Raw genomic sequence first — 54,964 nt, forward strand, 5'->3', positions numbered from 1 at the left:
TGCTGTGACTCCTGGCGCGGAGACGGTCTGCTTGGACACCTCGGCGCCGTACATCTCGGCGAGACGGGCTGATATCTCCCCATGGGTGAGCCCTTCGCGGACAAGGAGAGCACCATCTCGCCGACTCCGGTCAGGCGCTGCTGCCGCTGATTGACGATCTGCGGCTCGAACGTGCCCGAGGTGTCACGCGGGACCTTGACCTCGACCGGTCCGACGTCGGCCAGCACGGGCTTGGCCCGGCCCCGGTTGCGGGAGTTGCCGCTGCCCCGGCCGGCCGCATCGTGCTTCTCATAGCCGAGGTGATCGGTGATCTCACCTTCCAGGGCCGATTCCGGGACCCGCCTGGTCAGTTGCTGCAGCAGTCCGCCCTGCCCGGTCAGCTGCAGCCCTTCCGGCCGGGCCCGCTCCACCGGCATCGCGACCAGTTGCTCGTCGGACGCCCTCGCGGCGCAGGCGCTGGTGATCCGGCTGGGGTCCGGCCGGCGGTTCACCGCCTACGGCGACGTCGAGTTGATCGACGCGCTCACGAGGGACCGGGCCGGCGCACGTCGGTTCGTCATCAACACCCTCGGGCCGTTGGCTGAAGCCGACACAGCGCAGGGGAGAGGTGGGCAGGACCGCGTCGGCGCCCGGACGTCGCCTGGCAGTCGGACTGCCGTCGCCGGCGACATTGCTCCCGGATCGTCTGCGATTCTGGAGCCGGCCTCGCGAGGCTCCTGATCTGCGGTTTTGCGCATGCGCACTAGGTGTGTTGCGGGCGTTACGAACGATGTCCTGACGCTGAAATGACGCTCGTGACACCCCGTTCGACGCTCGTTCGGATGGGGTGTCAGGTGAACCGTGGGGCAGGTCGGGCCCTGTCGGGTGGCGTCGACCGTGTAACTGCGGGGGGCTGCTTGTCCGTCCCGAGGTCTGCTTCCACGTCGTAGCCCGGGGCGGAGTGCCCCAACGTCGGACGGCCTATGTCGGCGCCGAGGTCGAAGGCCGCGTCCTCGGCGGCCTCGGCAAGGGCCCGCTCCTCTCTGCGCCGTACCGCCTTGTCATGGTGTTCCGCGAGCCGTTCGGCGATGTCGTGGACGATGTGGTGTGCGTCGTGCTGGTCGTTCTCGCTCATGAATCCACCGTTCTGGGGCGTTGTTCAAGCAGGGTCGAACTCCGGCAAGGGCCGCCCGGGGGACGGGGTCCGCAGCGTCAGCAGTCAACGCGCTCCACGTGCCGGCCTCGCTCCTCTCCGCGCATGGTCTCTGTTCCGTCGGTGAACAGAACCCGCGATGGGGTGCGGGGCCTGGACGAGCGCGCCCGGCCCGGGACTGGGCGCGGACAGTCAAGACCTGCTGCGTGCGCGGTCATCGACGCGAAGCGGTGGGTGCCTAAGGTTCCGGCATCCATACCGACGCCCGAAATGACGAGGTCCCCATGCAGTTCGGAATCTTCTCGGTGGGGGATGTGACCCCCGATCCGACCAACGGCCGTACTCCGTCGGAGCACGAACGCATCAAGGCGATGGTCGCCATCGCGATGAAGACGGAGGAGGCGGGTCTGGACGTCTTCGCGACCGGTGAACACCACAATCCGCCGTTCGTGCCGTCGTCGCCCACCACCATGCTCGGCTACGTCGCCGCCCGCACCGAGAAGCTGGTCCTGTCGACCGCCACGACGCTCATCACCACCAACGACCCGGTGAAGATCGCCGAGGACTACGCGATGCTCCAGCACCTTGCCGACGGTCGCGTGGACCTGATGATGGGGCGCGGCAACACCGGCCCCGTGTATCCCTGGTTCGGTCAGGACATCCGCGAGGGCATCAACCTCGCCAAGGAGAACTACGCGCTGCTGCGGCGCCTCTGGCGTGAGGACGTGGTCGACTGGGAGGGCAAGTTCCGTACGCCACTGCAGGGTTTCACCGCCACGCCCCGGCCACTGGACGGGGTACCGCCGTTCGTCTGGCACGGCTCGATCCGCTCCCCGGAGATCGCCGAGCAGGCGGCCTTCTACGGCGACGGCTTCTTCCACAACAACATCTTCTGGCCTGCCGATCACACCAGGCGCATGGTCCAGCTGTACCGGCGGCGGTGGGCCCATCACGGGCACGGCCGTCCTGAACAGGCCATCGTGGGGCTCGGCGGGCAGGTGTTCATGCGGAAGAAGTCCCAGGACGCCGTACGGGAATTTCGCCCCTATTTCGACAACGCCCCGGTCTACGGGCACGGTCCGTCGCTGGAGGAGTTCACCGAGCAGACTCCGCTGACGGTGGGCTCTCCCCAGCAGGTGATCGAGCGGACGCTGGCGTCTCGTGAGACCGTCGGCGACTACCAGCGGCAGCTGTTCCTCATGGACCACGCCGGGCTGCCGCTGAAGACCGTGCTGGAGCAGATCGACATCCTCGGTGAGGAGGTCGTGCCGGTGCTGCGCAGGGAGTTCACGATCGGCCGCCCGGCCGACGTGCCGGACGCGCCCACCCACGCGTCCCTGCGCGACGCCCGGGAGGTGTCCGCCGCATGAGGCTCGTCGCCGTGTCCGCGGGCCTGAGTACCCCGTCGTCCACCCGCCTTCTGGCCGACCGGCTCGCCGAGGCGGCCGGCGGTGACCTCGCTGTCGCGGGCCATGACGTGCAGACAGATGTCATCGAGCTGCGAGAACTGGCCGTCGCCGTTGCCAACAACTTCGTGACCGGCTTTCCGGCGCCGCAACTCGGCGCCGCGATCGATGTGGTGACGGGTGCCGACGGTGTCATCGCCGTGACACCGGTGTTCACGGCCTCCTACAGCGGGCTGTTCAAGTCGTTCTTCGACCTGATCGACCCGGAGGCCCTCACCGGCAAGCCGGTCCTCGTGGCGGCCACGGGAGGGACGGCCCGTCACTCCCTGGTCCTGGACCACGCCCTGCGCCCGCTCTTCGCCTATCTGCGCGCGGTCGTCGTCCCCACGGCGGTGTACGCGGCGTCCGAGGACTGGGGATCCGGCGGCGACGAGTACACCGAGGGTCTGCCCGGACGGATCCGGCGCGCGGGCGGCGAACTGGCCGCCCTGATGGCGGCCCGCCCGGTGCGGGAGACGGAGGAAGACGACGTCAGCGCGCTCGAACGCCAGCTGTCCGACCTGCGCTTCGACTGAGGCTGAGGCCGGGCCGACGGACCACGCCGCCGGGCGGTGGACGCGACCGGGCAGCCGCGTGCTTCAGCTGGCCGCCCGGACGGCGTTGAGGATCAGCGGCGCCCCGGAGTCAGCCATTGCAGGATCTCCGGGGTCACCGGGTCGGTGATGTCGCCGAACTCGTTATGCCGATGCAGGTACTTGGCCACGTAGGGGCAGACCGGCACGATGCGCTTGCCCGACCTACGGGTGTCGGTGAGCGCCTCCTGGACCAGCTGGGCGGCCAGCCCCTGGCCGGCGAAGGCGTCGTCGACCTCCGTGTGGTAGAAGACCCGCTGTTGCTCCCGGTCTCGGTAGGCGGTCAGGCCGGCGCGTGTGCCGTCGACCAGGATTTCGTAACGGTGCCTGGCATCCGACCGCTCGACGGTCGCTGCGGGTGAGGGCTGGTTCATCGGGATCCTCCTTGGTTCAGGGCCGTGGCCGGGTCCACCCGGCGTCGGCGGTCGAGAGGCGGTAGGTGGTCGCGGAGGTCGCCGCCAGCAGCACCAGCATCAGACCGAGGGCGAGGACGAGGTGGTCGTGCAGCAGGAGCGCGGCTCCCGCGAGGGCGCCGAGGAACATGGCGAGCACGGAGAGGATCCGGCGGCCGGGGCGCGGCGCCTCGCCGCCGGCCGAGTGCGAGTCCGCGGCCAGGCCCGTCAGGGTCAGAGTGAGGACGGTGGTGGTGAGGTCCGGGACGCCGAGGCGCCGGGCGACCGCGTTCTGCAGGCCCATGGCGATCCCCAGGAGCACGATGAGGGTGTACTGGACACCGGTGGTGACCCGGCCGCCCGACAGAGCGGCGACCACGACGGTCACGGCGACGAGGACCGTCTGTGCTGCCGTCGCCGACGTCAGGAGATGTCCGCGGTGCGCGGCGAACCGGGATCCGAGCCTGCCCCCTGCCAGCGCGCCGAGGAGGAACGCGGCCATCGACGCGACGGACGCGAGCGCGGACAGGCTCTCCTCGCCCGCCAGGGCGAATCCGAGGAACACCACGTTGCCGGTCATGTTGGCGACGAAGACATGCCCCAGTGACACGTAGCTCACGGCGTCGACCAGGCCGGTGACCACCGTCAGGGTCAGCATCAGGGGAGGCAGCGGGCCGTGCGGGTCTCCCTGGCGGGGTATGAGCGTGCGGACCGCGTCACTCAGCAGCAGCCTGCGCATACCGCGTCCCTTCCGCCTCGGTGGCCGGCCGGTGCAGCACCACGCGGGTGAGCAGTCCGCTCGCCGGGCCCAGCAGGATCGCCGCGACGGCGACCCACACCGGCCATGGGGTGAGGTCCAGCGCGTGGTCCACGGACCACCGTCCCGGCCCGGTCAGGGCGAGGGCCGCGGAGACCACGACGAGGACGAGGGGGTACTCGTAGCCGTCGTTCTGCACCCACAGCCCCTTGGCCCACTTCACGGTGCCCGCGACCGTCATCACGCCCATCGCGGCCATCGCCGCCAGAGGCGTCAGCAGTCCGGCGGCCAGGAACAGGCCGGAACCGATCTGACTTGTTCCCGCGACGACGGCGGTGAGCCGGCCGCCGCGGAAGCCGTCGCGGCGGAACTCCTCGGTGCCGCCGGCCAATCCGTTGCCTCCGAGCCGGAAGCTCACTTTCTGCACCCCGTGACCGGCGATGAGCAGCCCCACCACCAGCCGGAGGGCCAACAGTCCAGCATCCATCGTGTTCCTGCCTGTTCCTGGCGTTCTGTGCCGGTGCGGGGGTCAGCCGGCGGCGTGGGCGCCGATGACGGCCTGCGCGTAGACGATCCCGAGGCCGTAGGCCCCGCCGTTCTCCTTCACCACGTCGGTCACGGCGGCGTAGGTCTCGGTGCGGGCCCAGTCGCGCTGGAGTTCCAGGAGCACCTGCACCCAGGTGACCGGGACGGCCCCGGCCTGGACCATGCGCTGGATGGCGTGCTCGTGGGCCTGCGGGCTGACGCCGCCGGAGGCGTCGGTGACGACGTACACCTCGTAGCCCTGGGCGATCGCGGAGAGCGCGGGCAGGACGACGCAGACCTCGGTCCACAGGCCGGCGAGGACGAGCTTCTTGCGGCCGGTGGCCTTGACGGCCTCGACGAAGTTCACGTCCTCCCAGGCGTTCATCGTGGTGCGGTCGATGATCTTGTGGTCGGGGAAGACGGCCGGGAGCTGCGGCATGATCGGGCCGGAGAAGGACTCGGCGGCCACGGTGCTCAGCACGACCGGCACGTCGAAGGTCCTGGCGGCCTTGGCCAGGCCGACCGTGGCGTTGATGATCGCGGTGCGGTCGCCGCTGCCGGTGCCGAAGAACATCTGCGGCTGGTGGTCCACGAACAGCACCGCGCAGTTGTCGGGCGTGAGCAGGTCGGGGCTGGGGGCGGCGGTGACCTCGGCGATGTCGACCATGGGAATGAGCCTTTCTTCGTGAGTAGTGGCGCGGACCGCTGTCCACGCCGGGACAAGAACCGTCCTGTGGACGGAGCTGCGGGGGTGGTGACCCGGAAGGAGCCCCTTCCGGGAGTTCAAAGGTCGAAGCAGGGATCGAAGGGCCTGCTCGTGGCGTCCGGGGTGAGGCCGCGCGCGATGCGCCACTGGCGGTGTTGCTCCGACTCGGCCACGGCCTGGCCGAGCGACTCCGCCTGGCCGGCGCCGGAAAGGGGAGTCCGGCGGGATGCCTGATATCCGCCGAAGTGGGCCACGGGGCTCCAGGCCGGGCTCACGACGGGAAGTTCCTCGTCGAGTCCCTCGTACTCGGCGGCGGCGTAGACGATCCGTCCGCCGGTCACCGTGAGCAGCGACTCGATGTGCGCGATCTCCGGCTCGGGCACGGTGAAGTAGTCCTGCGACAGGATCGCCAGATCCGCGTAACAGCCCGACCGCAGTACGCCCTTGACGTCGTCCTCACCGGTCAGTGCGGCGCCTGCGCGGGTGAACATCGCCAGCGCGGTCTGCCGGTCCACGCGGTTCGCCGGCGGGCGCAGGGCGAGATCGCCGACGGTGCGGCCGCTGACCAGCCAGTGCAGGGCGACCCAGGGGTTGTAGGTGGAGACCCGGGTGGCGTCGGTGCCGGCGCCCACGGTCAGGCCGCGGTCCAGCATGGCGCGGATCGGCGGGGCGTCGGCGGCCGCACCGGGGCCGTAGCGGCGTAGAAACGCCTCACCCTGGAAGGAGAGACGGTTCTGCACGGACATCGCTCCGCCCAGCGCGGCGATGCGGTCCAGGCTGTCGGCGGAGACGGTCTCGGCATGGTCGAACAGCCACCGGTTCCCGACCGGGAAGAGCCCTTCGGCGGCGAGCTTCTCGAACACCGCGAGGTCGCGGCGAATGGTCTCGTCATACGTGGCGTGGAGCCGGAATCCCCACCCGTTCTCCATCAGGAGACGAACCGCCTTCTCGAACTCCGCCTCGTAGCCGGGCGCGAGGTCCGGGCGGGGCTGGGTGAAGTTCTCGAAGTCGGCGGCTGCCCAGGTGAGGTTCTCCCCCGCGCCGTTGAGGCGCAGCCATTCGTCCCCGTCCTCCGGGCGGGCCATCTCGATCCAGCGGGCGAGATCGTCGACCTCCTGGCCCACTGTCTGCGGGAACAGGTGGTAGGCGATACGCAGGGACAGTTGTCCGGCCTTGGCCAGTTCGATGACGGTGGCGTAGTTGTCGGGGAAGTTCTGGAAACCGCCCGCGGCATCGATCGCCGAGGTCAGCCCGAACCGGTTCAGCTCGCGCAGGAAATGACGGGTGGAGGTCTTCTTGTCGTCCCCCTCCAGTACCGGCGCCTTGGCCAGGGTCGAGTACAGGATGAGGGCGCTGGGCGCGGCCAGCAGCATGCCGGTCGGCTCCCCGTCCCGGCCGCGCACGATCTGGCCGCCCTTGGGGTCGGGCGTGTCCTTGGTGAAGCCGGCCGCCTTGAGCGCGGCCCGGTTCAGCACGGCCGACTGGTACAGGTGCAGCACGAACACCGGGGTGTCCGGGGCGGCGGCGTTCAGTTCTGCCACCGTCGGCAGCCGGCGTTCGGCGAACTGGTCGGCGGACCAGCCCCCGACCACCCGCACCCACTGCCCCTTCGGGGTCCGGGCGGCCTGCTCGCGCAGCATCGCCAGGCCCTGCCGCAGGCTGCGCACGCCGTCCCAGCGCAGTTCCAGTACGTAGTTGAGGCCGCCCCGGATCACGTGCAGGTGGGCGTCGTTGAGGCCGGGGACGACCCGCCGCCCGAGGGCGTCGACGACCTTCGTGCCTGAACTGACGTACGGTGCCACGTCCTTGTCGTCGCCCACGACCGTGAGTACGCCGTCGCGGACGGCCAGTGCCGACGCCTGCGGGCGGCCCGGGTCCCCGGTGTGGATCTTCGCGTTGCGGACGACGAGGTCCGCGGCATCGTAGGTGGCCTGCGGAACCAGCCCACCTACGGGCATTGTTGACATCTGTCGGTACCCCTTTGGGAAAGCGACGTCGATTCGGGTCGCGGGCCGGCAGTGGCGGATGCCGGCGATCCGGTCGTGTGCGAACGGCCGTCTGCTCGAATCCGGACCCGGCGAATTCCCCCGGCACTCGTCGTGCTCCGAGGCCGAGGGCGGGCCCTGTACGTCAGGGGCCGTGGCTGCTTCGCCGTCACATTAGGCACGGTGGAAGCGCTCCTGTGTCCTGCCCGTGCACTGGACGCGGCCTCGCAGCGCACGGACGCCGGCCACGCCCCGTGCCGGTCGGACGGACCCGACGCCGGCCGTGCACTGTGAGGTCAGCGGCGCTGCGTCCGTGGGCAATGGCCGCGCTCCGGGCGGTCCTAACGTGACGATCAGCGGCTCCCACGCCCTCGCCGGGCTCCGGGCCCGTACCGCCGGCAGGACCGGCAACCCACCGACATTCGAGGAGATTCACATGTCCGATGCCGTCGAGCCGGTCCAGCCGGTGCTCGAACCCGCCGCCGCCGCGTTCGCGAAGGCGACCGCCAATCCGCCGTTCTTGTTCGACCTGCCCCCGGCGGAGGGGCGCAAGGCCGTCGACGAGGTGCAGTCCGGGGACATCGACAAGCCCGCGATCCACGAGGAGTGGATCACCGTTTCGGGCGGGCCGACGGGCAGCGTCCGTGCGCGGATCGTCAAGCCCGCAGGTGCCGAGGGCACCCTTCCGGTGATCATCTACATCCATGGTGCGGGCTGGGTCTTCGGCAACGCCCACACCCATGACCGTCTGGTGCGCGAACTCGCCGTCGGCGCGGGCGCCGCTGTGGTGTTCCCCGAGTACGACCTGTCGCCCGAGGTCCGCTACCCGGTCGCCATCGAGCAGAACTTCGCGGTCGCCCAGTGGGTCGTGCGGCAGGGAGCGACGAAGGGCCTGGACGCCACCCGCATCGCGGTCGCCGGTGACTCGGTCGGCGGCAACATGACCGCCGCGCTGACGCTGATGGCCAAGGAGCGAGGCGGCATCCCGCTGGTGCAGCAGGTGCTGTTCTACCCGGTGACCGACGCGAACTTCGACACGCCCTCGTACCACCAGTTCGCCGAGAACTACTTCCTGCGCCGGGACGGCATGCAGTGGTTCTGGGACCAGTACACGACCGACGAGGCCGAGCGCGCCGAGATCACCGCATCCCCGCTGCGCGCCACCATCGAGCAGCTGGAGGGCCTGCCCCCGGCCCTGGTGATCACGGGCGAGGCGGACGTGCTGCGCGACGAGGGCGAGGCGTACGCGAACAAGCTCCGGGAGGCCGGCGTCGCGGTGACAGCGGTCCGCTTCCAGGGCATCATCCACGACTTCGTGATGCTCAACGCCCTGCGCGGGACCGAGGCGGCCGAGGCCGCGATCATGCTGGCCGCCGGCACCCTGCGTGCCGCCCTGCACACCGCCTGACAACGAGGAGAGACGCTGATATGAGCACTTCCACCCCTACCGTCGTCCTCGTGCACGGAGCATTCGCCGACGCGGCGAGCTGGTCCGGGGTCATCGCCGAACTGCAGAAGCACGACATCCCGGTGATCGCTCCGCCCAACCCGCTGCGTGGACTGGCCGCCGACGCCGCGTACGTCGCCTCCGTGGCGTCGCAGATCGACGGTCCCGTGGTGCTCGTCGGGCACTCCTACGGCGGCGCGCTGATCACCGTGGCCGGCGCCGTGGGGAACGTGGTGGGCCTCGTCTTCGTGTCCGCCTACGTCCTCGAAGAGGGCGAGAGCCTCGGTGAGCTGCAGGGCCGCTTCCCGGCCTCCCCGCTGGTGAGCAACCTCAAGCAGTGGACGTACCCGGTCGAGGGGGGTGACCCCGCGGTCGAGGTCACCATCGCCGCCGACGCGTTCCCGGCGGTCTTCGCCGCCGACCTGCCCGCCGACGTCACCGAGGTCCTGGCCGTGGCCCAGCGGCCGCTGGCCGCCTGGGCCTTCGAGGAGAAGGCGCCCGTGGCCGCGTGGAAGACCAAGCCTTCCTGGGCCCTGGTGGCCGGAGCGGACCAGGCGATCAACCCCGAGGTCCTGCGGTTCGGCGCCGAGCGCGCCGCGGCCACCGTCGTGGAGATAGAGGGGGCGTCGCACGCGGTCGCCGTCTCCCGGCCGAAGGAGGTCGCCGACCTGATCCGCGAAGCGGTACGGGCGACCAGCTGATCAGTTGTCCGCCGGCCGCGCGGACGAGCCCGTCTCGTCCGCGCGGCCGTGCGCTCACGTCGACTTCTCGCTCAACGCGGCGCAGGCCCGGTCCGGTCGGCCACCGTGACCGCACCGGCCAGGGCGGCCGCCAGCAGACCGGCGGCCAGCGCCGGCGCCGGTGAGAAGGCAGCCGCGAGGACGGCGACGGAGACAGCGGGAAAGACGATCCGTTCGACACCGCCGCGCCGATGCGGACGGACGTGTATCGCCCACACGGTGAACAGGAAGATCGCCGCCGGCACCGTGACCGCGGCGCCCGCCGCCGGCGACGGCGCCTCGGAGTCCCGTGCGAGCACCTCCGCGTAGGTGGCCAGGCCGGCTCCCACGGCCGCCGCCGAGGCGAAGACCAGGTAGTGGCCGTACGCCCAGGTGAACCGGTTGCGGTGGTCCACGTGCGTCGTGGCGAGCAGCGTGTGCGCCGGTCTGGCGAAGTACAGCCACCACATGGCGAAGACCAGGAGCAGGCCGCCTGCCGCCAGCAGGTACAGCGCACCGGCGTCGTGGTGCCGGCCGAAGGCGCCGCGGACCGCCGACGCGGCGGCCGCGACGGACTCGCCGAGCACGATGAGGACGAACAGCCCGTACCGCTCGGCGATGTGGTGCGGATGCCACGGGGTCCTCCCCGCGGACTCCGCCCACACCGGGACGGCCAGCTCGGCAATGATCAACACGAGGACGAGCGGCAACTGCGCCGCCCCCGGAACGAACAGGACCCCCACCCAGCCGATCTGGCAGCCCGTCACTCCGCCGGCGAAGCGGAGCGCGGTCCTTCGCCGGCCGGCGTCCGCTCGCGCGGCACGCAGCCACAGTGCGGCCAGGGCCGTACGCAGGACGACGTATCCCAGTGTGATGACGCGCAGGTCGCCTTCGTGGAACGCCTGGGGGACACCGGCGGCGAGAAGCAGCGACCCGGCGATCTGGAACAGCACCGTCAACCGGTAGGGGACGTCGTCCGGGTCGTACGCGGAGGCGAACCAGGTGAAGTTCATCCACGCCCACCACACGGTGAAGAAGACCAGCGCGAAGCGGAGGCAGCCCGTGAGGGCGTGCCCGTCGGCCACCGCTTCGCTCAGGCTCTCGGACGCCTGCGCGACCGCGATGACGAAGCACAGGTCGAAGAGGAGTTCCAGCGACGTGGCCGTCCTGTGCGGTTCACCGGGATTCCGGCCCGGCATGGTGGCGCCCGGCCGCTGGTGCCGTCCTGCTGGTCGCAGCGTCCGCCCCGGCGAGGAGCCGCTCATCGCAGTGCTCCCAGAGCGGCCTCCACCGTGCGGTGGAAGGTGGGATAGGTATAGATCATGTGCCGGAGACGTTCGACGGGAACTTCCGCGTGGACGGCGACGTTCAGCCCGTACAGCACCTCTCCGCCCACCGGTCCCGCCGAGGTCGCCCCGATCAGCACACCCCGATCGGCATCCTCGACCAGCTTGATGAACCCCTCGTTGCCCCGCCCGTGGATCCAGCCCCGTGTGGAGGAGGCGACCGGCATCGAGCTGGTGCGCACCCTCAGACCCTGGTCGCGCGCCTGCTGCTCCGTGAGCCCCACGGCCGCGATCTCCGGGTCGGTGAAGGTCACCCGGGGCAGCGCCCGGTAGTCGGCGTCGGGGCCGGGCCGCCCGAGGATGTCCCGCACGGCGATCTCCGCCTGGTACATGGACACATGCGTGAAGCTGCCCCGGCCGGTGACGTCGCCGATCGCCCACAGTCCCTCACCGGCCCGCATCTGCCCGTCCGTGGGCACGGTCCGTGCCGTGGGGTCGAGCCCCGCCGCGTCGACGGCCAGGGCTGCGAGGTCGGCGGCGCGCCCGGTGGCGACGAGCAGTCGTTCGCCGCGCAGGGGCTCCGCCTCACCTTCGAGATGGACAGTGAACGCGGCACGGTCATGGCCCACCTGCCGGGCTCGGGCCGACGTGAGAACGGTGGCGCCGTCGGCCCGCAGGATCTGCTCGGCGAGTTTCCCGGCCTCCGGTTCCTCCTGCGGCAGCAGCCGGTCCTGCCCCTCCACCACGGTGACCGCGCAGCGGAAGCGGGCGAAGACCTGTGCGAGTTCCACGCCGATGGCTCCGCCGCCGAGCACGATCATCGAGGCCGGCAGCTCCTTGACCGCCATGGCGTCCCGGTTGGTCCAGTACGGCGTCGAGTCCAGGCCCGGAACCGGCGGAATGCGGGGCCGGGTGCCAGTGGCCAGGACCACCCCCCGTCGGGCCCGGAAGGTGCGGTCACCGACGGTCACCTGCCGTGGCCCGGTAAGCCGTCCCGTGCCGCGCACGAGCCGGCCGCCCTTCTCCGCGAGGCGGTCGGCGGCCACCTGGTCGTTCCAGTCGTCGGTGGCATCGCTGCGGATCCGTCCGGCCACCCGGCTCCAGTCGGGAGTCACCTCGACGTCACCGGCGAGGAGGGGCACGCGGCCCGCCTCGGCGAGCAGGTTCCCGGCCCGGATCATCATCTTGCTGGGCACGCACCCCCAGTACGGGCACTCGCCGCCGACCAGCTCCGCCTCGATCGCCACCACGTCCAGCCCGGCCTCGGCCAGCGTGCCCGCGACGTACTCGCCGCCGGGACCCAGCCCCAGGACGACGACGTCGGCCTGCTCGCTCACACCCATGCTTCTCCTCGCGCTCCTCGGCTCGACGCCGTCCGCGAGAGGTTAGGCCGGGCCGGGCAGGGGACCATGTCCGCCGACGCACGGGGATGTGCCCGAGAACGCACAGCCGACGTGGACACCTCGCCCAGTGCGCTGCCGAGCACCATCGCGTGCCCTCCTGGGCAACACCTCCGCCGCGCCGGCCCTAGCGTCACTCGTGCCAGCAGAGCCCGGACCGCAGGAGGCGGATCATGACCAGCAGCACCCAGCACGTGAGCGGCCAGCCGTGGTTGCATCAGAAGGGCGAGATCATCCAGGAGTTCGGGACCGTCAAGCAGTTCCCTCTCGGCCTGTCCTACGAGACCCGCATGTACTCCTGCCAGCGGATCAACAAGGTCCTGGCCGACACCCAGATCCTCTACGGCCTCTACAAGAAGCATCACTGGCTGGTGCGCGGGGCGACCTTCTACCAACTGCACCTGGTGCTGGACAAGCACGCGGGAGAACAGCTGGCGCTCGTCGACACCCTCGCCGAACGGGTCCAGACCCTCGGCGGTGTCGCGGTGGGAGACCCGAGGCACGTCGCCGAGATCACCTCGATCCCGCGCCCGCCGGACGGCGCGGAGGAGGTGCCGGCGATGCTCTCGCGCCTGCTGCAGGCGCACGAGACGATCCTCGCCGACGCCCATGACGCGGCGTCCCGCACCGGGGAACTGGGCGACGACGGCACCAACGACCTGCTGGTCTCCCAGGTCATCCGGACCGGCGAACTCCAGGCGTGGTTCCTGGCCGAGCATCTGGTCGACACACCGCTCGTCCGTGCCTGAACGGGCGTGACAGGGCCTGAACCGCACACGCTCGCGGCGCGGCTCGGCGCCGGCATCGCGGCATCGGGGGCGGCGCCGCTGAGCGAAGCACGCTGCGACACGACGCAACAGGAGAGTTCACCATGACGACGAGTCCCGAACCGCCCGGGGAGCGGGCCGAGCGGACAGGCAGACACTTCGAACCGGACCTGCGTCCGATGACCCGCATCAATCTCCACCCCATCGCCTCCCCCATGCCGCTCGGCTTCTTCGCGGTGGCGATCGCCTCCGTCATGGTCGGAAGCCTCCAACTGGGTTTGCTGGGTGACGACGCCCATCGGGCCGTAGCCCTGACGATCTTCCCGGCCTTCATTCTGCAACTGATCGTCAGCATCCTGGCGTTCGGGGCGCGGGACGTGCTCGCGGCGACGCTCATGGCCTGCTTCTCCGGAACCTGGCTGGCGGGTTCCCTGGTGCTCGCACTCGATCCGCCGTCGGGCACCGAGGTGCTCGGCGTGCTCCATCTCGTGTTCGCCGTCTTCGCCCTGATGATGGCGACCGTCGCGACCCGCAAGCGTGCGATGTGGGCCGTGCTCTGTGTGGCTGTGCCACGCTTCGCGGTGGCCTCACTCTTCAACTTCACCGGCGCCGCGTGGCTGGGCTGGGTTTCCGGAGCGTTCGGACTGCTCCTCGCGGGCGTGGCCGTGTATGCCGCGTTCGCTCTCATGCTGGAGGACATGAGGGGCGAGGAGGTTCTGCCCCTGGGACGCCGGGGCCCGGCGCACGACGCGGTGGAAGGGGACCTGGCGGTGCAGCTGCGCAACCTCGAACGTCAGGCGGGCGTGCGGCGGACACTGTGAGCCACGCGCCACGGGCATGCCGACTGCCCGACCGGACAACCGGTCGGGCAGTTCGCGTACCGGCGGCCGGCCGCCGCCGTTTCTTCCTCCGGTTCTTCCTGGTCTGTCCCCGGCCGGGATGGTGACATCGTCACGTCGGCAACGGGATCCGAACCGTCGGCCGAGCACGATGCCCCAGGGAGACAGATGTCCGTCGTTCTTTCCACCGCGTCGTTGTCCCCGGCGGACCGGGTGGAGCGCTGGCGCGAGGCGGTGTCGCGCGCCTTCGTACCGCTCGATGTCGAGGCGCTCGAGGAAGATCCGTTGCCGGGAAGGATCGTCAGCGATCGACTGGGTGCGATGCGGGTGGTGCAGGTCCAGGCGGGGCCACAGATCGTACGGCGCGGCAAGCGTCTGATCGCGCAGGACGGGAAGGAGGTCCTCATCCTCACGCTGCAGCGCGGCGGCACCGCCGTCAAGGAGCAGGATGGGCGGGAGTGCCTGATCGGACCGGGCGAGTTCTCCTTGTCCGACTCGTCGCGTCCGCTGAGGAAGACGGTGCAGGGCGAGGCCCGTTTCGTCTCGTTCCAGTTTCCTCGCCGGGAACTGCGTGTGCGGGACGGGGATCTGCGAACGATGACCGCGACCGCCTTCTCCGGTCGGGAAGGCAGCGCCGCCGTGGTGGCGAGCTGTTTCGCGAGCATGGCGCGCGGGGCCGCGAGCTTCGACGACTGCGTCGGCCGTCGGATCGCCGTCACCGCGATAGACCTGCTGGCGCTGTTGATCGACGAGCGGTGCGGTCGCCTCGCTCCCCAGGCTCCGGAAGCAGCCGCGGCCATCACCGTACGAGTCAAGGACCACATCCTGCGCAACCTCTCCGACCCGGACCTGTCCCCACCCGCCATCGCCGCGGCGCACCACATATCGGTTCGCTATCTGCACAAGTTGTTCCAGTTCGAGGGGACCACGGTCGGGGGGTGGATCCGCACGCAGCGCCTGGAACGGTGCCGCCGCGATCTCCTGCGGTCCCCGGCCCTGGGACTGGGGGTGGCGGCCGTCGCCCGGCGCTGGGGTTTCGTGAGTGCCAGTCACTTCAGCCGTGCCTTCCGCACGGCCTACGGAGTGACACCTCGGGAGTGGCAGGCGCACGGGCCGGCCGGGGAGACCGCGCGCCGCTGAGGCAGCGCGCCGTTCACCGTACGAACCGGATGGGTGGAGCCGCCAGGCCGGCGGCGAGGGCGTGGAGGCCCGCGCGGGCATCGTCCAGCATGTCCGCCGGCATGTGAACCTCCAGAGCGAGTACGGCACGGTACTCGGCGGCGGCCTCGGTGTGCCGGCCGAGCCGGGCGAGTGCGTGGGCCAGGTGGAGGTGGACCTTGCCCGCCTGTGTGTGCCAGCCGCGGACGTCGAACTGCCCGCGCAGGGTGAGCAGCCCGTCGGCCGCGTCCTGCCAGCGGCCCAGGTCGAGACGGGCGAACGACACCGCATAGACGGCGGCCAGGACGGTGAATTCCCGTACGTTGGGCGGGATCCGGTCGCGGTTGCGCGGATCGGCGAGTGCTTGCCTGACCTCCTGGTAGGTCTCGACGGCCTCCTGCGGGTGGCCGGCCTTCCGCAGCACCCTGATCATCCCGCAGGCCACCTGGAGGTATCCGTTGATGTCGTCCGCCTCGGCGAACAGCTCCATGGCGCGGTGATTGCGGTCCGCGACGGACGCGAAGTCGCCGTTCGGCTCGTACAGCCAGCTCAGATAGTTGTGTGCCCATGCCTGCTGGACGATGTCCCCGGCCGCCTCGGCGAGGCCGAGGGCGCACGTGGCCGACTCGACCGCCTCGTCATGGCGGCCTTCGCACGTTTTGTAGGCCCAGGCGAGGTAGTTGCGGTGGGTCGCCTCCAGCACGGCGTCGCCCAGCGCCGCTCCGGCTGCGGCGGCGCGCTCGTAGACCTCGACCCAGTGTCCCGAGGACATCCAGTGGTCGGAGAACCAGTGCATGGCCTCGGCGACCTCGATGACCCGGGCGTGCTCACCGTTCTCCGCGGCCTCACGGAACGCCGCGAGCCAGTTGTCGCTCTCCGCCTTGATCCAGCGCATCGCCTGTTCACGGTCGTCGAGGGCGACCAGCCGTGCGGGGTCCGGCGGCGGTGCGCCGTAGCCCGGCTCGTGCCAGCGGCCGGCGAGGACGGCCGTGTCCAGGAGCCAGCACCGCAGCCGGGAACGCGCGGCCGACGACGCCTGCGCACCGTCCTCGGCGCGGTGGCGGGAGCCGGCGTACAGGCGCAGCAGATCGTGGAAGCGGTAGCGGTCCCCCCGGGAGGTCATCAGCAGCCCCGCCTCCAGCAGTTCCTCCAGGAGGTCCTCGGCATCGGGCAGGGGAGCGTCCGCGAGTACGGCGGCCGGTGCCAGGCCGAAGTCCCCTCCCGGTACGAGCGACAGGAGCCGGAACATCCGGGCGGCCTCGGGAGCGAGACGGGAGTACGAGAGCGCGAAGGCGGCGCTGACCCGCAGATCGCCCGCGTTGAGCGCGTCCAGCCTGCGCTCCTCGTCGGCGAGCCGGTCGGCGAGTCGTTGCAGACTCCAGTTGGTGCGGGTGGCGGCCCAGTTCGCGGCCACCCGCAGGGCGAGCGGGAGATGCCCGCACAACTCGGTCACGGCGCTCGCGGCCGCCGGCTCGGCGTCCACGCGCCCGGCGCCGAGGACGGCACGCAGCAAGGAAGCGGACTCCTGCCGGGTCAGCGCACCGAGCTCGACGCGCTGCACTCCCTCCAGGCCGGCGAGGGTGCGGCGGCTCGTCACCACCACGAGAAGTCCCCCCTCGCGCGGCAGCAGGGGCCTGACCTGGGCCTCGTGGGCGGCGTTGTCCAGCACCAGCACCGCGCGGAGACCGGCCGCGACAGTGTGGTAGCGGGCGAGGTGCTCCGCGGCACTGTGCTGGGCCAGCTCGCCGTCGCCCACGCCCCACGAGCTCAGCAGACGCAGCACGGCCGCCTCCGTCGAGAGCGGCTGCGCGTCGAGGCCCCGCATGTCCAACAGGAACGTTCCGTCGGGGCGAGAGGGCGCCAGCTCTTCGGCCAGCCGCACTGCCAGCGTGGTCTTGCCGCTGCCCGGCGGGCCGAACAGTACGGCCACGGGCGGCGCCGGGGAACGCGCCTCCTGGCCCTCGGCCCGCTCGTCCTCGGCGACCTCCTGCGCGAGGGCGCGCAGCGCGGTCAGCTCCTTGCTCCGGCCGACGAAGTCGCGTACGCCCCTCGGCAGCGCGTAGGGCGCGGCGGCTGTGACGGGGTGGGCGGGCGTCGCGCCCGGACGGGTGGCACGGGCAGCGCTCAGCAGTTCCGCACGCGCCGCCTCGTCCAGCCGCAGCCCCTGGGCGAGCGCGGTGACGGTTCCCCGATGGGGACGCAGACTCCGCCCGCGCTCCATGTCACCTATGGCGCGCCCCGACATCCCGGATGCCTCGGCCAGTTCCTCGATCGTCAGACGGCGCTCTTGCCTCAGCGCGCGCAACATCCGGCCGAACGGCGACGCGACTCCTCCCTCACTGCTCACGACGCGATAATACGTGTATCAGTCATTTCGTGCCCCGACGCGAGAGGGCGGCCTGCGCCGATGCCACGGGCATGAGCCGAAACGTCGTTCACCTGCTCACGCTGCGGGGACGCCCCGCCGTCGATGCATACAGGGTGCCTGGGGACAGGGCGCTCACAACCCCGAGTCATGAAGGTGGCGCAGGATGGCCTGTCAGAGCTCCGGCTGCAGGCGGGAGTGGGGTCCTTCTGCTGTGGCCCGGGAGATTGAGGACGGCCGTCCTGTCGACGTCACCCAGGTCGAACTGCTGGTCGCCGCCGTACGTTTCGTCGGTATCACCGCGATCAGGCTTCTGGCTGACGGACCCGCAGCCGAAATCCTCGCCGAACGCTGTTACCAGGGACTGGGTGCCCAGACCGGTGGTCGGGCGATGACGGGCCGGGCCGCGCCACAGCACCCGGCCTTCGCCGTCCGTGACCACCATGGACTTTGACGGCATTCTGCTTGTTCTTGCCAATGGCTGACGCTCCATCAGGCCTCGGGGATGGCGCGGCCGAAGGTGTCGAGTGTGACGGCCTCGGGCTCGGGTCCGCCGCGCCGGCCGGTCTCCAGGGCGTCGAGGGCGGCGAGTTCGCCGGCCGTGAGGCCGAAGTCGAAGACATCGATGTTCTCGGCGGGCCAACATCGTGTGTCCGAGCTGGGTGAGGAGCGAGATGGCCGACCGCCGCATGGCGCGTTTCGCCGCGGAGGCGGACCTGCGGGAAGACGGCGTGGAGTCGGCCTACGAGGAGGTGACCAGGCTCCTTCCCCTGGGTCGGCCGGGTGAGCCGCGTGAGATCGCGGAGACCATCGGCTGGCTGCTGTCCCCGGCGGCGTCCTATGTGAATGGCGCCGTGCTCACCGTCGACGGCGGGGCGACGGCACTGGATCCCGGGACGCTGGCCTTCGACTTCCATGTCGCGCCACGCCACGACGAGGTGTCCGGCACTCCTCGATGAGCACCGCTGCCCAGTCGATTTCGCCGGGCTGCCGTGCCCGGTCCGGCGCACCGGCGGGAGAGCGTGGCCGTAGCATCTCCTGGAGCCTGGTCCGCCGTGGTGCGGCGGAGGAGCGCTCACCGCTTCGGCCGGGGAAACACAAATGGCGATGTCTCGGCCGGCCACGAAGTGCCGCACGTGCTGCCGCACCCCCGCCTCGACGACGCTGCGCAGGACCGGGGTGGGGTGGACGCGCTCGCCGGGGCGGCTGAGGACGCCGACCAGCTCACTCTCCTCGGGCCACAGCTCTGCGATCTCCCGGGGCAGGGCGCCGCGTCGGACGCCTCCAGCGTCGCGACGGCCTCGTGCCTGCTCTCGTCGGTGACGGCGGAGGCGTCGTCGTGCGCCTGCTCGGCGGTCGCCCGCAGGGCGCCGGCCATGCTCGCCCTGGCGTGGCTCAGCCGGCTGCGCACCGTGCCCACAGGCCAAGGGCCCGTCAGACGTACGGCAGGCGCCGTGGCCCACGCCTCCGGGTCACTGCCCGAGCCACCCCCGCAGCAGCCTGCTCACCGCCGGCATCGCCGCGTACGTCATCAGGACGTTGAAGACGCAGGCGATGACGGCACTGCTGAGGACGACGGGCAGGCCGGTCAAGTGGGGGACCAGGAAGTAGCTGCCGAGGAGGGAGATCGGGTAGATCGCCAGGGTGGCGCTGATGGCCATCTTCCAGCGCGGGGGCGCCGGCCGCGTCGAACCGGGTGAGGCGAACCAGGTCTCCATCCCGGTGAGTTTCCGGCGGGCGATCTCCGTGTGGTGGTGGCCCTCGCAGTTGGCGAACCAGGCCGCCCGCTCCGGCGACTCCTGCCAGTCCTGGCATGCCCGCGCGTCGCGGAAGCGGTGGACGAGGAACCAAGGGGCGTCTCCGCCGGAGGACCGGAACAGCCCGTATCCGAGGTGGCCGTCGAAGCGGGCCGCGCAGTCGAGGATGCCTTTCGCCCACTTCTCGAAGGCGGCTTCGTGCCCGGGCTCCACCCGGCGGGCTATCAGCAGCGTCACTTCGCCGGTGTCGGCGGGGACGGTGGCGTGCTCAAGACTCACCGCAGTCACTCGTACTCCTCGTGATCACGCCGCGCCGCCCCCAAGATACGCCACTCGAACGACGGGTCGGCAGACGTCGAATCCCGGCAGCCTCCGGCCGTCGACAGGGATGGGGCCGCCGGATTCCGTGCGCGGTGGGGCACCGGCGGCTGCCTTCCTGGGCAGGTCGCCCGATGCGCGGATGCCTGGTCTCCCCGTGCACGGCAGCCCCACCCGGCCCCAGGAGGCGGACCAGGACCACCAGCACCCCGAACGCGAGGGGGAGAGGTCGCCGTTGGTCCGTGGCTGAGGCTCGCGGTGCTCACACAGGCTTCGTGAGGCGGCGTGGCCGTGGGCGCGCGACCGCACGCGTGCCCACCGCCCCCTCCCGGGCCGTAGTCCCTGCTACGGCGCTGCGGCGCTACGGCCTGCCGAGGAGCTCGTTCATGCGGGTGATCTCTTCGGACTGGGCAGTGACGACGTCGCGGGCCAGGTCCCGCGCGGGCCGGTGGGCGCCGTGCTCGATCTCGTTCCTGGCCATCTCGACCGCCCCTTCATGGTGCTCGACCATCAAGGTCAGGAACGCCCTGTCGAAGGCCGCGCCCGAGGACTTCTCCAGTTTCTCCAGCTCCTGGCCGGTCATCATCCCGCCCGGCGCGTGGCCGCCGTGCTCCGCCGAACCACCGGCGCCCGTGACCGGCTCGCCCCAGGCGGCCAGCCACCCGGTCAACGTCCTGATCTCCGGGCTCTGCGCCTGCTGGATCTCCACGGCGAGGTCCCTGACCTCGGGTGAGGCGGTGCGGGTGGCGGCCAGTTCCGCCATCTGCACGGCCTGGCGATGGTGCGCGATCATCCCCTGCGCGAAGGAGACGTCGTCCGTGTTGTGGCTGCCGGGCGAGGCCGGGGCCGTGGCCGACGGGCCGGTACGGGTGGCCGGGGTGTGCCCGTCGTGCCCGTCGCGTGCGGCGGAACCGCAGGCGGACAGCACGGCGACGGCCACGGCGACGCCCGCCACTGCGGCGCCCGCCACGGCGGCACGGCGCCCGCCGGTGCGCCGGGTGGTCGCGACGCGTCCTGTGCGCGTGGTGCGGTGCGTGCTCGTGGTGCCCTGCGTGCTCATGGTGCGGTGAGTGCTCATGGTGCCCTGTGTCGTCATGGTGCGGAACTCCCTTGAGTGCACGCCGAAGTGGCGCGCGTCGGTGACTGGAGACATGCCGGAGCACGGCACCGTCCCGGACCGGACGGTCCGGGAGCGCGAGATGCCGTGCGAGTGCCTCTAGATCCGCAGGAGTTGGAGTTCCGCCAGGTCGGGCGGCGCCCGCCCGCCTTCCGTGGCCCCCGTCGCCGCGCGGGGGGAGCCGGGTGACCCGTCCGGTACCGACCGCACCGCGAGAGTGAGGAGGGGCGGGGCATACGACGTACCGATGCCGCCGGCCGAGCAGCTCGCGTCGGCGTGGTCGACGTGGCCGGGCGCGCCGTCCTCGATCGCATGGGCACAGGCCTGCCCGGGGCGGTGGGTGCCCGGTGCGACGGCGTGGGCGGAGGGCGCGTCCGGTGTGTGCGAACCGGCGGCCGTCGGGACACCGGGCGCCAGCCCGTGCATGGCCAGCAGTCCGGCCAGCACCGCCAGCAGCAGTGCACCCCGCCCGGCCGGGCGGGGGCGGCTTGGCTGCGCGGTGCCTGTCACGGTGCTCATCCTAGGCAGCCCCTACGCCGCCCCCACGCCGCACTACGCCGTCCCTGCGCACCCCCAAAGACACCCCCCCGCGCACCCCCAAGGACACCATCCGGGCAGCCGAGGACAGGCCCCGGGCACCCCCCTCCAGCAGCACCGCGTCCACTCGGCCGCACACGTTCACGAACCCGCAACCCCCCTCGCGTATCGTCCGCCGGTGTCGGGCGGTCCGCAGGCCGCCGCCAAAGGAGTGAGCATGAGCAAGCCGTCGAGCACCGCCCCGATGCCGGACGAACTGAACCGCCGGCTGGGGGTGCCGGACGCCGTGGTCATCGGGCTGGGCTCGATGATCGGCGCCGGGATCTTCGCCGCGCTCGCCCCCGCCGCCCGTGCCGCGGGCTCCGGGCTGCTGCTCGGTCTCGCCCTGGCCGCCGTGGTCGCCTACTGCAACGCCACCTCCTCGGCCCGGCTCGCCGCCCGCTACCCCGCCTCGGGCGGCACCTATGTCTACGGCCGCGAGCGGCTCGGCGACTTCTGGGGGTATCTGGCCGGCTGGGCCTTCGTGGTGGGCAAGACCGCCTCCTGCGCGGCGATGGCGCTCACGGCCGGCGCGTACGTCTGGCCCGGGCACGCGCACGCGGTGGCGGTCGCGGCGGTCGTGGCGCTCACCGCCGTGAACTACGCCGGTGTGCAGAAGTCCGTCTGGCTGACCCGCGTGATCGTCGCCGTGGTGCTGGGGGTGCTGGCCGCCGTGGTGGTGGCCGCCCTCACCTCGGAGCAGGCGGACGCGGCCCGGCTGCGGCTCGGGGACGACGCGAGCGTCGGCGGTGTGCTCCAGGCGGCGGGCCTGCTGTTCTTCGCCTTCGCCGGGTACGCCAGGATCGCCACCCTGGGCGAGGAGGTCCGGGACCCGCGGCGCACCATCCCGCGGGCCGTCCCGCTCGCCCTCGGCATCACCCTGGCCGTCTACGCCGTGGTCGCCGTCGCCGTCCTGGCCGTCCTCGGCCCGGCCGGCCTCGCGGAGGCGGCCGCCCCGCTGTCGGACGCCGCCCGGTCCGCCGGGGCCGGCTGGCTGGTGCCGGTCGTCCGGGCCGGTGCCGCGGTGGCCGCGCTCGGCGCGCTGCTGGCGCTCATCCTCGGCGTCTCGCGCACCACTCTCGCGATGGCCCGCGACCGGCATCTGCCGCACGCCCTGGCCGCGGTCCACCCGCGGTACAAGGTGCCGCACCGTGCCGAACTCGTCGTCGGGGCCGTGGTGGCGGTGGTGGCGGCGACGGCGGACGTTCGCGGCGCGATCGGGTTCTCGTCGTTCGGCGTGCTCGCGTACTACGCCGTCGCCAACGCCTCCGCCTGGACCCTCGCGCCGGACGAGGGCCGCCCCCACCCCGCGATCCCGGTGGCCGGGCTCGCCGGTTGTCTCGTGCTGGCGTTCGCCCTGCCGCTCTCGTCGGTGATCTCCGGGGCGGTGGTGCTCGCGGTGGGCGCGGTGGCGTACGCGGTGCGCGCGGCGGTCGGACCGCGCACCACCTGAGGATTCTCCGGGCCGCGCCGGAGGGCCCGCGGCCCTCGCCCCTGCCTCGCCGGATCGGGCGTCCGTCCGAGACCTTGACCACAATTGCGCAGGTCGTCGCCACTCGGGGTACCCGATACGAAACGGCAGCTCAACCAACACTTGCCGTTTGACAACTATGCCGCGAGGCAACAAAGTAACCGTGTCGTGACGGGGCACGGGGAAGGGGCAGCGATGTGTTCCGGTGAACGAAGGCCGCCCGGTGCACGGCGCCGGAGCGGCGGGGCGGGGAGGTCGCCGGTGCGGTGGCAGGCTCAGGCGGTCCGGCCGCTGGAGACGTCGGCGTCGTCGTGTATCCGCGCCGCGGCCGCGTCGCAGAACGCCTCCAGCCCCTGCACCAGCGCGATCCGGCCGGCGGCGGGCATCTGGTCCAGTACCGCCTGCAACGCGCGCTCCCTGCGTACGCGCAGATCGGACAGGAAGGCGTGTCCCCGGCCGCTGAGATACAGCCGTACCTCACGCCGGTCGGCCGGGCTCACCACGCGCTCGACGAATCCGGCCGCCTGGAGCCGGTCGCACAGGCGGCTGGTGGACGGCGGCGTGGAGGCCAGGGAGTCGGCGAGCGTGCGCAGGTTGATGCCCTCGTGGTGTTCGAGGACGAGCATCACGCGCAGCTGGGAGGCGGACGCGGGCGCGGTGGACGCCCGGCCCCACAGGACCTCCAGCAACTCCGCGGCCGTGGCGGTCACACGCGCGGCGACCTCGTCCGGCTCGGGGCGTGGGCGGAAGGCAGTCACGGTCACACTCTCGCAGGCATTGGGATGACCGTCAGCGTACTAGGCACGCGAGCCGGCCGAAGATGCCCCGGGCGACCGGTGTGAGCGGTTCGGGCGGCTCCGCCGCCCGCGTGAGGTCCGCGGGCGCCCGGCGAAGGATTGGTGTGTGGGACATCGTGAACAGATTTGTGGCCGCTGAGCGCGCGTTGCGCACGGCGGCGCCCCATGAGTTGCTCGACGCGGTCCGCGGCGTACTGGTCGAGCAGTACGCGGCGGAGTCCGTCGAGCTCTACATGGCCGACTACGGCCTGACCGTGCTGCAGCCGGTGTCCGTGCTGCCGCACACCCTGGAGCCGGTCCCGGTCCACAACAGCCCGGCGGGCCGGGCCTTCGGCGCCCAGGAGCCCTTCGTGGAGGACGTGCGGGACGGCGTGGTCCGCGCGCACCTGCCGGTCACCGTCCGTGGGGACCGGCTCGGCGTGCTGTCGGTGACGCTGTCCGGCGGGGACCATGTGAAGGAGAGCCTGGGCGAGATCGCGGAGATCGCCGAAGTGCTCGGGCACGAGGTGGTCGTGGCCGAGCGGGACACCGACGTCTATCTTCAGGCCCGCCGCAGGGACCGGCTCACGCTCGCCGCCGAGATGCAGTGGCACCTGCTGCCCGGCCGCTCCTGCGCCCGGCCGGAGTATGAGCTGGGTGCTCAACTGGAGCCCGCCTACGCCATCTTCGGGGACAACTTCGACTGGTCCGCGACGGCAGACCGGCTCACGCTGTACGTCACCAACGGCATGGGTGAGGGCATAGAGGCCTCCCTGCTGACGAACCTGGCGATCAACGCGCTGCGCAACGCGCGGCGGGCCGGCATCCCCATCGCCGACCAGGCCGCCCTGGCCGACCAGGCGGTCTACGCCCACTACCGGGGCCGCAGCTATCTGTCGGTGCTGATGCTCGACTTCGAACTCGCCACCGGCCGCGTCCGGGCGGTGGACGCCGGCTCCCCTCGGCTGCTGCGGCTGCGCGGCGGGGCGGTCGAACGAGTCGCCTTCGAGGCCCAGCTTCCGCTGGGCATGTTCGAGGAGACCGACTACGTGGCACAGGAATTCCGGGCGGAGCCCGGCGACCGGCTCGTGTTCGTCAGCGACGGCGTCTACGACGTGGCCTCCCCGGGCGGGGAGGTCTACGGGGACGCCGCGCTGGCACGTGCGATCCTGGCCACCCGCCTGCTGCCCGCGGCCGAGGTGCCGCGCGCCATCCTCCGCGAGCTGACCGGCCACCGCGGCCGGCCGGCTCCGGACGACGACGCCCTCGTGGTGTGTCTGGACTGGCGTGGGCGATGATCCGGACGTGGGAAGGCCCCGTCCGGGGAAGGTGATCGCGTGTTGTTCGAGCCGCACGCCCGGAGCTAATGTTTGTCATACGGCAATAAATGGTTGAAGCTGAGCCGCTCGCCACGCCGCAGGAGCTTATGGAGAAGGAGACGATTCAGGTGCAGGAGCACGACGCGGCGGACGAGCCGGCGTCCCGGCAGGTGTCCGCCTTCCTCGGCCGTTCCCGGGAGCAGATCGCTCAGCGCTGGGCCGACGCGGCCCTGTTCCGCACGGTCTTCACCGTTTCCCGGGACGAGGCCGTGGAGGCCGGAAAGGCCGTGGTCGACGCCCTGGCCGAGGTCGCCGGTTCGGGACGGCTGGAGGACATCGCGGCGCCCGGCTTCGAGGGCGTGCGCGACCAGTTGGGGCGGATGGCCTCCTCGCGGGCCCGTACCGGACTGAACCCGGCGCAGATCGCCGACGAGGTCGCCGCGCTGCGCGAACCGGCCGTGGCACTGCTGCGCGACGGCTACGCCGACCCGGCCGATGCGCAGGCGGGTGATGCCGTGGTGGCGCTGACCGTGCTCATGGGTACGCTGCGGCTCGTGGTGATGGAGCGGGCGCTCAGCGCGGGTGAGGAGCTGATCGAACGCCAGCGGCAGCAGTTGCTGGAAGTGGCCACGCCGGTGGTCAAGCTGTGGGAGGGGACCGTCGCCGTACCGCTGATCGGCACCCTGGACAGCGCGCGCAGCCAGGTCGTGATGGAGAACCTGCTGGACGCGATCGTCGCCCAGCGCGCCCGGTTCGCCATCCTCGACATCACCGGTGTGCCCACCGTCGACTCGCTGGTGGCCCAGCACCTGATGAAGACGGTGGCGGCGGCCCGGCTGATGGGCGCCGAGTGCATCGTCTCCGGCATCCGGCCGGCGATCGCGCAGACGATCGTGCACCTCGGCATCGACCTCGGCTCCGTGCTCACCCGGGCCACCCTCGCCGACGCACTGGCCTACGCCATCACCCAGCACGACGCCGAGGGTTCGTCGCGTGCGGCGGCGGGAGCGAGCCCGCAGTGAGTGCCTCCGCCGACCCCGCAGCCCCGGTGCCCGTGCTGGCCCTCGGGGACGTGCTGCTCGTCTCCCTCCAGGGCGAGTTGCACGACGGCATGGCCGAGCAACTCCAGCAGGACATCACCCTGCGCATCGCGGGCAGCGGAGTCACCGGCGTGGTCATCGACATCTCCGGCGTGGACATGGTGGACTCCTTCCTCGGCCGAGTCCTGGCCGAGATCGCCTCCAGCGCCCGCCTGCTGGCCGCCCGTACGGTGCTGGCCGGCATGCGGCCCGCCGTGGCGATCACGCTGGTCGAGCTGGGGCTCACCCTGCCCGGTCTGCGCACCGCGCTGGACACCGAGCGCGCGCTGGAACTCCTCGGCCACCCGGCGGGCGGGGGGCACCCATGACGCCGGCCTCCCGCCCGGCGGCCACGGCCAGCCTGCCGATCGGATCGGACGCCGATCTGGCCTGGGTACGGCAGCAGGTGCGACAGGTCGGGTCCGAACTCGGGTTCGGACTGGTGCAGTTGACCAAGCTGGTCACCGCGGCGAGCGAACTCGCCCGGAACACCCTCGTCCACGGCGGCGGAGGACATGTGGAGATCACTCCGTTGGACAACGGGCACGACCGTGGGCTGCGGCTGTCGTTCGTCGACGCCGGTCCCGGCATCCGGGACGTGGAGATGGCCATGACGGACGGCTACACCACCGGTGGCGGCCTGGGCCTCGGCCTCAGCGGGGCCAAGCGCCTCGTCCACGAACTGGCCATCGACACCGCACCGGGCCGCGGCACCACCGTCACCGTCGTCGCCTGGAACTCCGTACTCCCCACGGCCCGTCCGGACACCGTATGAGCAGGGTGTGGGACATCCCCGTACACGACTCCACCCGGGTCCGGGACGTCCGCGTCGCCGCCGAGGCGGCCGGTGCCCGGGCCGGGCTCGACCCGCACCGCATCGCGGTGGCCTCCCTCGTGGCCACCGAACTCGCCACGAACCTCGTCAAGCACGCGGACGGCGGCCGTATCGTGATCAACCTCGTCGAACGTCCCGCGCCGGACGGGCCCGTGCCCTCGGTGCAGCTGGTCTCCCTCGACCACGGGCCCGGCATCACCGACGTCGAGGCCGCCCTGCGCGACGGCCACACCACCGCCACCACCTCCCTCGGCGCGGGCCTCGGCACCTGCCTGCGGATATCGAGCGACTTCGACCTGTACAGCGTCCGCGGCCGGGGCACCGTGGCGATCGCCCGTATCGACCGGACGCCTGCGGCCCGGCACCCGGTGCCCCCGTCCGGCCCCCGCGTGGGCGGCATCAACATCCCCCTCGCGCAGGCCGAGCACTCCGGCGACGCCTGGAGCTGGGTGCGCACCCCGACGGTGCTGACGCTGATGCTCGCCGACGGGCTCGGCCACGGGCTCAAGGCAGCCCAGGCCTCCGGTGCCGCGGTCGAGGAGCTGCACCGCTCCGGGCATCTGCCGCCGGTGGAGATCCTTCGGCTCCTCAACACCGCGCTGCGGCCCACCCGGGGGGCGGCCATCGCCATAGCGCAGCTGGACACCGACGCCGAACAGCTGCGGTTCGCCGGCATCGGCAACATCGGCGCCCGTCTGCACACCGGCGGCGACTGGCGGGCGCTCGTCTCCCACCCCGGCATCGTCGGCTCGCACTTCCCGGCCACCGTCCCCCAGCAGCAACTGGCCTGGCGGGCGGACAGCCTGCTCGTCCTGCACAGCGACGGACTGCCGAGCCGCTGGAGCCCGCCCGGCGACCCCGGCCTGCCGCACCACGACCCCGCTGTGGTGGCCGGGGCCATCCTGCGCGATGCCAGCAGCGCCGCCCGCCCCGTACGCGACGACACCAGTGTGGCCGTACTGGCCCCCGACAGCCGGACCCGCGCCCATGACCGCCGCCCCTGACACCTGGACCATCACCTCGGCCGCCGACGCCGCCCGGGCCCGCAGCGCGCTCGCCCGGCTCACCGAGCACGCCCCGGCCCTGGACCGGGCACGCTTCCTGACCGACCTCACCGCGCAACTGCGCCGCTGCCTCGAGGAGGGCGGCGCGGAACTCGTCCTCAGCACCCGGCACACCGACCGGCTCCAGATCGACGTGCACCCCACCGGGCGCCCCGCACGGCGGTTCACCCTCACCTGCCCCCAAGGGCCGGCCGCGAAAGGCACCGACGGCACGGACCTCGCCGACGCCCTGCTCACCGCGGACGAGGACGCGGGCGAACTGGTCGAGCAACTGCACGACGTCCGCCAGGAGCTGGACGGCCTGCAGGAGAAGCTCGACGGGCTGCGCCGGCAACAAAGCGCCCTGCAGGAGAAACTGGACGAGAAGGAGGCCCTGGTCCGCTTCCACCGCGAGGAGCTCCACGAGACCAACCAGGGCGTGCTGGCCCTGCACGCCGAACTGGACGCCGCCGCCCTCGCCCAGCGGGAACTCCTCGACGCCGAACGGGCCGCGCGCGCCGAGGCCGAGAGCGCGCGCCGGCTGCTGACTTTCCTGGCCGACGCCAGCGCCGTCGTGACCGCCTCGCTCGATCACGACGCCATCCTGCGCCGGCTGCCCGAGCTGCTCGTCCCCGAGTACGCCCGCGACGTCGACATCTGGCTCTTCGACGACGAGCAGGGGCCCCGCAGCGGTGGCCGCCCCGCCGCCGCCGTGACCGCCGCCCGCACCAGCCGCCCCCAGCACGCCGCGGGCCACCCCGGCGGCCTGCCCGGCGTCGACGACCTCCCGGCCTCCGTACTGGCCCCGGACCGGCCACTGCTGTGCATCCCGCTCACCGCGCACCGCATGCTGGGCGTGCTGACGCTGACCGCGCCCGGCCCCCGCTTCGACCCGGACACCTCCGTCATGCTGGTCGAACTCGCCCGCCGGATCGCCATCGCCCTGGACCACGCCCGCCGCTACGAGCAGCACCGCGACATCGCCGAGGCCCTGCAACGCGCCCAGCTCACCGAGCTGCCCGAGGTCGAGGGCGTCACCCTGGCGGCCCGCTACCTGCCCGCCACCCGCGGACTCAACATCGGCGGCGACTGGTACGACGCCTTCCCGCAGCCCGACGGCAGCCTGCTCGCGGTGATAGGGGACGTCACGGGGCACGGACTGCGGGCGGCCGTGATGATGGGCCAGTTGCGCACCGCGCTGCGCGCGTACGCCGTGGAGGGCGACGGGCCCGCCCGGATCCTCACGCGGCTGCACCACATGCTCCGCCACCAGGAGCCCGACCTGTACGCCACCGCGGTCGTCGCCCGCTTCCGGCCCGGCGACCCGGCCCTCGTGTGGGCCTCCGCCGGACACCCGCCCCTCGTGGTGCGCGAACCGGACGGCGCGGTGCGGGTCCTGGACGCCAAGCCCGGCATCATGCTGGGCGTTCCCATCCCGTACGAGTACCAGGAGCACGCCGTCGACCTGCCCCCCGGCTCGACGCTCGCGCTGTACACCGACGGCCTGGTCGAGCGGCGGGCCCTCGGTATCGACCCCGGCATCGACCGGCTCTCCGCGACGCTGGCCGCGCTCAGCGGGACGGAGCTGGAGCGCGACCTGGACGCCTCCGCCGAATCCCTGCTCAAGCCGATGCTGCACGATTCCGAACGCGACGACGACGTCTGCATGCTGCTGTGCCACACCACCCGCACGCCGCTCCCGGTGCCGGTGCCGTCCCCCAGATCGAACCGCGGCGCCGCCCGGACGGGTACGGCGGACCGGCCTCTGCCACGCTAGGCACCGACGGACCTACTTGCCGGACGTCGCGTCACCGGGCAGCGGTGCCCGCCCCGTCCGGGTGCCCAGGAAGGCCCGCAGCCCCCGGCTGAGTGCGTCCCGCTCGGCCGGCTCCATCCCCGCCAGCGCCACCCCCAGCGCCTGTGCCCGCCGATCGGCCACATCGCCGAGCACATGCCGCCCGTGCGCCGTCAGACTCAGCCGCACCTCACGCCGCTTGTGCGGATGCAGGGCCCGCTCCAGCAGCCCCGCGGCCTCCAGCCGGTCGCACAGCCGGCTGGCCGTCGGCAGTCCTATGTCCAACCGCTCCGCCAGCCCCGTCAGATTCAGCCCCGGCGCCACCTCCAGCGCCCGCAACGCCCGAAGCTGGTGCAGCGACAACCGCAGCACCGCCCCCTGCGCCGCCAGCGACCACAGGTCCGCCAGACTTTCCACGGCGTCGGCGATCTCCGGCGCGACGGCCTGCGGACCGTCGCCCGAACCCTTCGCCCGATCGTCGCCGGGGCCGCCGAGGTAGGTCACGAAAACATCACTTTCAGTAAGCTCCGGGCATGTGAAAGTCACCCTCTCAGACGCTGTACCCGAAGGGGGCGAGGACATACAGCCCGGTGCCGGTCCATCCGATGGTCGTTGCCGGAGCGAAGGGGGCAGGGGAGTTGCTCCATCCGCACGCTTTGTCTTGTTCGCGTGGATTGCCCAACCTCCGTCGAACGCGACCGCGTCGAGCGGCCGCGGCGGCCGGGGCGTGGACACCCGGACGCCGGCTGCGGGAGGTCACCCTCCTGTCGGCCGACCCCGAGGCGCGCGCCGCCACGGTCGCGGGGGTACCGGCCAGGCTGTCGCGGCGCGCCCTCTCCGGCTCCGGTCTCGGCCTGGCGACGGCCCCCGGCAGATCGCCCGCGCGCACGACGCCGACCTCACGGCCGAGCACGCGCCCGGCGGGGGCGCGCTGTTCCGCCTGCGGACAGCGGCCCCGGGCGCGGAGCGGGAGCCCTGACCCCGCGCCCGCACCGGCGCCGGACCGCTCAGCCCTGCTGCCCGCTGATGTTGACCATCCAGGCCACCTGGAACCGGTCCCGGCACATGCCGAAGACGTCGCCCCACATCTGCTTCTCCAGCGGCACGGTCACGGTGCCGCCGGCCGACAACTTCTCCCAGTAGCCGCGCAGCTCGGCCTCGTCCTCGCCGCTGAGGCTGATCGAGTACGCGTTGCCGCGGCTGTAGTCCTCGCCGGGCGGGGTGCCCGCGCCCATCAGGGTGAACCCGCTCGGCGACTCCAGCATGCCGTGCATGATCTTGTCGGCGTCGGGGGCGCCCGACGCGCCGCCGATCTCGGCGTAGGTGCTGAGCTCCAGGGTGCCGCCGAAGACCTCCTTGTAGAACTCCATCGCCTGGCGGGCGTCGCCTTCGAAGACGAGATAGGGGTTGAGTCGCGAAGCCATGAGAACCTCCCGAAGGGAGCGGACGGTCGTTGCTCCGCACCCTGGCCGGGGCCACCGGCAACGGCCCGCCGCACACGATCGCCCGCTGCTTCGTCGTCGCCGACCGTGTCGCTGTTCGGCCGAACGGGTGACATGGCGTAAGAATTGGCTGGTGCAGGCGATGAAGGCGACGCAGATCGGGGGGAGCCGGTGAACAGCCACGATGTCACCGATGAACAGTGGGAAGGGCTCGCCCAGGTCGTGCCGTTGCGGGGCCGCGACGCCTGGCCGTCCGCGGTGGACCACCGTGCGCGGCCGGAGGCGCCGACCGAGGCCCGCCGTCGTTTCGTCGTGCTGCGCGTCAACGTCTTCGGGGACGCGCGTGAGGTCGCCGAGACCCTGATGGCCGGCGTCCCGGTCCTGCTCGACCTCACCGGAGCGGAGACGGAGGTCGCCAAGCGGGTCCTGGACTTCAGCACCGGCGTCGTCTTCGGCCTGTCCAGCGGCATGCACCGCGTCGACCGCAACGTGTTCCTGCTGACCCCGCCCGGGACCGAGGTCCAGGGACTGATGGAGGGGGCGGGGGTCCCGGGAGTGTGAAGGCGCCCGGGGGACGCGGGGGCGCGCGGGGGAGCGCGGCGGCAGAGGGTGCCGTCGCTCGATCGTAGGAAGGTCCGGCGGGCGGAACGGTTCGGCCCTCCCGCGGTCTCCTACGGTCCGGACATGACCGCACCCCCCACCACCGCCACGCTCCGCACGACCCCCCACCCGCCGGCCCCGGGATGTCCGGAACGGCCGTGCGTCACGGAGTTGCGGCTGTCCGCCTTCGCAGGGCACCGCGGCGCCGTGTTCCCGCTCGGGCCGTGCACGCTGCTCGCCGGGCCGAGCGGCTCCGGCAAGACGACCGCGCTGCGGGCGTACGAGGCGCTGGCCAGGCTCGGCGGCGGAGCTCAGCTCGACGAGGTGTTCTGGGACCCGGCCGCCTGTGTGCCGGAGCGGGCGCGGCCGGACGCCCAGCGGCGGCGCGGCTTCCGGATCGGCTGTACGGCGGACGGCCCCGAGGGCCCGGTACGGCTCGACCTCGCCGTGCAGGCCGAGCCGGAACTGCGCGTCGTCGGTGAGCGGTTGACCTCCGGACGCCGCGTGCTGCTGGAGACCGCGCTGCGCGATCCGGGACGGCGTGCCGTGCAGGCCGCATGGCACAACGGGGGATCGGTGCCGGTGACGCGGGCCCCGCTCCCCGACGACCGGCTCGGCACCGCGCTGCTGCCGTTACGGGTGGCGGGCAAGACCGACGGGCAGCGGCAGGTGCTCGCCGCCGCCGAACAGATGGTGGTGGCCCTGCGTTCGGTCTTCGCCTGCGATCCGCTGCCCGGGCGCATGCGCGCCCCGGCGCCAGCCGGCTCGGGACGCCTGCTCGCCGGCTGCGACAACCTCGCCGGCGTGCTGTGGCGCACCCGCGAGGAGTGCGCGCGGCGGCACGGGCTGTTCGTCGCGGCGGTACGGGCCGGCTGTGCCGGGACGGTCACGGACGTACTCGCCGAGGCGACGGCCGACGGCACGATCCGGGGGAGCCTCGACCGCGGCGACGGGCACCGGACCGGGTTCGGGCGGCTGGGGGACGGGGAGCTGCGGTACCTCGCGCTCGCCCTGGTGCTGCTCACCGGTCCCGCCGTCCTGGAGGTCGACCCGGCAGGCGAGGTGCCGGCCGCGCTGCAGACGCTGACCGTGCTCGCCGACGGCTTCGACCGCGCGCTGGACGTGCCGCAGCGCACCGAACTGCTGCGGCTGGCGGCCCGGATGGGGGAGCGCGGCCACATCCGCTGGGTCGGCGCGGTGAGCGACGCCTCGTGGGCGGCGGGGGAGGACGGGATCACGGTGGTACACCTGGAGCCGTGACAGCACAGCCCGAACATCCCGAAGCGCCGGATCTCGCCACCCTTCAGCGCCGGCTCGCCGCGTTCGCCGCCGCGCGCAACTGGCAGCCGTACCACACGCCCAAGAACCTGGTCGCCGCGCTGAGTGTCGAGGCCTCCGAACTCGTCGAGATCTTCCAGTGGTTGACGCCCGAGGAGTCGGCCGGGGTCATGGCCGAGCCGGGCACCGCGCACCGTGTCAGGGACGAGGTCGCCGACGTGCTGGCGTATCTGCTCCAGTTGTGCGAGGTGCTCGGCATCGATCCGCTGGCCGCGCTCGCCGCGAAGATCGACCGCAACGAGGAGAGGTTCCCGGCGCCGGAGGGACCGTGAGGCCCCCGGCCGACCGGTGAGGGAAGCACTCCGCTTTCACTCTGTGTAAGTGAAATCCGAACTGAATCCGAATTGTTGTCCACAGATTTCGGTCTTCCACTGGCTTTTCGTCTCAGGCGACCTCACGCTGGGTAGTGAACAAGGGAGTTGGGTCAGACGTGCGGAGAGAGCGCGTCGGGACAGACGGGGGCAGCGCATGGACGCGGTGCGACTCATCCTGACGAGCAGGCGGGCCCTGGCAGGAGGCGGTGAGGTTTCCGAGATCATGACGGAGGTGTGGCAGGCGCAGGCGCTCGCCCAGGCGATCGGCAGCCGCCTCGCGGTCTCCGGACCGCCCGAACTACGCGGTGAGGCGCTGGGGTTGACCGAGCTGGCGGGCCGCGGCTGCGGCGTGCTGGACACCCCGGAGCTGGCCCTCGGTGAGCTGCGCGCGGCCCAGCTCACCGAACTGGGCGACGCCCGCCAGGCCCTGCTCCACCTGGGCGGCCTGCTCGGCGAGGTGGGCATCGCGCTGGTCGGCATCACCTGCGCCGCCCCGGACGAGGGGACGTACTGGCAGTGCATGGAAGCCATCGACGCGGCGGACGAGTCGAGAGACCGCGTCCGGGAGATGCTCCGCAAACTGACCGCCCGCGAACAGGCCGTACCGGCACGGGAGGCCGGCTAGCGTTCAGCGACGGCGGCGGCTCCTCCGACGCGGCGCTTCCCGCGTCCTGCGGCCGGAGGCCACGACACGGCGCCGATTCACCGGCCTGGCAGGGGGAAGACCCGATCCCGACACGCCCGGCCGACGTCCCAACCCCTCAGACCACCCCGCCCCCTCAAACCACCCCGCCCCCTCAGACCACTCTCAAACCACCCCCGCTCCCTCAGGCGGCTCAACCCCCCGCTCCTCCACCGCCGGGTGGGCCGATCTCTGCGGGCCCGCTGCCTGCAGGTCCGCGTCCAGGGCCGACAGGTCCGCGTTCAGCGCCGCCATCAGCTCCTCCATCTGCTGCAGCAGCCCCTTCGGCCGGGCCTCGCCCCCGCCCTGCTGCGGCACGGTCTCCTCGGACATGACGGCCTCCTCGGCCCTGGGCCCCCCGGGAGGGCCGATGCGGTGTCGCCCGGCGTCGACCGGCCGGTGCGGGCGCCGGGCGGGCCGGCTCCGCCCGAGCCAACGATCACCACCGGGGCGGGTCACCGGCACGGGCGCGCACCCGCGCACGGCGTTGACGTATTTCACCCTCGGCGGGGAAACGGCCACGCCGTGCGCGACGGGCACACGGACCGACGCGGTGCCCGTCCGCCCGTGCGAACAGGCAGGATGGAGACATGGATCTTCGAATTTTCACCGAGCCCCAGCAGGGGGCGACCTACGACACCCTGCTCACCGTCGCGAAGGCCACCGAGGACCTGGGCTTCGACGCCTTCTTCCGTTCCGACCACTACCTGAAGATGGGCTCCGGAGACGGCCTGCCCGGTCCCACCGACGCCTGGATCACCCTCGCCGGACTGGCCCGTGAGACCAAGCGCATCCGGCTCGGCACGCTGATGACCGCCGGCACCTTCCGGCTGCCCGGCGTGCTCGCCATCCAGGTCGCGCAGGTCGACCAGATGTCCGGCGGCCGGGTCGAACTCGGCCTGGGAGCAGGCTGGTTCGAGGACGAGCACAAGGCGTACGGCATCCCCTTCCCGAAGGAGAAGTTCGGCCGCCTGGAGGAGCAGCTGGAGATCGTCACCGGGCTGTGGGCCACGGAGCCCGGCCGCACGTTCGACTTCCACGGCACCTACTACGACCTCAAGGACTCGCCCGCGCTGCCCAAGCCCGTGCAGCCGAAGATCCCCGTCCTCGTCGGCGGCCACGGCGCGACGCGCACGCCCAAGCTGGCCGCGAAGTTCGCCGACGAGTTCAACATGCCGTTCGCCTCCGTCGAGGACAGCGAGCGCCAGTTCGGCCGGGTCCGCGCCGCCGCCGAGGAGGCCGGCCGCAAGGGCGACGACCTCGTCTACTCCAACGCCCTCGTCGTCTGTGTCGGCAGCAACGACCAGGAGGTCGCCCGCCGCGCCGCCGCGATCGGCCGCGAGGTGGAGGAGCTGAAGCTCAACGGCCTGGCGGGTTCCCCGGCAGAGGTCGTCGACAAGATCGGCCGCTACGCCGCCATCGGCTCCCGGCGCATCTACCTCCAGGTGCTGGACCTCGGCGACCTGGACCACCTGGAGCTGATCTCCGCCCAGGTCCAGACGCAGCTGCCGTAGGGCGCGCAGCCGGCCGGCCCCGCCGCCGCGTGCGTCACCCGGTCCGCCCTTGTTTGCGTGTCCTCAGCTCGGTCGCGTAGCCCGCGCCGACGGCGAGGAAGGCGGAGGACAGAGCGAGGAACGCGACGGCGGGGTTGACGTAGCCCGGAACGCCGGCCGGGTAGCTCTCACCCGTCTTGGTGTGGCAGACCAGCCGGATCGGGACCACCCGCACGTCGGCGCGCAGCGTCACGGCGGCCTTCTGCGGTCCTCCGGCCGCGAGACAGGGGCGGATCGGTGCGGACCCCGTACCACCGTCCTCGGCCTCCAGCAGGCCGCCGAACACATGCAGCGCCCCCCACGTGTACAGCGCGGCGGCCGCCGCTCCGGCGAGGGCGGCGAGCGAGCGGAGCCGCGCGGCGGTGTCCGCCCGCCGGACGCCGTGCGCGGACAGGGTGCCGAAACCGTAGCCGCACAGGCCGAACGCGGTGACCGCGCCGACGATGATCAGGAGCAGGAGCAGGAACGCGTCGCCCATCAGCCCACCGGCCTGTCCGGCTGCCGCCCCTGCTCGTCCCGCTGCCAGGCGCCCACCCCGAGCTGCCCCGTCGTCCCCAGATCCAGCTCCGGGACCACCGTCACGGGCGCGGCGCCGGGCTTCACCCAGGTGCGCACGTAGGGGGCGTCGACGGCCTCGCCGAACTGCGTGGTGTTGCGCCAGACCAGACCTGCCCAGGCACGCTCGCCGGGAGCCAGGGCCAGCGCCCGCGGCGGGGCGTCGGCTCCCGTGCCGGTGGCGATGGCGTCCCCGCCCTCAAGGATCCGGACCCCGTCCACGGGCCGGTGCTCCTCGTCGAGGATCTGCAGCTCCGGGTAGCCGTCGAGCAGGTACGGCTGGGTGCCGCAGTTCTCCAGGTGCAGTCCCACGACGCGCAGTCCCATGGCGGCATCGCCCCGATCGGCGTAGACCCGCACCCCCGAGTCCGGGCAGGGACCTGTCTCGGAGGGGGCCTCGTCGGCGGGCACGCTGCGGACCTTGGAGACCGACACGCGTTCCCCGTCGGCCATGGCGACGGTGCGCCGTACCGGCCGCCCCGGCTCGACCGACGCCACCGACTCGTCCACGGTGGACAGTGCCGCGCCGGTCTCCGAGGCGAACGTGAAGGAGACGGTGTACGTGAAGGCCTCGGTGCCTTCGTGGGTGACCTCGAACGCGACGCGGTCGCACGCGGCGCCGGTCCGGCCGGTGATCCTGACTCCGTCCCGCTCCGTCCACGTCGGGTCGGCGGGACAGGGGGAGGCCGAGGCGGGGCCCGGCGCACCGGCCTGCTGGGTGCCGCACGCGGTGAGCAACAGCAGGGCGCAGACAGGGAGATGGAGGGGGCGCATCCGCCGAGTCGATCAGCACCGGCCCCGCAGATCTGTGACGGAGGCCACTCCTCCGGTCACAGCACTGTCACAGCCGCACCCCGGCCGAGCGGAAAAATCCCAGGTGACCCGGCACCGTTGCCGATACGTTGGCAGGGACCCGCGGGCACACATACCCGCACTTCAGACCCTTTCGAGGCAACCACCGTGTTCCTGACGATCAGTACCACCGGCACCCCTGAACGCCCCGCCACCGACCTCGGGTTCCTGCTGCACAAGCATCCCGGCAAGGCGCAGGCGTTCTCCACCTCCTACGGCACGGCACACGTCCTCTACCCCGAGGCGGACGCCGAGCGCTGCACGGCGGCGCTGCTGCTGGAGGTGGACGCGGTGGCACTGGTCCGGCGCGGCAAGGGCAAGGGCCGGGGCGGCGCACCCGACGCGGCCCTCGCGCAGTACGTCAACGACCGCCCGTACGCGGCCTCCTCCCTGCTCGCCGTGGCGCTCAGCGCCGTCTTCTCCAGCGCGATGCGCGGGGTGTGCGACGCCCGCCCCGAACGCGCCGCCGCGCCGCTGCCGCTGCGGGTCGGGATACCCGCGCTGCCGGCCCGCGGCGGACCCGCCCTCGTGCGCGCGCTCTTCGAGCCGCTCGGGTGGACGGTGACGGCCGAACCGGTCCCGCTGGACGCCGAGTTCCCGCAGTGGGGCGACTCGCGGTACGTGCGTCTGGTGCTGGAGTCCGAGGCGCTGACCCTCGCCGCCGCCCTGCGCCACCTGTACGTCCTGCTCCCGGTCCTGGACGACGCCAAGCACTACTGGGTCTCCTCGGACGAGGTGGACAAGCTGCTGCGGGCCGGTGAGGGCTGGCTGTCCAGCCACCCGGAGCAGAAGCTGATCACCAGCCGGTACCTCTCGCGCCGCTGGTCGCTCACCCGCCAGGCCATGGAGCGCCTCGAACTGGTGCGGCTGGCCGAGACCGACGACAGCGAGATCGAGGAGATCGACAACGCGGTCGAGGCGGAGACGGAGGAGGCCGGGAAGCCGGCGCCGCTCGCCGTGCAGCGGCGGGAGGCGATCGTGGCCGCGCTCCACGAGTCGGGTGCCGCCCGGGTCCTCGACCTCGGCTGCGGGCAGGGCCAGTTGGTGCAGACGCTGCTCAAGGACGTCCGCTTCACGGAGATCGTCGGCGTCGACGTGTCGATGCGCGCGCTCACCATCGCCTCCCGACGGCTGAAGCTCGACCGCATGGGGGAGCGGCAGGCGGCACGCGTGAAGCTGTTCCAGGGCTCGCTCGCCTACACGGACAAGCGGCTGGGAGGCTATGACGCCGCCGTGCTCAGCGAGGTGATCGAGCACCTCGACCTGCCCCGGCTGCCCGCCCTGGAGTACGCCGTGTTCGGTGCCGCCCGCCCCCGCACGGTCCTCGTGACCACCCCGAACGTCGAGTACAACGTCCGCTGGGAGACCCTCCCCGCCGGACACGTCCGGCACGGCGACCACCGCTTCGAGTGGACGCGCGCCGAGTTCCGCCGGTGGGCCGGGTCCGTCGCCGAACGGCACGGCTACGAGGTCGGATTCCGGCCGGTCGGACCGGAGGACCCCGAGGTGGGGCCACCCACCCAGATGGCCGTGTTCACGATGACCGGCACCGCGAAGGAGGAGAAGGCCGCATGACCGTCGACACCCCCGGGCGTACCCTGCCCGTCACCGACCTCTCCCTCGTGGTCCTCGTCGGTGCCTCCGGCTCCGGCAAGTCCACCTTCGCCCGCCGGCACTTCGCACCCACCGAGGTCATCTCCTCCGACTTCTGCCGTGGCCTGGTCTCCGACGACGAGAACGACCAGAGCGCCACCCGGGACGCCTTCGACGTCCTGCACTACATCGCGGGCAAGCGTCTCGCCGCCGGCCGCCGCACGGTCGTCGACGCGACCAGCGTGCAGCCGGACGCCCGGCGGCAGTTGATCGAGCTGGCCCGGCAGTACGACGTGCTGCCCATCGCCATCGTGCTCGACGTGCCCGAGGAGGTGTGCGCCGAACGCAACGCGGCCCGCACCGACCGCGCCGACATGCCGCGCCGGGTGATCCAGCGGCACATCCGCGAACTCCGCCGCTCCCTGCGCCACCTGGAGCGCGAGGGCTTCCGCAAGGTGCATGTCCTGCGCGGAGTGGCGGAGGCCGAGAACGCCACCGTTGTCACCGAGAAGCGCTTCAACGACCTCACCCACCTCACCGGCCCGTTCGACATCATCGGCGACATCCACGGCTGCGCGGCCGAACTGGAGTCGCTGCTGGGCAAGTTGGGTTACGCCGACGGGGTGCACCCCGAGGGCCGTACCGCGGTCTTCGTCGGCGACCTCGTCGACCGCGGCCCGGACAGCCCGGGTGTGCTGCGCCGCGTGATGTCGATGGTGAAGTCCGGCAACGCGCTCTGCGTGCCCGGCAACCACGAGAACAAGTACGGGCGCCACCTGCGCGGCCGCAAGGTCCAGCAGACGCACGGGCTCGCCGAGACCGTGGCGCAGATGGAGGGCGAGAGCGAGGAGTTCAAGCGGGAGGTCCGGGAGTTCATCGACGGGCTGGTCAGCCACTACGTCCTTGACGGCGGCAGGCTGGTGGTCTGCCACGCGGGGCTGCCGGAGAAGTACCACGGCCGTACCTCCGGCCGGGTCCGCAGTCACGCCCTGTACGGCGACACCACCGGCGAGACCGACGAGTTCGGACTGCCGGTGCGTTACCCGTGGGCGGAGGACTACCGGGGCCGGGCGGCCGTGGTGTACGGCCACACCCCGGTTCCGGAGGCCACCTGGCTGAACAACACGATCTGCCTGGACACCGGTGCCGTCTTCGGCGGCAAGCTCACCGCGCTGCGCTGGCCGGAGCGGGAACTGGTCGACGTACCGGCGGAGCGCGTCTGGTACGAGCCGGTCAAACCGCTGCGGAGCGAGGCGCCGGGCGGGCAGGACGGGCGTCCGCTGGACCTGGCGGACGTGCACGGCCGGCGGGTCGTGGAGACCCGGTACGCCGGGCGGATCTCCGTGCGGGAGGAGAACGCGGCGGCGGCCCTCGAGGTCATGAGCCGCTTCGCGGTCGACCCGCGGTTGCTGCCGTATCTCCCGCCGACGATGGCCCCGACGGCCACCTCCCGTGTCGAGGGCTATCTGGAGCACCCGGTGGAGGCCTTCGGGCAGTACCGGGAGGACGGGGTCGCGCGGGTCGTGTGCGAGGAGAAGCACATGGGGTCGCGGGCGGTGGCGCTGGTGTGCCGGGACGCGGAGGCGGCGCGGAAGCGGTTCGGCGTGGACGGGCCCACGGGCGCGCTCTACACCCGGACCGGCCGCCCGTTCTTCGACGAGGGGCCGGTCACCGAGGAGATCCTCGGACGGCTGAGGTCGGCGGCCGAGTCGGCGGGCCTGTTCGCGGAACTGGACACGCAGTGGCTGCTGCTCGACGCGGAGCTGATGCCGTGGTCGCTGAAGACGTCCGGGCTGCTGCGCAGTCAGTACGCGGCGGTCGGCGCCGCCTCCGGGGCGGTGTTCCCGGGTGCGGTGGCCGCCCTGGAGGGCGCCGCGGCCCGTGGCGTCGACGTCGGCGGTCTGCTGGACCGCCAGCGGGAACGGGCCGCGGACGCGGCGGCGTTCACCGAGGCGTACCGGCGCTACTGCTGGCCCACGGAAGGCCTGGACGGCGTACGCCTCGCCCCCTTCCAGATCCTGGCCGTGCAGGGCCGCAGCCTCGCCGCCCTGCCGCACGACGAGCAACTCGCCCTGCTCGACCGCCTCGTCGAGCACGACGGCACCGGCCTTCTGCAGACCACGCGGCGGCTGTACGTCGACACCGGTGACCCCGAGTCGGTCCGGGCCGGCGTCGACTGGTGGCTGGAGATGACCGGCCGGGGCGGCGAGGGCATGGTGGTCAAGCCTGTCGGCGCGGTGGTGCGCGACGAGCGGGGGCGCATGGTGCAGCCCGGCATCAAGTGCCGGGGCCGTGAGTACCTGCGGATCATCTACGGCCCCGAGTACACCCGTCCGGACAATCTGGCCCGCCTGCGCTCGCGGTTCCTGAACCACAAGCGGTCGCTGGCGCTGCGCGAGTACGCGCTCGGCCTGGAGGCCCTGGACCGGCTGGCCGAGGGCGAGCCGCTGTGGCGGGTGCACGAGGCGGTGTTCGGGGTGCTGGCGCTGGAGTCGGAGCCGGTGGACCCGCGGCTGTAGCCGCCCGTGGCCGGTGGGCCGGACCGTGTCCCGAACGCGGTCCGGCCCGCTGCCGTGGGGCGGCCTGCCGAAAGAGGGGGTGAACAGGCGCGCGAATGGTCAGGATGGAGGCATGGGATTCCATGTCGACTCCGAGGCCGGGCGGCTGCGCCGCGTCATCCTGCACCGGCCGGATCTGGAGCTCAAAAGGCTCACCCCCAGCAACAAGGACGCCCTCCTCTTCGACGACGTCCTCTGGGTGCGCCGCGCGCGTGCCGAGCACGACGGGTTCGCCGACGTGCTGCGCGACCGCGGTGTCACCGTCCACCTGTTCGGCGAGCTGCTCGTCGAGGCCCTGGAGATCCCGGCGGCCCGCGCGCTCGTCCTGGACCGGGTCTTCGACGAGAAGGAGTACGGCCCGCTGGCCACCGACCATCTGCGGGCGGCCTTCGAGGCCCTGCCCACCCGGGAGCTGGCCGAGGCGCTGGTCGGCGGGATGACCAAGAGGGAGTTCCTGGACGCGCACGCGGAGCCGACCTCGGTGCGCTTCCACGTCATGGACCTCGACGAGTTCCTGCTCCAGCCGCTGCCGAACCATCTCTTCACCCGCGACACCTCCGCCTGGATCTACGACGGCGTCTCCATCAACGCCATGCGCTGGCCGGCCCGGCAGCGTGAGACCGTGCACTTCGAGGCGATCTACCGGCACCACCCGCTGTTCCGTGACGAAAGGTTCCACCTCTGGTCCGAGGGGCAGGCCGACTACCCGTCGACCATCGAGGGCGGGGACGTACTCGTGATCGGCAACGGCGCCGTGCTCATCGGGATGAGCGAACGGACCACCCCGCAGGCCGTCGAGATGCTGGCGCACAAGCTGTTCGCCGCGGGCTCCGCCGAGACGATCGTGGCCCTCGACATGCCCAAGCGGCGTGCCCTGATGCACCTCGACACCGTGATGACCATGGTCGACGGCGATGTGTTCACCCAGTACGCCGGGCTCGGCATGCTCCGCTCGTACACCATCGAGCCGGGGGTGGGCGAGAAGGAGCTGAAGGTCACCGACCACCCGCCGGAGCACATGCACCGCGCGATCGCCGCCGCGCTCGGGCTGAGCGAGATCCGGGTCCTCACCGCCACCCAGGACGTGCACGCGGCCGAGCGTGAGCAGTGGGACGACGGCTGCAACGTGCTCGCCGTCGAACCGGGTGTGGTCGTCGCTTACGAGCGGAACTCCACCACCAACACGCATCTGCGCAAACAGGGCATCGAGGTGATCGAGATCCCGGGCAGTGAGCTGGGGCGGGGACGAGGGGGCCCGCGCTGCATGAGCTGTCCCGTCCAGCGGGACGCTGTATAGAAATTCTGAACTTCGTATAGACTTTCAGCGCCCTGTTCCTGTCCCTGTATTTCTGGAGCGCCCCCATGGCGACAGTCCCGACCGCTCTCGCGGGCCGCCACTTCCTCAAGGAGCTCGACTTCACCGAGCAGGAGTTCCTCGGCCTGATCGAGCTGGCCGCCGAGCTGAAGGCCGCGAAGAAGGCGGGGACCGAGACCCGGTATCTGCGGGGCCGCAACATCGCGCTGATCTTCGAGAAGACCTCGACGCGCACCCGCTGCGCGTTCGAGGTGGCCGCGGCGGACCAGGGCGCCTCGACGACGTACCTCGACCCCTCAGGTTCGCAGATGGGCCACAAGGAGTCGGTCAAGGACACCGCGCGCGTGCTCGGCCGGATGTTCGACGGGATCGAGTACCGGGGGGACAGCCAGGCGAAGGTGGAGGAGCTGGCCGCCTTCGCCGGTGTACCCGTCTTCAACGGCCTCACCGACGACTGGCACCCCACCCAGATGCTCGCCGACGTCCTCACCATGTCCGAGCACGGCCCCGGTCCGCTGACGGAGACCGCTTTCGCCTACCTCGGCGACGCCCGCTTCAACATGGGCAACTCCTACCTGGTCACCGGCGCCCTGCTCGGCATGGACGTACGGATCGTCGCACCCAGGTCCTACTGGCCCGCCCAGGAGGTCGTGGATCGCGCCCGCGCGCTCGCCGGCACCAGCGGCGCGCGGATCACCCTCACCGAGGACGTGGGCGAGGGCGTCCGCGGCGCCCACTTCGTCGCCACCGACGTCTGGGTCTCCATGGGCGAGCCCAAGGAGGTGTGGGACGAGCGCATCACCGCGCTCGCCCCGTACGCCGTGACCATGGACGTGCTGCGCGCCACCGGCGAGCCGGACGTGAAGTTCCTGCACTGTCTGCCCGCCTTCCACGACCTGGGGACCGAGGTCGGCCGCGAGATCCACGAGAGGCACGGGCTGGACTCCCTGGAGGTCACCGACGAGGTCTTCGAGTCCGCCCACTCGGTCGTCTTCGACCAGGCCGAGAACCGGCTGCACACCATCAAGGCGGTGCTGGTCGCCACCCTGGCCTGAGCGGCACGTGTCCTGACCTTGCCTGATCAGGCCTTATGCTGACCGGCGGCCCGGAGCCACCCTTTCCGCGGCCGCCCTGCGCCCCATCCGGGCGCACCCCGTCCCCCCAGAAACGAGCACCACCCGCATGCCCCGCATCAAGTCCCCCGCCCTCCTGGTGGCCGAATCCGGCGCCGACCGCGAGGGCCACGGCCTCAAGCGCACGATGGGCCTGTTCCAGCTCATCTGCTTCGGTGTCGGCGCGATCGTCGGCACCGGCATCTTCGTCGGCCTGTCCGACTCGGTCGCCCAGGCCGGTCCCGCCGTCGTCGTCTCCTTCGTGCTGGCCGCGATCACCTGCGTGTTCACCGCGTTCGCCTTCGCCGAGCTGGGCGGCGCGATCCCGGTCTCCGGCTCCTCGTACTCCTTCGCCTACGCCGGGCTCGGCGAGACCACCGCCTTCCTGGTCGGCTGGAGCCTGCTGCTGGAGTACGGCGTCTCGGTCTCCGCCGTCGCCGTCGGCTGGAGCCAGTACGTCAACGAACTCCTGGACAGCCTCGTCGGCCTCCAGCTGCCCGCCGCGCTCTCCGCGAGCCCCGGCGACGGCGGCGTGGTGAATCTGCCGGCCGTCCTGGTCATCGCCATGGCCGCGGTGCTGCTGGTGCGCGGCGTGCGGGAGAGCGCCCGGGCGACGGCCGCGATGGCCGTGCTCAAGCTGGCCATCCTCGTCGCCTTCTGCGCGATCGGCTTCAGCGCGTTCCAGGACGGCAATCTGATGCCGTTCGCCCCGGCGGGGCTGGCCGGCATCGGCGCGGGCACGACCGCCGCCTTCTTCTCGTACATCGGCTTCGACGCGATCACCACCGCCGGTGAGGAGGCGAAGAACCCGCGCCGGGACATCCCGGTGGCGATCCTCGTCTGCATCGGCCTGGTCACCCTGCTGTACTGCGCGGTCGCGCTCGCCGCGATCGGCGCCGTCGGCGGCGACGCGGTCGGCGGCCGGCCCGCCGCGCTGTCCTACGTCGTCGACCGGGTCACCGGCTCCGGGATCGGCGGCGGGATCATCGCCTTCGGTGCGGTCGTCGCGATCGCCTCGGTGGTGCTCGCGGTGATGTACGGCCAGAGCCGCATCCTGATGTCGATGTCCCGGGACGGACTCGTCCCGCGCGTCTTCGAGAAGGTCTCGCCCCGCACGGCCACGCCGGTGGCCGGCACCCTGATCATCGCGATCGTCTTCGCGGTTCCGGCGGCCTTCTCGTCACTGGACTCGGTGGTCAACCTGTGCACCATCGGCACGCTCGCCGTCATGGCCGCCGTCAACGTCGCGGTGATCGCCCTGCGCCGCCGCGAGCCGGATCTGCCCCGCACCTTCCGGGTGCCGCTGTACCCCGTGGTGCCGCTGCTGGGCGTCGGCTTCTGCCTGTACCTGATGTACGAGACGGGCTGGACGACCTGGGTGCAGTTCGCGGTGTTCCTCGCCGTGGGGCTCCTGGTGTACCTCGGCTACGGGCGCCGCAACTCCCGGATGGCCCAGGTCACGACGCCGGACGCGGCCGGCACCGAGGCTGGCGCTGACGCGGTACGACAGGGAGTCTGAACCACACCGCCTTGCCGGACTCGGTGGGGCGGTGACCGCAGGACGCGCTCAGCGTGCGGATCAGCAGCAGGCCCCGCCCGTGTTCCTGCCACGGGTCGGGCTCGCGGTCGGCGGGCCGCGTGAGATTGCCGGGCGGCGCGGGGTCGGGGTCGTGGACCTCGACCTTGCAGCCGGTCGGCAGCAGCTCCACGACCAGCTCTATCGGGGCGTCGCCCACGGTGTGCTCCACGGCGTTGGCGACCAGTTCGGCGGTGAGCAGTTCGGCGGTGTCGCTGTCGGCGCCGTGCTGAAGCTCCGCGAGCGCCGTACGGACCAGCGCGCGGGCCACCGGCACGGCTGCCGCGGAATGCGGCAGCGCGATGCGCCAGGAGGCGGGGGCTGAGTGACGTTCGAGCAAGGCCAGTCCGTTCATGGTGCAGGCATGTCCTGAATGCCGAGATCTTCAGGCTGTCCTGCTTTCAACCTTAGAGATGGTACGGCGCCCCTCGGCAGAGTCTCACGACGGGCACCGCCCGGGTCCTCGGACCTGGTGAGTGAGGCTTACCCCCGTGAACGGACGGGTTCGCACGGATGCTCCCGCTGTTACCGCGTTATTGATGTCCGGTGACGTCCGTGACCCGCCGGGACCGCTGTGACCAGGTCAACTTCCGCGCGCTCCTCCTATCGCGTACTCATGACGACAGTCACGGATGGGTGATAACTTCATGGGGTAGAGGTCAGTGAGGCAGTGCCCGCCCTAGGAGGCCGCACCCCATGAGTCCCTTCACCGGCTCCGCCGCCCCCACCTCGCCCTGGCGCCATCTGCGCGTGGACCGCGCCGACGGTGTGGCGACGGTCACCCTGGCCCGCCCCGACAAGCTCAACGCCCTCACCTTCGGCGCCTACGCCGACCTGCGGGACCTGCTCGCCGAGCTGTCCCGGGAACGGTCCGTGCGCGCGCTGGTCCTGGCCGGCGAGGGGCGCGGCTTCTGCTCGGGCGGGGACGTCGACGAGATCATCGGCGCCACGCTCTCCATGGACACCGCCCAGCTCCTGGACTTCAACCGGATGACCGGGCAGGTGGTGCGGGCGGTCCGGGAGTGCCCGTTCCCGGTGATCGCGGCGGTGCACGGCGTGGCGGCGGGCGCCGGGGCGGTGCTCGCGCTGGCGGCGGACTTCCGCGTCGCGGACCCCACCTCCCGATTCGTGTTCCTGTTCACCCGGGTCGGCCTGTCCGGCGGTGACATGGGCGCCGCCTACCTGCTGCCCCGGGTCGTCGGGCTCGGCCACGCGACGCGCCTGCTGATGCTGGGCGAGCCGGTCCGGGCGCCCGAGGCCGAGCGGATCGGACTGATCAGCGAGCTCACCGACGAGGGCCGGGCCGACGAGGCCGCCCACCGCCTGGCCCGCCGCCTGGCCGACGGCCCGGCGCTCGCGTACGCCCAGACCAAGGCCCTGCTGACGGCCGAACTGGACATGCCGCTGGCTGCCTCGGTCGAACTGGACGCCTCGACGCAGGCCCTGCTCATGAACGGCGAGGACTACGCCGAGTTCCACAAGGCGTTCAGGGAAAAGAGGCCCCCGAAGTGGCAGGGGCGGTAGGGATGCCCACCAGCCGCCCACTGCGTATCGCGATCACCGGGGGAGGCCCCGGCGGCCTCTACGCGGCAGCCCTGCTGAAACGCCTCGACCCGGAACGCCGGATCACCCTCTGGGAGCGCAACGCCCCCGACGACACCTTCGGCTTCGGAGTCGTCCTCTCCGACGAGACACTCGGCGGCATCGAACACGCCGACCCCGTGGTCTACGAGGCCCTGCGACAGCACTTCGTCCGCTGGGACGACATCGACATCGTCCACCGCGGGGAACGGCACACCTCCGGCGGGCACGGCTTCGCCGCCCTCGGCCGCAGACGCCTGCTGGAGATCCTGCACGACCGCTGCCGCGGGCTCGGCGTCGAACTCCGCTTCCGTGCCCAGGCGCCGCCCCCGGCCACGCTCTCGGCCGCGTACGACCTCGTCGTCGCCGCCGACGGGGTGCACAGCGCCACCCGGGAGGCGTACGCCGACGTGTTCCGGCCGGACATCACCCCGCACCGCTGCCGGTACATCTGGCTCGCCGCCGACTTCGCCTTCGAGGCGTTCCGCTTCGAGATCGCCGAGACCGAGCACGGCGTGATGCAGTTGCACGGCTACCCCTACGCACCCCGCGCCTCGACCGTGATCGTCGAGATGCGCGAGGAGGTCTGGCAGGCGGCGGGCTTCGACGAACTCGGCGAGCCGGAGTCGATCGAGCGCTGCGCCAAGATCTTCGCGGACGCGCTCGGCGGCCGCCCGCTGAAGTCCAACAACTCCACCTGGACCACCTTCCGCACGGTCGTCAACGACCGCTGGTCCCACGGCAACGTCGTCCTGCTCGGCGACGCCGCGCACACCGCCCACTTCTCCATCGGCTCCGGCACCAAGCTCGCCGTCGAGGACGCCCTGGCCCTCGCTGCCTGCCTGGAGGAACGGCCCACCCTCGACGAGGCCCTGGCCGCCTACGAGGAGGAGCGCAGGCCCGTCGTGGCCTCCACCCAGCGTGCCGCCCGGGCCAGCCTGGAGTGGTTCGAGAACCTCGCGTTCCACCTGGACCAGCGGCCCCGCCAGTTCGCCTTCAACCTGCTCACCCGCAGCCGCCGCGTCACCCACGACAACCTACGGCTGCGTGACGCGCACTTCACCGAGGCCGTGGAGCGCGAGTTCGGCTGCCCGCCCGGCACGCCCCCGATGTTCACCCCCTTCCGGCTGCGCGGACTGACCCTGCGCAACCGGGTGGTGGTCTCCCCGATGGACATGTACTCGGCGGTCGACGGGGTCCCCGGCGACTTCCACCTCGTCCACCTCGGCGCCCGCGCGCTCGGCGGTGCCGGACTGCTGATGACCGAGATGGTGTGCGTGAGCCCCGAGGGCCGGATCACCCCCGGCTGCGCCGGCCTGTACACCGGCAAGCAGGCCGAGGCATGGCGGCGGATCACCGACTTCGTGCACAGCCAGGCACCCGGCACCGGGATCGGCGTGCAACTCGGCCACAGCGGGCGCAAGGGTTCGACCCGGCTGATGTGGGAGGGCATGGACGAGCCACTGCCCGACGGCAACTGGCCGCTCGTGGCTGCCTCCCCGCTGCCGTACAAGCCCGGCAGCCAGACCCCGCGTGAGCTGTCCCGCGCCCAGCTCACCGACATAAGGGAGCAGTTCACCGCCGCCGCCTGGCGGGCCGCGCGGGCCGGTTTCGACCTGCTCGAACTGCACTGCGCGCACGGCTATCTGCTCTCCGGGTTCCTCTCCCCGCTCACCAACCGCCGCACCGACGCCTACGGTGGCTCGCTCGCCCAGCGGCTCCGCTTCCCGCTGGAGGTGTTCGACGCCGTACGGGCCGTGTGGCCGGAGGAGAAGCCGATGACCGTGCGGATCTCCGCCACCGACTGGGCCGAGGGCGGCACCACGCCCGAGGAGGCCGTCGCGATCGCCCGCGCCTTCGCCGCGCACGGCGCCGACGCGATCGACGTGTCGACCGGGCAGGTGGTGGCCGAGGAGCGGCCGGAGTTCGGGCGGTCGTACCAGACGCCGTACGCCGACCGGATCCGGCACGAGGCGGGCGTCCCGGTGATCGCGGTCGGCGCCATCTCCTCCTGGGACGACGTCAACTCCCTGATCCTGGCGGGCCGTACGGACCTGTGCGCGCTGGCACGCCCGCACCTGTACGACCCGCACTGGACGCTGCACGCGGCCGCCGAGCAGGGGTACGACGGTCCGGGCGTCGCCTGGCCGGCCCCGTACCGCGCGGGCAGCCGGCCACCGCGCACCGGACGCACCGACGCCCCCAAACCCCGGTTGACGCTGGGTGGTTGAGTCTCAGCGACCCGGCCGTGCGGTGCTCCCGCCGGCCGGGTCGACGTGGACGATTGCTCCCCGCCGGGTCAGAGGCCCGCGAAGAGCGCCCCCGCGTCCCGCAGCCGCTCGTGCAGCCCCCGGAACACCTCCGCCGACCGCGCGCCCGGCCAGTTCGCGGGCAGCAGCGCGGCCGGCAGTCCGGGATCGGTGTAGGGCAGATGGCGCCAGGTGTCCAGCGCGAGCAGGTAGTCCCGGTAGGCCTCCTCGGGCGGGGTGTCCGCGCGCCGCTCCCAGGCACGCAGTACGCCCGCGTGCCCCTCGAGGAAGGCCTCGTGCTCCTTGGCGATCGCCGCCAGGTCCCACCAGCGGGCGACCGCCTCGACGGTCGGCGTGAAGCCGAGGTGGCGGCCCCGGAAGAGATCGACGTACGGATCGAGCCGCAGCCGTCGCAGGGTGTGCCGGGTCTCCTCGTGGAGCCGGGCCGGGGCGATCCACACACCGGGCGCGGCGGTGCCGAAGCTGAGCCCGGCCAGCCGGGAGCGCAGCACGTGCCGCTTCTGCCGCTCCGACTCGGGCACGGAGAACACCGCGAGCACCCAGCCCTCGTCCTCGGGCGGCGCGGTGGCGTAGATGCGCCGGTCGCCGTCGTCCAGCAACTGCCGGGCGCCGGGCGAGAGTTCGTATCCGGCGGCGCCCTGCTCGGTGCGGGCCGGGACCAGCAGGCCGCGGCGTTTGAGGCGGGACACCGACGAGCGCACCGAGGGCGCGTCCACGCCGACCGCGGCCATCAGCCGGATCAGCTCGGCGACGGGTACCGGGCCGGGCATGAAGCGGCCGTACGCGCCGTAGAGCGTGACGATGAGGGACCGGGGAGCGTGCTGGTCGGACACGTTGATCATCTTAGGCCGTGCGCATCACTGCCGGTCGCCCGTGGTGCGCAGGCGGAACCGCTGGAGCTTCCCGGTCGCCGTGCGCGGGAGGGCGTCCAGGAAGACGATCTCCCGGGGGCATTTGTAGGGCGCCAGTTCGGACTTGACGAAGGCCCGCAGCGCTTCGGCGTCCCGTTCGGCGCCCTCCTTGAGGACGGCGTACGCCACGACAGTCATGCCGCGTGCCTCGTCGGGCCGGCCGACGACCGCCGCCTCCACCACGTCGGGATGCCGCAGCAGCGCGTCCTCGACCTCGGGCCCGGCGATGTTGTACCCGGCCGAGATGATCATGTCGTCGGCGCGGGCGACATACCGGAAGTAGCCGCCGGGCTCGCGGACATAGGTGTCGCCGGTGATGTTCCAGCCGCCGCGCACATAGTCGCGCTGGCGCGGGTCGGCGAGGTAGCGGCAGCCGACCGGGCCGCGCACCGCCAGCAGCCCGGGCTCGCCGTCGGGCAGTTCGCGCCCCTCGGCGTCGACCACGCGCGCGTGCCAGCCGGGCACGGGCACACCGGTCAACCCGGGTCTGATGTGCTCGTCGGCCGCCGAGATGAAGATGTGCAGCAGCTCGGTGGCGCCGATGCCGTTGATGACGCGCAGTCCGGTGCGCTCGTGCCAGGCCCGCCAGGTGGCCGCGGGCAGGTTCTCGCCGGCCGAGACACAGCGGCGCAGCGAGGTCAGATCGTGGCCGTCGAGCTCGCCGAGCATCGCCCGGTACGCGGTCGGCGCGGTGAACAGCACCGACACCCGGTGCCGGGTGATCGCGGGCAGCAACTGCTTCGGGCCCGCCTGTTCCAGCAGCAGCGCGCCGGCGCCCGCCCGCAGCGGGAAGACGACCAGACCGCCGAGGCCGAAGGTGAAGCCGAGGGGTGGGCTGCCCGCGAAGACGTCGTCGCTGCGGGGGCGCAGCACATGCTTCGAGAAGGTGTCCGCGATCGCCAGCACGTCCCGGTGGAAGTGCATGCACCCCTTGGGCCGTCCGGTGGTGCCGGAGGTGAACGCGATCAGCGCCACGTCGTCCGCGGCGGTGTCCACGGCCGGGTACGGGGTGGCGGGCGCGGGGAGGTTGAGGAGGTCGTCGGGCGCGTCACCGCCGTACGTCGTGATCCGCAGGCCCGGTATCTCCGCCTTGGCGAGGTCGTCGACGGCCCGGACGTCGCACAGCGCGTGCCGGACGCGGGCGATCTCGCAGATCGTGCTCAGCTCGTGCGGGCGCTGCTGGGCCAGTACGGTCACGGCGACCGCGCCCGCCTTCAGCACCGCCAGCCAGCAGGCCGCCAGCCACGGTGTGGTCGGGCCGCGCAGCAGGACACGGTTGCCGGGGACGATCCCGAGGCCGGTGGTGAGCACGTGCGCGAGCCGGTCGACGCGGGCGCGCAGGTCGCCGTAGGTCCAGGAGGGGCCCTGCGGGGTGTGGAACGCGGGGCGGTCGTCGGGCGGGCCGTCCAGGAGGTCGGCGGCGCAGTTCAGCCGTTCGGGGTAGTGCAGCTCCGGCAGGTCGAAGCGGAGTTCGGGCCACTGCTCGCGCGGCGGGAGATGGTCGCGCGCGAAGGTGTCGACGTGGCCGGAGCGGGTCGGACGGTCGTCCATGGCGGTTCGCCCCCTTGCCTGGTGGGCGTCGTGGTGGGCTCGCACGAGGAGCGTATCGTGTTGGTGACGGCAGTCAACGGGGCGCGATACCGTCGGGTGAGACCGCTCCGGAGGGAGGACCGGCAGTGCCCGCATTCTCACTCGACCCGGACCAGGTGGCATGGTGCGCCGAGCTGCGCGCCCTCGCCGCCGAACGGCTCCGCCCGCTCGCCGAGAAGGGCGAACCGGGCCACGTCAACCGCCCCCTCGTCACCGAACTGGGCCGACTCGGCCTGACGGACCGGCTGTTCACCTCCGGTGCGCTCGACCTCTGCCTGATGCGCGAGTCCCTCGCCTACGCCTGCACCGAGGCCGAGACCGCCCTCGCCCTCCAGGGCCTGGGCGCCCACCCCGTCCACGCCCACGGCACACCGGCGCAGCGCGACCGCTGGCTGCCGGGGGTGCGCGACGGCAGCGTGGTCGCGGCCTTCGCCCTCAGCGAGCCGGGCGCGGGCTCCGACGCGGCGGCGCTCGCCCTGCGGGCCGACCCGGCCGGCGGCGCCGGGGCCGCGCCGGCCGCCGAGGCCGACGGCACCCGCCGCTGGCGGCTCACCGGCGAGAAGTGCTGGATCTCCAACGCCCCCGAGGCCGACTTCTACACCGTCTTCGCGCGGACGACCCCGGACGCGGGCGCACGTGGCGTCACCGCCTTCCTGGTGCCGGCCGACCGGCCCGGCCTCACGGGCACGGGGCTCGACATGCTCTCCCCGCATCCGATCGGCGCCCTCCACTTCGACGCCGTGCCCGTCACCGCCGACGACGTGCTCGGCGAGACCGACCGGGGCTTCCGCGTCGCCATGGGCACACTGAACCTGTTCCGGCCCAGCGTCGGCGCCTTCGCCGTCGGGATGGCCCAGGCCGCCCTGGACGCGAGCCTCGCGCACACCGCCGGGCGTGACGCCTTCGGCGGCAAGCTGAAGGACCTTCAGACCGTCGCCCACCAGGTCGCCGAGATGGCCGTACGCACGGAGGCGGCCCGCCTGATGGTGTACGCGGCGGCGACGGCCCACGACGCAGGGGCGGACGGTGTACCGCGGCGGGCCGCGATGGCGAAGCTGCTCGCGACCGAGACCGCGCAGTACGTCGTCGACGCGGCGGTCCAGCTGCACGGCGCGCGGGCGCTGCACCGCGGCCATCTGCTCGAACACCTCTACCGCGAGGTGCGTGCCCCGCGCGTCTACGAAGGGGCCAGCGAGGTGCAGCGCGGCATCATCGCCAAGGAGTTGTACGCCACCGTGGAGGCCCGACCGTGACCACCGAGCGCATCGACCCGCCCGGGCTCTCCCCGGCCACCGGCTTCTCGCACGCCGTCGTCGCCACCGGCTCCCGGCTGGTCTTCCTGGCCGGCCAGACCGCGCTCGACACCGACGGCAAGGTGGTCGGCGACACGCTGCCCGAACAGTTCGAGCGGGCGCTCGGCAACCTGCTGACCGCCTTGCGCGCGGCCGGCGGCACCCCGGCCGCTCTCGCCCGCGTCACCGTCTACGCCACGGACGTCGCCGCCTACCGCGCACACGCCCCGGAGCTCGGCCGGATCTGGCGGAGCCTGGCCGGACGGCACTATCCGGCGATGGCCGTCGTCGAGGTCGTCAGGCTGTGGGACGAGGCGGCGATGGTGGAACTCGACGGGTTCGCGGTGCTGCCCTGACGCCAGGGCGCGACCACCCGGCCGTCGGGCAGCAGCGCACCGGTGTCGTCGAAGACGATCGCCCCGCTGCACAGCAGGGTCCACCCCTGTTCGGGGTGGGCGGCGACGACGTGCGGGGCGCGGGCGTCGGGGCGGGAGCACGCAGGCTGGTGGGAACACATGGCGCACCTCAACGGTCGTAGGACCATCCGTACAGCTCACACCATCCTTTCGCCGTGAACGTGGGGGAACGGACCGCCGAGAAGCGTGACAAGACGGGGACAACACCCTGACGCCTCCCGTACGGCCGGGCGGACTCGCCACCGAAGGAGTGACGGTCACGCCCCCGGAGCCGCGTGCCCGGTACCAGTGGAAGCCCCACCTCAGGAGGTCCTTCCGTGTCCATCCGCCCCGCGCTCGGCGCGGCCGTCACCGCCGCGCTGGCCCTGTTCGCCGCCACCCCCTCGACGGCGGCGGCAGCCGACTCGAACGAGTCGATCACCGTCGACCCCAAGGGCCGCATCGCCCCCGACGGCACGATCACCCTCACCGGCACCTACCGCTGCGCCGACAGCACCGGCCCGGTCTTCGTCAGCTCCTCGATCGCGCAGACCGACCCCTGGATCCGGTACGGCATCGGCGGCAGCCGTGCCGTGTGCGACGGCAAGGAGCACCGCTGGGAGAACACCGGCAAGCCCAGGAACCGGGTGCTCGACGCGGGCCCCGCCCATGTCGACGCCACGCTCATGGAGCTGCGCCCGCAGGGAGGCCTGCCGCTGCCCGCCTTCCACGCGGAACAGCGCAAGGACATCACCCTGGCCAAGGGCTGACCCGACCGGCCCAGGCGCCCGCCCCGGGATCCCCGGGGCGGGCGCCTGGGCGTTCCCCGGGTGCCGGGTGCCGGGTGCCGGGTGCCAGGTGCCAGGCGGCCGGGAGGCGGCCGTGTGCCCACGCCAGGCGGTGATCGCGGCCGTGTGCCCACATCGGAGGCGCGGCGTGGGCCGACGGTGGGCGCGGCCGCGGTGACCCATGCCGGCGGCGCGGAGCAGAGTGAGGCGGACCGCCCGCCCGGCCCGTCGCGCGCTCACTGGCCCCTCCTTACGCCGAACAGCCCGCCATCGGCCCGAGGCGGACCCCGCTGTCATCTCCGCAGTCAGCGGCCGAACCGCAATCTCAAGCAGCAGCCAGAGCGCCCCGCAGAGCCGGACGGCCACTCCTCGGGAGCCACGGAAGGCAAGTCAACCTCAGCCACATCCGGCCCTCCCTGGGCCGCCTGACACGGCGTTGGTGAACATCGGTGGTCCGGCTCAGGGGCCGAGAGACGCGTCAAAGGGCCGCTTGCGCTGAAAGCGTGCTGCCGACCTGTGATGCGAAAGACGGGGCCCTCAGTGCGCCGCCGACGCTCGGCGCCCCTCGGGTCAGGCTGAGGTCCTCGGCCGCGACTCGCGGCTCTGTGCGCGTAGTTCTTCGTTGGTGCGCTGCGCTTCTTCGAGCTGGTCTTCGAGGATGACGATGCGGCACGCCGCTTCGACGGGGGTGCCCTCGTCGACGAGTTGGCGGGCTCGGGCGGCGATGCGCAGTTGGTAGCGGGAGTAGCGGCGGTGGCCGCCTTGGGAGCGCAGGGGGACGATCAGGCGGTGTTCGCCGAGGGCACGGAGGAAGGCGGGGGTGGTGCCGAGCATCTCGGCGGCCCGGCCCATCGTGTAGGCGGGGTAGTCGTCGTCGTCGAGGTTGTCGACGGCACGGGATGTGGCAGGGGGCATAGACCTCTTCTTTCGGGGACGCGTCGGGGGGCCCGGGCGCCGTACCGGCACCCGGGCCCCGAGCTTTCAACACCATCTCTGCCGGCACACTGTGCCGGCCTTCTGTGTCCGCAGGTTCCGCCTGGGAGGG

The 54,964-nt window shown here is 72.3% G+C and carries 52 protein-coding genes and 3 pseudogenes; 31 read left to right on the plus strand and 24 right to left on the minus strand.

The window, feature by feature from the left end; all coding sequences use genetic code 11:
• Nucleotides 1-18 precede the first annotated feature (18 nt).
• Nucleotides 19-416 (minus strand): annotated as a pseudogene (locus ACIHCM_RS10670) (transposase); the annotation flags it as partial.
• Between the two features lie 413 nt (nucleotides 417-829).
• A complete protein-coding gene (locus ACIHCM_RS10675) occupies nucleotides 830-1,114 on the minus strand; it encodes a hypothetical protein (RefSeq protein ID WP_399892334.1) in 285 nt (94 codons plus the stop codon).
• Between the two features lie 302 nt (nucleotides 1,115-1,416).
• Between ACIHCM_RS10675 and ACIHCM_RS10680 the strand changes: the two genes are divergently transcribed.
• Both ACIHCM_RS10680 and ACIHCM_RS10685 read left to right on the plus strand, forming a co-directional pair.
• A complete protein-coding gene (locus ACIHCM_RS10680) occupies nucleotides 1,417-2,502 on the plus strand; it encodes an LLM class flavin-dependent oxidoreductase (RefSeq protein WP_399892337.1) in 1,086 nt (361 codons plus the stop codon).
• Nucleotides 2,499-3,113 carry an FMN reductase gene (locus tag ACIHCM_RS10685; RefSeq protein WP_399892340.1) on the plus strand — a complete coding sequence of 205 codons (615 nt, stop codon included), beginning with the start codon at nucleotides 2,499-2,501 and terminating at the stop codon, nucleotides 3,111-3,113. Before ACIHCM_RS10680 ends, ACIHCM_RS10685 begins: the two co-directional genes overlap by 4 nt.
• Nucleotides 3,114-3,205: 92 nt before the next feature.
• On the opposite strand, the gene ACIHCM_RS10690 is transcribed toward ACIHCM_RS10685, so the two are convergent.
• The 5 genes from ACIHCM_RS10690 to ACIHCM_RS10710 form a co-directional block, all read right to left on the minus strand.
• Nucleotides 3,206-3,544 carry a GNAT family N-acetyltransferase gene (locus ACIHCM_RS10690; RefSeq protein WP_399892343.1) on the minus strand — a complete coding sequence of 113 codons (339 nt, stop codon included), beginning with the start codon at nucleotides 3,542-3,544 and terminating at the stop codon, nucleotides 3,206-3,208.
• A 16-nt stretch (nucleotides 3,545-3,560) separates the two neighbouring features.
• A complete protein-coding gene (locus tag ACIHCM_RS10695; protein ID WP_399892346.1) occupies nucleotides 3,561-4,301 on the minus strand; it encodes a YoaK family protein in 741 nt (246 codons plus the stop codon).
• Nucleotides 4,279-4,806 carry a DoxX family protein gene (locus tag ACIHCM_RS10700; protein WP_399892349.1) on the minus strand — a complete coding sequence of 176 codons (528 nt, stop codon included), beginning with the start codon at nucleotides 4,804-4,806 and terminating at the stop codon, nucleotides 4,279-4,281. Before ACIHCM_RS10700 ends, ACIHCM_RS10695 begins: the two co-directional genes overlap by 23 nt.
• Before the next feature lie 42 nt (nucleotides 4,807-4,848).
• Nucleotides 4,849-5,511 (minus strand): hydrolase, encoded by a 663-nt coding sequence (locus ACIHCM_RS10705; RefSeq protein ID WP_399892352.1) that lies wholly within the window; start codon nucleotides 5,509-5,511, stop codon nucleotides 4,849-4,851.
• A 116-nt stretch (nucleotides 5,512-5,627) separates the two neighbouring features.
• Nucleotides 5,628-7,517, minus strand: coding sequence for an amidohydrolase (locus ACIHCM_RS10710; RefSeq protein ID WP_399892355.1), 1,890 nt, complete (start codon nucleotides 7,515-7,517; stop codon nucleotides 5,628-5,630).
• 454 nt (nucleotides 7,518-7,971) lie between these two features.
• Between ACIHCM_RS10710 and ACIHCM_RS10715 the strand changes: the two genes are divergently transcribed.
• Nucleotides 7,972-8,943 carry an alpha/beta hydrolase gene (locus tag ACIHCM_RS10715; protein WP_399892358.1) on the plus strand — a complete coding sequence of 324 codons (972 nt, stop codon included), beginning with the start codon at nucleotides 7,972-7,974 and terminating at the stop codon, nucleotides 8,941-8,943.
• A 20-nt stretch (nucleotides 8,944-8,963) separates the two neighbouring features.
• Nucleotides 8,964-9,683, plus strand: a complete 720-nt coding sequence (locus tag ACIHCM_RS10720) for an alpha/beta fold hydrolase (protein WP_399892361.1) — start codon at nucleotides 8,964-8,966, stop codon at nucleotides 9,681-9,683.
• Nucleotides 9,684-9,754: 71 nt separating this feature from the next.
• Here ACIHCM_RS10720 and ACIHCM_RS10725 read toward each other — a convergent pair whose 3' ends face one another.
• Together ACIHCM_RS10725 and ACIHCM_RS10730 are read right to left on the minus strand one after the other, a co-directional pair.
• The gene (locus ACIHCM_RS10725) at nucleotides 9,755-10,966 is read right to left on the minus strand and encodes a low temperature requirement protein A (protein WP_399892364.1); all 1,212 of its coding nucleotides are present in this window, start codon (nucleotides 10,964-10,966) and stop codon (nucleotides 9,755-9,757) included.
• Nucleotides 10,963-12,330, minus strand: coding sequence for a dihydrolipoyl dehydrogenase family protein (locus ACIHCM_RS10730; RefSeq protein WP_399892367.1), 1,368 nt, complete (start codon nucleotides 12,328-12,330; stop codon nucleotides 10,963-10,965). Before ACIHCM_RS10730 ends, ACIHCM_RS10725 begins: the two co-directional genes overlap by 4 nt.
• Before the next feature lie 230 nt (nucleotides 12,331-12,560).
• Between ACIHCM_RS10730 and ACIHCM_RS10735 the strand changes: the two genes are divergently transcribed.
• The 3 genes from ACIHCM_RS10735 to ACIHCM_RS10745 all read left to right on the plus strand — a co-directional run bounded on the left by ACIHCM_RS10735 (nucleotide 12,561) and on the right by ACIHCM_RS10745 (nucleotide 15,133).
• Nucleotides 12,561-13,136 carry a Dps family protein gene (locus ACIHCM_RS10735; RefSeq protein WP_399892370.1) on the plus strand — a complete coding sequence of 192 codons (576 nt, stop codon included), beginning with the start codon at nucleotides 12,561-12,563 and terminating at the stop codon, nucleotides 13,134-13,136.
• Nucleotides 13,137-13,258: 122 nt separating this feature from the next.
• Nucleotides 13,259-13,975, plus strand: coding sequence for an acetate uptake transporter family protein (locus ACIHCM_RS10740; protein WP_399892373.1), 717 nt, complete (start codon nucleotides 13,259-13,261; stop codon nucleotides 13,973-13,975).
• A 186-nt stretch (nucleotides 13,976-14,161) separates the two neighbouring features.
• Nucleotides 14,162-15,133 carry a helix-turn-helix domain-containing protein gene (locus ACIHCM_RS10745; RefSeq protein WP_399892376.1) on the plus strand — a complete coding sequence of 324 codons (972 nt, stop codon included), beginning with the start codon at nucleotides 14,162-14,164 and terminating at the stop codon, nucleotides 15,131-15,133.
• A gap of 13 nt (nucleotides 15,134-15,146) precedes the next feature.
• On the opposite strand, the gene ACIHCM_RS10750 is transcribed toward ACIHCM_RS10745, so the two are convergent.
• Nucleotides 15,147-17,498, minus strand: a complete 2,352-nt coding sequence (locus ACIHCM_RS10750) for an ATP-binding protein (RefSeq protein ID WP_399892379.1) — start codon at nucleotides 17,496-17,498, stop codon at nucleotides 15,147-15,149.
• A 232-nt stretch (nucleotides 17,499-17,730) separates the two neighbouring features.
• Between ACIHCM_RS10750 and ACIHCM_RS10755 the strand changes: the two genes are divergently transcribed.
• Complete coding sequence (locus tag ACIHCM_RS10755) at nucleotides 17,731-17,970, plus strand: hypothetical protein (RefSeq protein ID WP_399892382.1); 240 nt, start codon at nucleotides 17,731-17,733, stop codon at nucleotides 17,968-17,970.
• 181 nt (nucleotides 17,971-18,151) lie between these two features.
• A pseudogene (locus ACIHCM_RS10760) lies at nucleotides 18,152-18,475 on the plus strand (SDR family oxidoreductase); the annotation flags it as partial.
• A 513-nt stretch (nucleotides 18,476-18,988) separates the two neighbouring features.
• On the opposite strand, the gene ACIHCM_RS10765 reads toward ACIHCM_RS10760, so the two are convergent.
• From ACIHCM_RS10765 to ACIHCM_RS10775, 3 genes are all read right to left on the minus strand, one after another.
• Entirely contained in the window at nucleotides 18,989-19,561 is a 573-nt protein-coding gene (locus ACIHCM_RS10765; RefSeq protein ID WP_399892385.1) for an antibiotic biosynthesis monooxygenase, read from the minus strand.
• 391 nt (nucleotides 19,562-19,952) lie between these two features.
• The gene (locus ACIHCM_RS10770) at nucleotides 19,953-20,744 is read right to left on the minus strand and encodes a DUF305 domain-containing protein (protein WP_399892388.1); all 792 of its coding nucleotides are present in this window, start codon (nucleotides 20,742-20,744) and stop codon (nucleotides 19,953-19,955) included.
• 63 nt (nucleotides 20,745-20,807) lie between these two features.
• Nucleotides 20,808-21,227, minus strand: a complete 420-nt coding sequence (locus ACIHCM_RS10775; protein WP_399892391.1) for a DUF6153 family protein — start codon at nucleotides 21,225-21,227, stop codon at nucleotides 20,808-20,810.
• A gap of 235 nt (nucleotides 21,228-21,462) precedes the next feature.
• On the opposite strand from ACIHCM_RS10775, the gene ACIHCM_RS10780 reads away from it, so the two are divergent.
• Nucleotides 21,463-22,737: an APC family permease gene (locus ACIHCM_RS10780; RefSeq protein ID WP_399892394.1), complete on the plus strand. Its 1,275-nt coding sequence runs from the start codon at nucleotides 21,463-21,465 to the stop codon at nucleotides 22,735-22,737.
• Between the two features lie 293 nt (nucleotides 22,738-23,030).
• On the opposite strand, the gene ACIHCM_RS10785 is transcribed toward ACIHCM_RS10780, so the two are convergent.
• On the minus strand, nucleotides 23,031-23,519 hold the full coding sequence (locus ACIHCM_RS10785; RefSeq protein WP_399892397.1) for a MarR family transcriptional regulator: 489 nt from the start codon (nucleotides 23,517-23,519) through the stop codon (nucleotides 23,031-23,033).
• Between the two features lie 149 nt (nucleotides 23,520-23,668).
• Here ACIHCM_RS10785 and ACIHCM_RS10790 point away from each other — a divergent pair, with 149 nt between their 5' ends.
• From ACIHCM_RS10790 to ACIHCM_RS10815, 6 genes are all read left to right on the plus strand, one after another.
• Nucleotides 23,669-24,829: a PP2C family protein-serine/threonine phosphatase gene (locus tag ACIHCM_RS10790; RefSeq protein ID WP_399892400.1), complete on the plus strand. Its 1,161-nt coding sequence runs from the start codon at nucleotides 23,669-23,671 to the stop codon at nucleotides 24,827-24,829.
• A gap of 143 nt (nucleotides 24,830-24,972) precedes the next feature.
• On the plus strand, nucleotides 24,973-25,872 hold the full coding sequence (locus tag ACIHCM_RS10795) for an STAS domain-containing protein (RefSeq protein ID WP_399893373.1): 900 nt from the start codon (nucleotides 24,973-24,975) through the stop codon (nucleotides 25,870-25,872).
• Entirely contained in the window at nucleotides 25,869-26,258 is a 390-nt protein-coding gene (locus ACIHCM_RS10800; protein ID WP_399892403.1) for an STAS domain-containing protein, read from the plus strand. The genes ACIHCM_RS10795 and ACIHCM_RS10800 overlap by 4 nt, the downstream gene beginning before the upstream one ends.
• Nucleotides 26,255-26,704 (plus strand): ATP-binding protein, encoded by a 450-nt coding sequence (locus ACIHCM_RS10805; protein ID WP_399892406.1) that lies wholly within the window; start codon nucleotides 26,255-26,257, stop codon nucleotides 26,702-26,704. Before ACIHCM_RS10800 ends, ACIHCM_RS10805 begins: the two co-directional genes overlap by 4 nt.
• Nucleotides 26,701-27,768, plus strand: a complete 1,068-nt coding sequence (locus tag ACIHCM_RS10810; protein ID WP_399892410.1) for a SpoIIE family protein phosphatase — start codon at nucleotides 26,701-26,703, stop codon at nucleotides 27,766-27,768. The genes ACIHCM_RS10805 and ACIHCM_RS10810 overlap by 4 nt, the downstream gene beginning before the upstream one ends.
• Nucleotides 27,752-29,584 carry a SpoIIE family protein phosphatase gene (locus ACIHCM_RS10815; protein WP_399892413.1) on the plus strand — a complete coding sequence of 611 codons (1,833 nt, stop codon included), beginning with the start codon at nucleotides 27,752-27,754 and terminating at the stop codon, nucleotides 29,582-29,584. The genes ACIHCM_RS10810 and ACIHCM_RS10815 overlap by 17 nt, the downstream gene beginning before the upstream one ends.
• Before the next feature lie 12 nt (nucleotides 29,585-29,596).
• Here the strand turns inward: ACIHCM_RS10815 and ACIHCM_RS10820 are convergent, their stop codons facing one another.
• Complete coding sequence (locus tag ACIHCM_RS10820) at nucleotides 29,597-30,106, minus strand: MarR family winged helix-turn-helix transcriptional regulator (protein WP_399892416.1); 510 nt, start codon at nucleotides 30,104-30,106, stop codon at nucleotides 29,597-29,599.
• 503 nt (nucleotides 30,107-30,609) lie between these two features.
• On the minus strand, nucleotides 30,610-31,026 hold the full coding sequence (locus ACIHCM_RS10825) for a VOC family protein (protein ID WP_399892419.1): 417 nt from the start codon (nucleotides 31,024-31,026) through the stop codon (nucleotides 30,610-30,612).
• 189 nt (nucleotides 31,027-31,215) lie between these two features.
• On the opposite strand from ACIHCM_RS10825, the gene ACIHCM_RS10830 reads away from it, so the two are divergent.
• From ACIHCM_RS10830 to ACIHCM_RS10845, 4 genes are all read left to right on the plus strand, one after another.
• Entirely contained in the window at nucleotides 31,216-31,605 is a 390-nt protein-coding gene (locus tag ACIHCM_RS10830) for a cell division protein SepF (RefSeq protein ID WP_399892422.1), read from the plus strand.
• A gap of 123 nt (nucleotides 31,606-31,728) precedes the next feature.
• Nucleotides 31,729-32,904: an AAA family ATPase gene (locus tag ACIHCM_RS10835; RefSeq protein ID WP_399892425.1), complete on the plus strand. Its 1,176-nt coding sequence runs from the start codon at nucleotides 31,729-31,731 to the stop codon at nucleotides 32,902-32,904.
• Complete coding sequence (locus tag ACIHCM_RS10840) at nucleotides 32,901-33,254, plus strand: nucleotide pyrophosphohydrolase (protein ID WP_399892428.1); 354 nt, start codon at nucleotides 32,901-32,903, stop codon at nucleotides 33,252-33,254. The genes ACIHCM_RS10835 and ACIHCM_RS10840 overlap by 4 nt, the downstream gene beginning before the upstream one ends.
• A 196-nt stretch (nucleotides 33,255-33,450) precedes the next feature.
• Complete coding sequence (locus tag ACIHCM_RS10845) at nucleotides 33,451-33,921, plus strand: DUF6099 family protein (RefSeq protein ID WP_399892431.1); 471 nt, start codon at nucleotides 33,451-33,453, stop codon at nucleotides 33,919-33,921.
• Between the two features lie 183 nt (nucleotides 33,922-34,104).
• On the opposite strand, the gene ACIHCM_RS10850 is transcribed toward ACIHCM_RS10845, so the two are convergent.
• Nucleotides 34,105-34,311 (minus strand): hypothetical protein, encoded by a 207-nt coding sequence (locus tag ACIHCM_RS10850; RefSeq protein ID WP_399892434.1) that lies wholly within the window; start codon nucleotides 34,309-34,311, stop codon nucleotides 34,105-34,107.
• Between the two features lie 257 nt (nucleotides 34,312-34,568).
• Between ACIHCM_RS10850 and ACIHCM_RS10855 the strand changes: the two genes are divergently transcribed.
• The gene (locus ACIHCM_RS10855) at nucleotides 34,569-35,492 is read left to right on the plus strand and encodes an LLM class F420-dependent oxidoreductase (protein ID WP_399892437.1); all 924 of its coding nucleotides are present in this window, start codon (nucleotides 34,569-34,571) and stop codon (nucleotides 35,490-35,492) included.
• Nucleotides 35,493-35,526: 34 nt separating this feature from the next.
• On the opposite strand, the gene ACIHCM_RS10860 is transcribed toward ACIHCM_RS10855, so the two are convergent.
• Both ACIHCM_RS10860 and ACIHCM_RS10865 read right to left on the minus strand, forming a co-directional pair.
• Nucleotides 35,527-36,009, minus strand: a complete 483-nt coding sequence (locus tag ACIHCM_RS10860) for a hypothetical protein (RefSeq protein ID WP_399892440.1) — start codon at nucleotides 36,007-36,009, stop codon at nucleotides 35,527-35,529.
• Entirely contained in the window at nucleotides 36,009-36,860 is an 852-nt protein-coding gene (locus ACIHCM_RS10865; RefSeq protein ID WP_399892443.1) for a DUF4232 domain-containing protein, read from the minus strand. The genes ACIHCM_RS10860 and ACIHCM_RS10865 overlap by 1 nt, the downstream gene beginning before the upstream one ends.
• Before the next feature lie 186 nt (nucleotides 36,861-37,046).
• On the opposite strand from ACIHCM_RS10865, the gene ACIHCM_RS10870 reads away from it, so the two are divergent.
• From ACIHCM_RS10870 to ACIHCM_RS10890, 5 genes are all read left to right on the plus strand, one after another.
• The gene (locus ACIHCM_RS10870; protein WP_399892446.1) at nucleotides 37,047-38,513 is read left to right on the plus strand and encodes a 3' terminal RNA ribose 2'-O-methyltransferase Hen1; all 1,467 of its coding nucleotides are present in this window, start codon (nucleotides 37,047-37,049) and stop codon (nucleotides 38,511-38,513) included.
• Nucleotides 38,510-41,050: a polynucleotide kinase-phosphatase gene (locus ACIHCM_RS10875; RefSeq protein ID WP_399892449.1), complete on the plus strand. Its 2,541-nt coding sequence runs from the start codon at nucleotides 38,510-38,512 to the stop codon at nucleotides 41,048-41,050. The genes ACIHCM_RS10870 and ACIHCM_RS10875 overlap by 4 nt, the downstream gene beginning before the upstream one ends.
• Before the next feature lie 112 nt (nucleotides 41,051-41,162).
• Nucleotides 41,163-42,386, plus strand: coding sequence for an arginine deiminase (locus ACIHCM_RS10880; RefSeq protein ID WP_399892452.1), 1,224 nt, complete (start codon nucleotides 41,163-41,165; stop codon nucleotides 42,384-42,386).
• A 65-nt stretch (nucleotides 42,387-42,451) separates the two neighbouring features.
• Entirely contained in the window at nucleotides 42,452-43,459 is a 1,008-nt protein-coding gene (gene argF, locus ACIHCM_RS10885; protein ID WP_399892455.1) for an ornithine carbamoyltransferase, read from the plus strand.
• A gap of 127 nt (nucleotides 43,460-43,586) precedes the next feature.
• A complete protein-coding gene (locus ACIHCM_RS10890) occupies nucleotides 43,587-45,035 on the plus strand; it encodes an amino acid permease (protein WP_399892458.1) in 1,449 nt (482 codons plus the stop codon).
• Here the strand turns inward: ACIHCM_RS10890 and ACIHCM_RS10895 are convergent.
• Nucleotides 44,974-45,447 (minus strand): ATP-binding protein, encoded by a 474-nt coding sequence (locus tag ACIHCM_RS10895; RefSeq protein WP_399892461.1) that lies wholly within the window; start codon nucleotides 45,445-45,447, stop codon nucleotides 44,974-44,976. The genes ACIHCM_RS10890 and ACIHCM_RS10895 overlap by 62 nt on opposite strands.
• A gap of 341 nt (nucleotides 45,448-45,788) precedes the next feature.
• Between ACIHCM_RS10895 and ACIHCM_RS10900 the strand changes: the two genes are divergently transcribed.
• Nucleotides 45,789-46,616, plus strand: a complete 828-nt coding sequence (locus ACIHCM_RS10900) for an enoyl-CoA hydratase family protein (protein WP_399892464.1) — start codon at nucleotides 45,789-45,791, stop codon at nucleotides 46,614-46,616.
• A gap of 2 nt (nucleotides 46,617-46,618) precedes the next feature.
• On the plus strand, nucleotides 46,619-48,904 hold the full coding sequence (locus ACIHCM_RS10905; RefSeq protein WP_399892467.1) for a bifunctional salicylyl-CoA 5-hydroxylase/oxidoreductase: 2,286 nt from the start codon (nucleotides 46,619-46,621) through the stop codon (nucleotides 48,902-48,904).
• A gap of 68 nt (nucleotides 48,905-48,972) precedes the next feature.
• On the opposite strand, the gene ACIHCM_RS10910 is transcribed toward ACIHCM_RS10905, so the two are convergent.
• Together ACIHCM_RS10910 and ACIHCM_RS10915 are read right to left on the minus strand one after the other, a co-directional pair.
• On the minus strand, nucleotides 48,973-49,785 hold the full coding sequence (locus ACIHCM_RS10910) for a PaaX family transcriptional regulator C-terminal domain-containing protein (protein ID WP_399892470.1): 813 nt from the start codon (nucleotides 49,783-49,785) through the stop codon (nucleotides 48,973-48,975).
• Between the two features lie 15 nt (nucleotides 49,786-49,800).
• Nucleotides 49,801-51,405: an AMP-binding protein gene (locus ACIHCM_RS10915; protein WP_399892473.1), complete on the minus strand. Its 1,605-nt coding sequence runs from the start codon at nucleotides 51,403-51,405 to the stop codon at nucleotides 49,801-49,803.
• 125 nt (nucleotides 51,406-51,530) lie between these two features.
• Here ACIHCM_RS10915 and ACIHCM_RS10920 point away from each other — a divergent pair, with 125 nt between their 5' ends.
• Both ACIHCM_RS10920 and ACIHCM_RS10925 read left to right on the plus strand, forming a co-directional pair.
• Nucleotides 51,531-52,697: an acyl-CoA dehydrogenase family protein gene (locus tag ACIHCM_RS10920; RefSeq protein ID WP_399892476.1), complete on the plus strand. Its 1,167-nt coding sequence runs from the start codon at nucleotides 51,531-51,533 to the stop codon at nucleotides 52,695-52,697.
• Nucleotides 52,694-53,092 carry a RidA family protein gene (locus ACIHCM_RS10925; protein WP_399892480.1) on the plus strand — a complete coding sequence of 133 codons (399 nt, stop codon included), beginning with the start codon at nucleotides 52,694-52,696 and terminating at the stop codon, nucleotides 53,090-53,092. Before ACIHCM_RS10920 ends, ACIHCM_RS10925 begins: the two co-directional genes overlap by 4 nt.
• On the opposite strand, the pseudogene ACIHCM_RS10930 reads toward ACIHCM_RS10925, so the two are convergent.
• Nucleotides 53,092-53,253 (minus strand): annotated as a pseudogene (locus tag ACIHCM_RS10930) (DUF5999 family protein); the annotation flags it as partial. The gene ACIHCM_RS10925 and the pseudogene ACIHCM_RS10930 sit on opposite strands and share 1 nt — an antisense overlap.
• 216 nt (nucleotides 53,254-53,469) lie before the next feature.
• On the opposite strand from ACIHCM_RS10930, the gene ACIHCM_RS10935 reads away from it, so the two are divergent.
• Nucleotides 53,470-53,901, plus strand: a complete 432-nt coding sequence (locus ACIHCM_RS10935) for a DUF6299 family protein (protein WP_399892483.1) — start codon at nucleotides 53,470-53,472, stop codon at nucleotides 53,899-53,901.
• A 588-nt stretch (nucleotides 53,902-54,489) separates the two neighbouring features.
• Here the strand turns inward: ACIHCM_RS10935 and ACIHCM_RS10940 are convergent.
• Nucleotides 54,490-54,834 (minus strand): MerR family transcriptional regulator, encoded by a 345-nt coding sequence (locus ACIHCM_RS10940; protein ID WP_399892486.1) that lies wholly within the window; start codon nucleotides 54,832-54,834, stop codon nucleotides 54,490-54,492.
• Nucleotides 54,835-54,964 lie beyond the last annotated feature (130 nt).

The organism is Streptomyces sp. NPDC052023, assembly GCF_044548465.1.
Classification (GTDB): Bacteria; Actinomycetota; Actinomycetes; order Streptomycetales; family Streptomycetaceae; genus Streptomyces.

Excerpts from the sequence above, each read along its gene's own strand:
- ACIHCM_RS10860 (WP_399892440.1), bottom strand. The coding sequence starts at position 36,009 with ATGGGCGACGCGTTCCTGCTCCTGCTCCTGATCATCGTCGGCGCGGTC.
- ACIHCM_RS10695 (WP_399892346.1), bottom strand. The coding sequence starts at position 4,301 with ATGCGCAGGCTGCTGCTGAGTGACGCGGTCCGCACGCTCATACCCCGC.
- ACIHCM_RS10740 (WP_399892373.1), top strand. The coding sequence starts at position 13,259 with ATGACGACGAGTCCCGAACCGCCCGGGGAGCGGGCCGAGCGGACAGGC.
- ACIHCM_RS10910 (WP_399892470.1), bottom strand. The coding sequence starts at position 49,785 with ATGATCAACGTGTCCGACCAGCACGCTCCCCGGTCCCTCATCGTCACG.
- ACIHCM_RS10710 (WP_399892355.1), bottom strand. The coding sequence starts at position 7,517 with ATGTCAACAATGCCCGTAGGTGGGCTGGTTCCGCAGGCCACCTACGAT.
- ACIHCM_RS10730 (WP_399892367.1), bottom strand. The coding sequence starts at position 12,330 with ATGGGTGTGAGCGAGCAGGCCGACGTCGTCGTCCTGGGGCTGGGTCCC.
- ACIHCM_RS10825 (WP_399892419.1), bottom strand. The coding sequence starts at position 31,026 with ATGGCTTCGCGACTCAACCCCTATCTCGTCTTCGAAGGCGACGCCCGC.
- ACIHCM_RS10770 (WP_399892388.1), bottom strand. The coding sequence starts at position 20,744 with ATGTCTCCAGTCACCGACGCGCGCCACTTCGGCGTGCACTCAAGGGAG.
- ACIHCM_RS10715 (WP_399892358.1), top strand. The coding sequence starts at position 7,972 with ATGTCCGATGCCGTCGAGCCGGTCCAGCCGGTGCTCGAACCCGCCGCC.
- ACIHCM_RS10905 (WP_399892467.1), top strand. The coding sequence starts at position 46,619 with ATGCCCACCAGCCGCCCACTGCGTATCGCGATCACCGGGGGAGGCCCC.
- ACIHCM_RS10805 (WP_399892406.1), top strand. The coding sequence starts at position 26,255 with ATGACGCCGGCCTCCCGCCCGGCGGCCACGGCCAGCCTGCCGATCGGA.
- ACIHCM_RS10680 (WP_399892337.1), top strand. The coding sequence starts at position 1,417 with ATGCAGTTCGGAATCTTCTCGGTGGGGGATGTGACCCCCGATCCGACC.
- ACIHCM_RS10810 (WP_399892410.1), top strand. The coding sequence starts at position 26,701 with ATGAGCAGGGTGTGGGACATCCCCGTACACGACTCCACCCGGGTCCGG.
- ACIHCM_RS10890 (WP_399892458.1), top strand. The coding sequence starts at position 43,587 with ATGCCCCGCATCAAGTCCCCCGCCCTCCTGGTGGCCGAATCCGGCGCC.
- ACIHCM_RS10865 (WP_399892443.1), bottom strand. The coding sequence starts at position 36,860 with ATGCGCCCCCTCCATCTCCCTGTCTGCGCCCTGCTGTTGCTCACCGCG.
- ACIHCM_RS10745 (WP_399892376.1), top strand. The coding sequence starts at position 14,162 with ATGTCCGTCGTTCTTTCCACCGCGTCGTTGTCCCCGGCGGACCGGGTG.
- ACIHCM_RS10735 (WP_399892370.1), top strand. The coding sequence starts at position 12,561 with ATGACCAGCAGCACCCAGCACGTGAGCGGCCAGCCGTGGTTGCATCAG.
- ACIHCM_RS10875 (WP_399892449.1), top strand. The coding sequence starts at position 38,510 with ATGACCGTCGACACCCCCGGGCGTACCCTGCCCGTCACCGACCTCTCC.
- ACIHCM_RS10705 (WP_399892352.1), bottom strand. The coding sequence starts at position 5,511 with ATGGTCGACATCGCCGAGGTCACCGCCGCCCCCAGCCCCGACCTGCTC.
- ACIHCM_RS10815 (WP_399892413.1), top strand. The coding sequence starts at position 27,752 with ATGACCGCCGCCCCTGACACCTGGACCATCACCTCGGCCGCCGACGCC.
- ACIHCM_RS10775 (WP_399892391.1), bottom strand. The coding sequence starts at position 21,227 with ATGAGCACCGTGACAGGCACCGCGCAGCCAAGCCGCCCCCGCCCGGCC.
- ACIHCM_RS10850 (WP_399892434.1), bottom strand. The coding sequence starts at position 34,311 with ATGTCCGAGGAGACCGTGCCGCAGCAGGGCGGGGGCGAGGCCCGGCCG.
- ACIHCM_RS10725 (WP_399892364.1), bottom strand. The coding sequence starts at position 10,966 with ATGAGCGGCTCCTCGCCGGGGCGGACGCTGCGACCAGCAGGACGGCAC.
- ACIHCM_RS10855 (WP_399892437.1), top strand. The coding sequence starts at position 34,569 with ATGGATCTTCGAATTTTCACCGAGCCCCAGCAGGGGGCGACCTACGAC.
- ACIHCM_RS10880 (WP_399892452.1), top strand. The coding sequence starts at position 41,163 with ATGGGATTCCATGTCGACTCCGAGGCCGGGCGGCTGCGCCGCGTCATC.
- ACIHCM_RS10915 (WP_399892473.1), bottom strand. The coding sequence starts at position 51,405 with ATGGACGACCGTCCGACCCGCTCCGGCCACGTCGACACCTTCGCGCGC.
- ACIHCM_RS10675 (WP_399892334.1), bottom strand. The coding sequence starts at position 1,114 with ATGAGCGAGAACGACCAGCACGACGCACACCACATCGTCCACGACATC.
- ACIHCM_RS10940 (WP_399892486.1), bottom strand. The coding sequence starts at position 54,834 with ATGCCCCCTGCCACATCCCGTGCCGTCGACAACCTCGACGACGACGAC.
- ACIHCM_RS10895 (WP_399892461.1), bottom strand. The coding sequence starts at position 45,447 with ATGAACGGACTGGCCTTGCTCGAACGTCACTCAGCCCCCGCCTCCTGG.
- ACIHCM_RS10720 (WP_399892361.1), top strand. The coding sequence starts at position 8,964 with ATGAGCACTTCCACCCCTACCGTCGTCCTCGTGCACGGAGCATTCGCC.
- argF (WP_399892455.1), top strand. The coding sequence starts at position 42,452 with ATGGCGACAGTCCCGACCGCTCTCGCGGGCCGCCACTTCCTCAAGGAG.
- ACIHCM_RS10835 (WP_399892425.1), top strand. The coding sequence starts at position 31,729 with ATGACCGCACCCCCCACCACCGCCACGCTCCGCACGACCCCCCACCCG.
- ACIHCM_RS10685 (WP_399892340.1), top strand. The coding sequence starts at position 2,499 with ATGAGGCTCGTCGCCGTGTCCGCGGGCCTGAGTACCCCGTCGTCCACC.
- ACIHCM_RS10700 (WP_399892349.1), bottom strand. The coding sequence starts at position 4,806 with ATGGATGCTGGACTGTTGGCCCTCCGGCTGGTGGTGGGGCTGCTCATC.
- ACIHCM_RS10690 (WP_399892343.1), bottom strand. The coding sequence starts at position 3,544 with ATGAACCAGCCCTCACCCGCAGCGACCGTCGAGCGGTCGGATGCCAGG.
- ACIHCM_RS10780 (WP_399892394.1), top strand. The coding sequence starts at position 21,463 with ATGAGCAAGCCGTCGAGCACCGCCCCGATGCCGGACGAACTGAACCGC.
- ACIHCM_RS10900 (WP_399892464.1), top strand. The coding sequence starts at position 45,789 with ATGAGTCCCTTCACCGGCTCCGCCGCCCCCACCTCGCCCTGGCGCCAT.
- ACIHCM_RS10845 (WP_399892431.1), top strand. The coding sequence starts at position 33,451 with ATGGACGCGGTGCGACTCATCCTGACGAGCAGGCGGGCCCTGGCAGGA.